Annotated in this window: 44 protein-coding genes and 2 pseudogenes (1 of these 46 running past the window's edge); 34 read left to right on the top strand and 12 right to left on the bottom strand. The window is 36.3% G+C overall.

Going from position 1 to position 57,671, the window contains the following annotated elements; genetic code table 11:
* Together BM086_RS16395 and BM086_RS16400 are read left to right on the top strand one after the other, a co-directional pair.
* Positions 1-182: pseudogene (locus tag BM086_RS16395) on the top strand (IS110 family transposase); the annotation flags it as partial.
* A gap of 161 nt (positions 183-343) precedes the next feature.
* A complete protein-coding gene (locus BM086_RS16400; protein WP_242952244.1) occupies positions 344-1,171 on the top strand; it encodes an MATE family efflux transporter in 828 nt (275 codons plus the stop codon).
* 9 nt (positions 1,172-1,180) lie between these two features.
* Here the strand turns inward: BM086_RS16400 and BM086_RS16405 are convergent, their stop codons facing one another.
* The gene (locus BM086_RS16405; protein ID WP_092329630.1) at positions 1,181-3,001 is read right to left on the bottom strand and encodes a sensor domain-containing diguanylate cyclase; all 1,821 of its coding nucleotides are present in this window, start codon (positions 2,999-3,001) and stop codon (positions 1,181-1,183) included.
* Positions 3,002-3,119: 118 nt separating this feature from the next.
* Positions 3,120-4,517 (bottom strand): sensor domain-containing diguanylate cyclase, encoded by a 1,398-nt coding sequence (locus BM086_RS16410; RefSeq protein ID WP_092329632.1) that lies wholly within the window; start codon positions 4,515-4,517, stop codon positions 3,120-3,122.
* Between the two features lie 185 nt (positions 4,518-4,702).
* Here BM086_RS16410 and BM086_RS16415 point away from each other — a divergent pair, with 185 nt between their 5' ends.
* Positions 4,703-5,950, top strand: a complete 1,248-nt coding sequence (locus tag BM086_RS16415; RefSeq protein ID WP_175560332.1) for an extracellular solute-binding protein — start codon at positions 4,703-4,705, stop codon at positions 5,948-5,950.
* A 284-nt stretch (positions 5,951-6,234) separates the two neighbouring features.
* On the opposite strand, the gene larC is transcribed toward BM086_RS16415, so the two are convergent.
* The 4 genes from larC to BM086_RS16435 form a co-directional block, all read right to left on the bottom strand.
* Complete coding sequence (larC, locus tag BM086_RS16420) at positions 6,235-7,473, bottom strand: nickel pincer cofactor biosynthesis protein LarC (protein WP_092329636.1); 1,239 nt, start codon at positions 7,471-7,473, stop codon at positions 6,235-6,237.
* 179 nt (positions 7,474-7,652) lie between these two features.
* On the bottom strand, positions 7,653-7,997 hold the full coding sequence (gene hypA / locus BM086_RS16425) for a hydrogenase maturation nickel metallochaperone HypA (RefSeq protein WP_242952245.1): 345 nt from the start codon (positions 7,995-7,997) through the stop codon (positions 7,653-7,655).
* A 33-nt stretch (positions 7,998-8,030) separates the two neighbouring features.
* Positions 8,031-9,341, bottom strand: coding sequence for an ATP-binding protein (locus BM086_RS16430; protein ID WP_092329638.1), 1,311 nt, complete (start codon positions 9,339-9,341; stop codon positions 8,031-8,033).
* 110 nt (positions 9,342-9,451) lie between these two features.
* Entirely contained in the window at positions 9,452-10,618 is a 1,167-nt protein-coding gene (locus BM086_RS16435; protein ID WP_092329640.1) for a replication initiation protein, read from the bottom strand.
* A gap of 4,795 nt (positions 10,619-15,413) precedes the next feature.
* Here BM086_RS16435 and BM086_RS16440 point away from each other — a divergent pair.
* Positions 15,414-16,238, top strand: coding sequence for a ParA family protein (locus BM086_RS16440; RefSeq protein ID WP_175560333.1), 825 nt, complete (start codon positions 15,414-15,416; stop codon positions 16,236-16,238).
* Positions 16,239-16,241: 3 nt separating this feature from the next.
* A complete protein-coding gene (locus BM086_RS16445) occupies positions 16,242-17,201 on the top strand; it encodes a hypothetical protein (protein ID WP_092329644.1) in 960 nt (319 codons plus the stop codon).
* A 46-nt stretch (positions 17,202-17,247) separates the two neighbouring features.
* On the opposite strand, the gene BM086_RS16450 is transcribed toward BM086_RS16445, so the two are convergent.
* Together BM086_RS16450 and BM086_RS16455 are read right to left on the bottom strand one after the other, a co-directional pair.
* Complete coding sequence (locus BM086_RS16450; protein ID WP_092329646.1) at positions 17,248-17,532, bottom strand: HU family DNA-binding protein; 285 nt, start codon at positions 17,530-17,532, stop codon at positions 17,248-17,250.
* A 163-nt stretch (positions 17,533-17,695) separates the two neighbouring features.
* Positions 17,696-19,045, bottom strand: coding sequence for an MATE family efflux transporter (locus BM086_RS16455; protein ID WP_092329648.1), 1,350 nt, complete (start codon positions 19,043-19,045; stop codon positions 17,696-17,698).
* A gap of 383 nt (positions 19,046-19,428) precedes the next feature.
* On the opposite strand from BM086_RS16455, the gene BM086_RS16460 reads away from it, so the two are divergent.
* The 13 genes from BM086_RS16460 (at position 19,429) to BM086_RS16515 (ending at position 38,966) form a co-directional block, all read left to right on the top strand.
* On the top strand, positions 19,429-20,376 hold the full coding sequence (locus BM086_RS16460) for a type I phosphomannose isomerase catalytic subunit (protein ID WP_092329650.1): 948 nt from the start codon (positions 19,429-19,431) through the stop codon (positions 20,374-20,376).
* Between the two features lie 22 nt (positions 20,377-20,398).
* Complete coding sequence (locus BM086_RS16465; RefSeq protein WP_092329652.1) at positions 20,399-21,556, top strand: exonuclease SbcCD subunit D; 1,158 nt, start codon at positions 20,399-20,401, stop codon at positions 21,554-21,556.
* Positions 21,543-24,725, top strand: coding sequence for an AAA family ATPase (locus BM086_RS16470; protein ID WP_092329654.1), 3,183 nt, complete (start codon positions 21,543-21,545; stop codon positions 24,723-24,725). Before BM086_RS16465 ends, BM086_RS16470 begins: the two co-directional genes overlap by 14 nt.
* A 134-nt stretch (positions 24,726-24,859) precedes the next feature.
* A complete protein-coding gene (locus BM086_RS21075) occupies positions 24,860-25,012 on the top strand; it encodes a hypothetical protein (protein ID WP_175560334.1) in 153 nt (50 codons plus the stop codon).
* 79 nt (positions 25,013-25,091) lie between these two features.
* Positions 25,092-26,078 (top strand): DUF3048 domain-containing protein, encoded by a 987-nt coding sequence (locus BM086_RS16475; RefSeq protein ID WP_092329656.1) that lies wholly within the window; start codon positions 25,092-25,094, stop codon positions 26,076-26,078.
* 253 nt (positions 26,079-26,331) lie between these two features.
* The gene (locus BM086_RS16480; protein WP_242952246.1) at positions 26,332-26,637 is read left to right on the top strand and encodes an STAS domain-containing protein; all 306 of its coding nucleotides are present in this window, start codon (positions 26,332-26,334) and stop codon (positions 26,635-26,637) included.
* Positions 26,638-26,676: 39 nt separating this feature from the next.
* Positions 26,677-29,292, top strand: coding sequence for a GH3 family domain-containing protein (locus tag BM086_RS16485; protein ID WP_092329658.1), 2,616 nt, complete (start codon positions 26,677-26,679; stop codon positions 29,290-29,292).
* A gap of 83 nt (positions 29,293-29,375) precedes the next feature.
* On the top strand, positions 29,376-30,449 hold the full coding sequence (locus BM086_RS16490; protein ID WP_092329660.1) for an acyltransferase: 1,074 nt from the start codon (positions 29,376-29,378) through the stop codon (positions 30,447-30,449).
* 19 nt (positions 30,450-30,468) lie between these two features.
* Positions 30,469-32,553, top strand: a complete 2,085-nt coding sequence (locus BM086_RS16495; RefSeq protein ID WP_092329663.1) for an ABC transporter ATP-binding protein — start codon at positions 30,469-30,471, stop codon at positions 32,551-32,553.
* The gene (locus BM086_RS16500; RefSeq protein ID WP_092329666.1) at positions 32,553-34,343 is read left to right on the top strand and encodes an ABC transporter ATP-binding protein; all 1,791 of its coding nucleotides are present in this window, start codon (positions 32,553-32,555) and stop codon (positions 34,341-34,343) included. The genes BM086_RS16495 and BM086_RS16500 overlap by 1 nt, the downstream gene beginning before the upstream one ends.
* Before the next feature lie 13 nt (positions 34,344-34,356).
* Positions 34,357-35,472: a glycosyltransferase family 2 protein gene (locus BM086_RS16505; RefSeq protein WP_175560335.1), complete on the top strand. Its 1,116-nt coding sequence runs from the start codon at positions 34,357-34,359 to the stop codon at positions 35,470-35,472.
* Positions 35,473-35,475: 3 nt separating this feature from the next.
* Positions 35,476-36,648 carry a hypothetical protein gene (locus BM086_RS16510; RefSeq protein ID WP_092329672.1) on the top strand — a complete coding sequence of 391 codons (1,173 nt, stop codon included), beginning with the start codon at positions 35,476-35,478 and terminating at the stop codon, positions 36,646-36,648.
* Positions 36,648-38,966 carry a glycosyltransferase family 2 protein gene (locus BM086_RS16515; protein WP_092329675.1) on the top strand — a complete coding sequence of 773 codons (2,319 nt, stop codon included), beginning with the start codon at positions 36,648-36,650 and terminating at the stop codon, positions 38,964-38,966. Before BM086_RS16510 ends, BM086_RS16515 begins: the two co-directional genes overlap by 1 nt.
* 153 nt (positions 38,967-39,119) lie before the next feature.
* Here the strand turns inward: BM086_RS16515 and BM086_RS16520 are convergent, their stop codons facing one another.
* A complete protein-coding gene (locus tag BM086_RS16520; protein ID WP_092329678.1) occupies positions 39,120-40,481 on the bottom strand; it encodes an MATE family efflux transporter in 1,362 nt (453 codons plus the stop codon).
* Between the two features lie 219 nt (positions 40,482-40,700).
* Here BM086_RS16520 and BM086_RS21080 point away from each other — a divergent pair, with 219 nt between their 5' ends.
* The 6 genes from BM086_RS21080 to BM086_RS16545 all read left to right on the top strand — a co-directional run bounded on the left by BM086_RS21080 (position 40,701) and on the right by BM086_RS16545 (position 46,591).
* Entirely contained in the window at positions 40,701-40,847 is a 147-nt protein-coding gene (locus tag BM086_RS21080) for a hypothetical protein (RefSeq protein WP_175560336.1), read from the top strand.
* A gap of 250 nt (positions 40,848-41,097) precedes the next feature.
* Positions 41,098-42,306 carry a MotA/TolQ/ExbB proton channel family protein gene (locus tag BM086_RS16525; protein WP_092329681.1) on the top strand — a complete coding sequence of 403 codons (1,209 nt, stop codon included), beginning with the start codon at positions 41,098-41,100 and terminating at the stop codon, positions 42,304-42,306.
* 8 nt (positions 42,307-42,314) lie between these two features.
* Entirely contained in the window at positions 42,315-43,223 is a 909-nt protein-coding gene (locus BM086_RS16530) for an OmpA family protein (protein ID WP_092329685.1), read from the top strand.
* A 304-nt stretch (positions 43,224-43,527) separates the two neighbouring features.
* The gene (locus BM086_RS16535; protein ID WP_175560337.1) at positions 43,528-45,195 is read left to right on the top strand and encodes a vWA domain-containing protein; all 1,668 of its coding nucleotides are present in this window, start codon (positions 43,528-43,530) and stop codon (positions 45,193-45,195) included.
* An 84-nt stretch (positions 45,196-45,279) separates the two neighbouring features.
* Complete coding sequence (locus BM086_RS16540) at positions 45,280-45,924, top strand: RNA polymerase sigma factor (protein WP_242952247.1); 645 nt, start codon at positions 45,280-45,282, stop codon at positions 45,922-45,924.
* Positions 45,917-46,591 (top strand): hypothetical protein, encoded by a 675-nt coding sequence (locus BM086_RS16545; protein ID WP_141107769.1) that lies wholly within the window; start codon positions 45,917-45,919, stop codon positions 46,589-46,591. The genes BM086_RS16540 and BM086_RS16545 overlap by 8 nt, the downstream gene beginning before the upstream one ends.
* A 257-nt stretch (positions 46,592-46,848) precedes the next feature.
* Here the strand turns inward: BM086_RS16545 and BM086_RS16555 are convergent, their stop codons facing one another.
* The 3 genes and pseudogenes from BM086_RS16555 to BM086_RS16565 all read right to left on the bottom strand — a co-directional run bounded on the left by BM086_RS16555 (position 46,849) and on the right by BM086_RS16565 (position 48,052).
* A complete protein-coding gene (locus BM086_RS16555; protein ID WP_330391625.1) occupies positions 46,849-47,121 on the bottom strand; it encodes a helix-turn-helix domain-containing protein in 273 nt (90 codons plus the stop codon).
* Positions 47,118-47,264: pseudogene (locus BM086_RS21965) on the bottom strand (type II toxin-antitoxin system RelE/ParE family toxin); the annotation flags it as partial. The gene BM086_RS16555 and the pseudogene BM086_RS21965, both read right to left, overlap by 4 nt.
* Positions 47,265-47,725: 461 nt before the next feature.
* Complete coding sequence (locus BM086_RS16565; RefSeq protein ID WP_092329778.1) at positions 47,726-48,052, bottom strand: helix-turn-helix domain-containing protein; 327 nt, start codon at positions 48,050-48,052, stop codon at positions 47,726-47,728.
* A gap of 776 nt (positions 48,053-48,828) precedes the next feature.
* Here BM086_RS16565 and BM086_RS16570 point away from each other — a divergent pair.
* The 10 genes from BM086_RS16570 to BM086_RS16615 form a co-directional block, all read left to right on the top strand.
* Complete coding sequence (locus BM086_RS16570) at positions 48,829-49,650, top strand: metallophosphoesterase (protein ID WP_092329696.1); 822 nt, start codon at positions 48,829-48,831, stop codon at positions 49,648-49,650.
* A 19-nt stretch (positions 49,651-49,669) separates the two neighbouring features.
* Entirely contained in the window at positions 49,670-50,569 is a 900-nt protein-coding gene (locus BM086_RS16575) for a polysaccharide deacetylase family protein (RefSeq protein ID WP_141107770.1), read from the top strand.
* Positions 50,524-51,588, top strand: a complete 1,065-nt coding sequence (locus BM086_RS16580) for a GNAT family N-acetyltransferase (protein ID WP_092329702.1) — start codon at positions 50,524-50,526, stop codon at positions 51,586-51,588. The genes BM086_RS16575 and BM086_RS16580 overlap by 46 nt, the downstream gene beginning before the upstream one ends.
* Before the next feature lie 368 nt (positions 51,589-51,956).
* Positions 51,957-53,024, top strand: coding sequence for a glycosyltransferase family 4 protein (locus tag BM086_RS16585; protein WP_092329705.1), 1,068 nt, complete (start codon positions 51,957-51,959; stop codon positions 53,022-53,024).
* 4 nt (positions 53,025-53,028) lie between these two features.
* Positions 53,029-53,997: a GDP-mannose 4,6-dehydratase gene (locus BM086_RS16590; protein WP_092329708.1), complete on the top strand. Its 969-nt coding sequence runs from the start codon at positions 53,029-53,031 to the stop codon at positions 53,995-53,997.
* Positions 53,998-54,023: 26 nt separating this feature from the next.
* Positions 54,024-55,037, top strand: coding sequence for a GHMP family kinase ATP-binding protein (locus BM086_RS16595; protein ID WP_092329781.1), 1,014 nt, complete (start codon positions 54,024-54,026; stop codon positions 55,035-55,037).
* The gene (gmhB, locus tag BM086_RS16600) at positions 55,034-56,338 is read left to right on the top strand and encodes a D-glycero-beta-D-manno-heptose 1,7-bisphosphate 7-phosphatase (protein WP_092329711.1); all 1,305 of its coding nucleotides are present in this window, start codon (positions 55,034-55,036) and stop codon (positions 56,336-56,338) included. Before BM086_RS16595 ends, gmhB begins: the two co-directional genes overlap by 4 nt.
* Positions 56,339-56,380: 42 nt before the next feature.
* Positions 56,381-57,040, top strand: coding sequence for a D-sedoheptulose-7-phosphate isomerase (locus BM086_RS16605; RefSeq protein ID WP_207651001.1), 660 nt, complete (start codon positions 56,381-56,383; stop codon positions 57,038-57,040).
* A gap of 5 nt (positions 57,041-57,045) precedes the next feature.
* Positions 57,046-57,525, top strand: a complete 480-nt coding sequence (locus BM086_RS16610) for an acyltransferase (protein ID WP_092329714.1) — start codon at positions 57,046-57,048, stop codon at positions 57,523-57,525.
* Positions 57,522-57,671 carry the 5' end (the start) of a glycosyltransferase WbsX family protein gene (locus tag BM086_RS16615; protein ID WP_092329717.1) on the top strand. Its footprint extends 966 nt past the window's final position, so 150 of the gene's 1,116 nt are visible here — the first part of the coding sequence; the start codon lies at positions 57,522-57,524; the stop codon falls past the right edge of the window. The genes BM086_RS16610 and BM086_RS16615 overlap by 4 nt, the downstream gene beginning before the upstream one ends.

Genomic DNA, 57,671 nt, shown 5'->3' on the forward strand with positions numbered 1-57,671 from the left:
ATGCGCTGTTTAACGCCACTATCTACGTCTGCCATTGGGATCCGACGTTCAATGAATACCTCGCCAAAAAGCGGGCTGAAGGAAAGCATTATTATGTTGCTGTATCTCATGCTGCCAAGAAACTCGTGAGATTGATATATCAGCTCGAGAAATCGCATCAGCCATACAACAAAGCAGCTTAACTAATTCCATACAAGTCTTCTTTCAAGAGCATCTCAGGCGATGCTCTATTTGTCATACAGTTTTCAAGGTGCTGATTACGATGAATAAGTCATCGTTGCTCTATTTTAAACTTTTCTGTTTCAAATCATTTTTTATTGACAATCTTTAATAGTTAGTCTTTTTGAATATTTTTCTCGATCTTTTCTTTGTTATCAATCTTAAGATGGGAGTAGCAGGAGCAGCCTATGCAACTATTATTTCACAGTTTATTTCTGCTATATTAACAATAGCTGTTTTATTTAGAAGTAAAGAATGTTACAAGCTTAATATAAAAGAAATGACTATAGACAGATCAATTTTATCCCAGATAATCACAGTAGGAATGCCGGTTGGAATCCAAGCGGCTGTTATTTCATTTTCAAACCTTTTTGTGCAGAGTTATATTAATCAATTCGGAAAAAGCAGCACCGCAGGATGGGGCGCCTATGGAAGAATTGATGCCTTCGTAATGCTTCCTATGCAGAGCATATCTATGACAGCAACAACATTTGTTGGCCAGAATGCCGGCGCAGGCAATGTAGACCGCATTAAAAAAGGGATTCGTGAATCCCTCTTTCTTGCTGCGATATGTACAATAGCGCTTGTTATCCCTGAATTCCTTGCTGCGCCTTCAATTGTATCTATGTTCAATTCAGATCCTGAAGTTGTCAAATACGGAACTCTTTTTATCAGAATGAATTGTTTTTTTGACATACTATGTTGCAGTAACCAGACACACGCAGGCGCTCTTCGTGGTGTGGGAGACGCTAAGGCTCCTATGTTTATCATGCTTAGCTCATTTGTTGTTTTCAGACAGATATATCTGTTTATAGCATCTCACCTGACTACATCCATCTATCCAATCTCCATCGCTTATCCGGCAGGATGGCTTGTATGTAGCATCATTATGTTGATCTATTTCAGACACAGTAATTGGGAAAAGAAAATTGATCCGAATTATTGTGCATAAAACGACTTCCTAGCACCTGTCAGAGCTTCGCCTTCTGTTATTCTTTCTGTAATAGTTTGCCTTATCCTCGTACATCAGAGTATCCGCGCATTTCATTATCTTATCAAGATTTCCAGATACTGCGCCCCAGTCCCATCCAATTGCCACAGAAATATTTTCAGCTTCTTCAAAATCTTTTTTCAGGCTCTCGCAAAGCTCCATAAAACTATCTTTTGCCACTTTGGAGACAATAATAACAAATTCATCTCCTCCTGCTCTATATATGTTTTCTCTGTTGAATCTACGTTTCATAACGCTGCAGATTCGTTTTAAAAGTTCATCTCCTGCTTCATGTCCCTGAGTGTCATTCACCTGCTTAAGTCCGTTTGCATCTGCATAAAGAACCCCCACGCTGTAATGACGCTTTTTAAGCCTTTTGGCTGTCATTTCCATCGCGCTTCGATTTTTTACGCCGCAAAGGGCATCATAAACGCTTTTTCTTTCTAATTCTTCCATGAGCCTTTTTCTGCCAAATTCTGAAGAAAGAAAGTAGGAAATAGTTTCCATAAGCTCTTTTACATCAACATCTATCCCGTCAAAAGAATTGAGTGCTCCGAAGTAACCGATAAGCTTTTCTTCGTCATAAATCGGTATCTCAATCAATGATTTTATATTGAGATATTTGCACTTATCATAAAGCTTTGGATGTCCATCTTTTATTGATTCCACATCATTAAGAACAAGGCTGAATGCTCCCGGATACTCAGCCTCCCAGTTTAGCAAGTCTTCTTTTGCCATATTCTGGAAACGGTCAATTGCCGATTCTGTTCCATTATTTACCCACTCATACGTCTCTGAAAAGCAGTTTTCTTTTGTGCACTCAATAATGTATATACGTTCTGCTCCTACTGCCTCTCCTACTGATTTGATTATCTCATTTATGGCTATTTCAAGTGGCAATCCACTGTGTAAAAGCTTTGTGCAATTAATGATTATATTATCAGTTCTCCACTCCATTCCAAGCTTTTCGGTGTTCATATGCTCTTTGGTAACATCTTCAAATAGCACAGCACATCTGCCGGGTGAAGCAGCCTGATCCGTTATTAGACAGAACCATTTCTCAAAGTGCCTTAGATAAAAGATTCTTCTGTCTCTTTTACCGTTATATGCCGCGTCATAAAACATCTTAATTACCGGCTTTTCCTCTTCCCTGAGCATTGAAAGAAAGTTGAGCCCAAGTATCTTTGAAAAATCCAGTTTAAGAAGCTTTGACAATCTGTTACTTGCATAAATAAGGTTTATTTCTTTGAGCTCCTCCGCGCTTTCTCCTTCTAACTGAAAAACTGCATATGCAAGAGGAAGGTCATTAAATAGGCGAACATAATCATTTTTTATCAAAATATGTTCGGTTTCATAATCAACATCTCTAATACAGACAAGAAACGTTCCTTCATCTGCAAAAGAAGGTTTAAGAACAATAAACGCTTTCCAAACATACGTCCCGCCATCCACACGTGCGCGGAAATATGCCATACTAAAGTTCTTATCTGAATCATTAAAACGCTCCTGTATATTAATAGGATCCGCATATTCAAGATAATTGTCTATATCATTGGGATGAATATGCTTTTTGGCAAATACCTTAATATAATCCATGAAATGGCTTTCCCCAATTTCAAAGCCACTCCCGCTCGTATATAGCCTTTTTATGCTAAGATCAGTTATATTAAGAAGATTAACATAGTCATAGAGTGAATATAGCGCTTTAAATAACTCATACTTTTCTTTTTCCGGACTATTCTGTTCAATTATTGGCGCATTAATTAGAGCTTCATCCTTTTTATTTACCATAGTACGTTACCTACCTATGAATCTCTATACAAATTACTCTCCTTGAAAATCCGGCTCAAAATGCCCTGTAATAAGCGTTAAAAATCCATTTTTATAAATAATATCAGATGTTATTCCTTTAACCATGCCTTCTTTCGTGGTTTTTATAGTAATCGGACTTGCTCTCATACATTGCCTCGTCCGCCTCACGTACCAATGCTTTTATATTCTTTGAATCTTCCGACCATACATAGCCGATTGAAACTGTATCTTTTTTTATTTTTCCCTTTAGTTTTTTTATCATCGCTTCAAAAGCGTCTTCAGTTATTTCAGGTATAAGAACTATGAATTCATCTCCACCAATTCTATAGCAGTGCTTCTTATTAAACACAGAAGCAAATATTGAAGCAGTGTCCCTTATCAGTTCATCTCCTGCCTCATGTCCTTCATCATCATTCATAACTTTCAGACCATTGATATCCGAATAGCAGACGCCTACCGGCATTGATACATCTGCCAGAAGCATGAGTGTCTGATTAAGAGAGTATCTATTACCCAATCCGGTCAATGAATCATGACTTCCCATATACATCATTTCCTTGGTCAAAATCCTGTTTCTCATCTCGGCAGCAACAAATATTGCCACTGATTCCATTGCCTCTACCACATCAAGCGCAATTACATTGGAATAATTGTCTGCAACCAAATATCCCAAAACATCCTTTTTATCTCTTAAAGGAATAATGATGTATCTTGCAATACTTCCGGCAAGCAGATCATTGTAGAGATTTGGATATTGCTCTGCCATTGTAGCTGTATCATTAACAACAACAAGATTTCTTCCCTCTAACTGATTTCTCCAAATTGAGATTATGTCATATTTTTCAAACGCTTTTTTTGTAGGAAGATTTGAATTTCTGGCATCACTAAGCCAAATATGTACGTCATTTGCACGATTATCCTTATTTGTTTCAACTATATACACTCTGTCTGCGGCAATAGCTTTTCCAAGGATTTTTAGTACTTTTTTTATTCCTTTTCCGTATTCAGCAGACGAAACTGCTGTAGCACATTCAATGATCAGTCTATTGGTGTTTGTAGTCAATGTATTAGTTTCTTCGTGCCTTTTTGTAGCTGTAACATCATGGATTATAAACGCGCAAAAACCCTTCTGATAAACAGGGACAGCCCAAAACTCATACCATTTATCATCTCTGGAATTGTAAGTCCTCATTATTGAAGATTGACGCAGAATTGCTGCCTGATAGCTGAATTTTATCCAGTCTTCATCCCTGTTTTCCACGGTTTTATAGTATGTGCACCCTATAAGTTCCGCAGGTTTTTTCCTCACAAGCTGACCATACTTGTCATTTGCAAAAAGAAACAGCATATCCCTAACTGTTCCAAATGGATCCGTCAAGACTTTAAATATACAACAGGCATCAGGTAAGTCTTTTAGCATGTACAAAATATCCCCGGCTGCAAAATCTATTAAGGATCCATATCCAATTTTCCCATCGCTACTGACTTTTTCCATACATTTTTCTCCAAAACATTGTTAATCCCGACATCTCATAATAAATTATACAGCAAATGGTTAAATTATGCACTTTTTTATATGTATTTTGTACATTTTAAAAGTTTATCATAAGATTATTTTCTTTTCATTTATTCCCTAACGCATTATGGTAAAATAAAATTGCTATTATGCGGAGGTGCATTATGAAGAATAAGCTATTTTCCATAGTTATTGCGTTTATTTTCATTTTTGCTTTAATTGCATGCGGCTCAACAAGTAATTCTTTAAATAATTCTGACAAAGCTGTCAATTCTGATTCTGCAACTATTACGGTTGCTGCAAGAGACGGCTCACATTCTGATGTTATAAACGCTGTAAAATCAGCTTTTGAGCAGTCACATAATTGTCAGATTAAAATCGTATCACTATCTGCAGAAGATATACATGATAATGCAATAGCTGACTCAGGTAATGATATAGGCCAGTATGATGTTATTATGATTGATGATCCTTTAATGCCTGAATATATCGAGAAAGATATATTATGCAATCTAACACAGCTTGGATACATTGACGATGAAGATTTCGTTGAGAAATCGCGTCTTTTAGGAAAAGATCCTTATCCTCTTGGCGCAACTTATGCTTTACCCTTTTCAGGTAACGTTCAGCTTATTTTTTATAATAAAGAGCTGTTAGGTGACTCACCCGATCTGTCAAACTGGGAGTCAATTCTTCAAACCTGTCTTAAGGTCAAAGCTTCAGGAAATGATGGCTACGCCATAAGGGGACAGACCGGTAATCCTATTGTTTCTGACTTTTTACCGATTCTATGGGCTTTTGGCGGTGATATTTTTGATGAAAACAACAATGTTGTATTAGATAGCTCAGAAAGTCGTGATGCTCTGTCTTTTTATTGTGATTTAAAAGAAACTGGCAGTAATTACGACAAAAATGCTTTGATTGACGCTGTAACAAGCGGAAAAGCATCAATTGCACTGGGATGGCCTTCCTGGTTCATATCAGAAAATGGTTCTTCCGCTGAAATAGCTCAGATTCCTGGAAAAAAAGATTCTTCATCAGTTGTGTTATCAACAGGTGAGATTGGGAACTGGCTGCTAGGCATCACTACAAATTCAGCAAATAAAGAATTATCACTTGAACTGATAAAATATCTCACAAGTGAAAGCGTTCAAAGACAAGCGTTGAGTTTTGGAGGAATACCCACAAGAAAAAGTATATTCCGGGATAAGGAGATACTTAAGGAATATCCATTTTTTGACGCAATTTACTTAGGCACAAATAACTCCAGAGTTCGTCCCAGAACTACAAAATGGTCCAAAATAGAAGATGTATTTGGCGCTGAACTGGTAAAATGCCTAAATAATGAGCAATCAATTGACCAAACAATTGTTAATTCTCAAAAAGCAATTGAGCTTTTAAAGAATGAATGAAGAAAAATCATGAATCATATTCTAACAACCCCCGCAATAAATGCGTGTTTCTGAAATTATATTTAAGAATACATAAAAACAAAACATCGCCGTTGAAGTATTATCCAACGGCGATGTTTTTATCAATTAGTGTCATTCCCTTTTTATACACCTTCACTGACTTTGTAAGTCAATATTTTTCCTTAATGTAATATTTGCGCATCAGTCGCATCCATAACGGAGCGTTTTTTATTTCATAGGAATGCGAAGCAATTTCCTCTCCAATAAAAATGGCACATTCTGCGTCACTGGTCTTCTCCACAAATTTCACGCTTCAGCTCAATTATAGATTTGCCGGTTCTTCTTGCTATACCTGCCAGATCATCATATTCCCACTTTTCACGTGTAACATTATATCCAAAAGCTATTTTTTTTCTGATTTCGCCATAAGGAGTATCAAATTTCTTGATCTCTCTTGCAAGCACGTATCTGTTACATACATTTTCCCGTATTCCAATAGTTGTTGTATGCTTAAATATTTGCTGAACGATTTTATCCCTTAAATCCATGTTGCATAAACAAACCAAAACAATTCCTGGTCTGTCTTTTTTCATATCAGCTGATATTGTATATACTTCAAGCGCTCCTGCCTCAAATAATGCTTCTTTTGCAAATCCAATTTCTTCCGCAGTCATATCGTCTATATTACATGTTAACTCTATGATCTGTTCATTTTCTTCCTGAGTCTCTCCCCATAATACTCGTACCACATTAGCCTGTTTAAAATCTTTTTTCCCTAATCCATATCCTGTTTTTATTACAGACATTACGGGCTGATAAGAAAACTCATCTGCAAAATACTTTACAAGCGCTGCTCCTGTTGGTGTACACAATTCAGACTTGATTGTCTGACTTTCATAATATGGTATTCCCAAAAGAAGATTTAACGTCGCCGGAGCAGGCACTGGAAGTATTCCATGCGCACATTTTACAGTTCCACTTCCTACATTTATAGGCGATACGATTACTCTGTCAGGGCTCAGTTTATGCATCATAAAACACGTAGCTGTTATATCTGCAATAGCATCCATCGCTCCGATTTCATGAAAATGAACATGTGAAACAGGTACTCCATGAGCTTTGCTCTCTGCCTCAGCAAGCAATGTATATATCTCTCTAATATCACTTTTTACTTCTCTTGAAAGATTTGCTGATTCGATAATATCTTCGATTTCATGTAAAGAATTATGATGGTGATGATCATCATGATCGTGCTCTTGATGTTTCACATCACCATCCAGCACATGTTCATCTGTATAATTATTGTCATTTACAAGTTCTTCTTCTCCGTTAACAAGAACAGCTAACTGGTTTCCTCTTATTCCACACTTATCTGCTTCTTTTCGCTCAAAAACAACTCCCCTGAGCCCTATATCATTAAGCTCTCCAACAATAGCTTTTTGGTCATCAAACAGCCCCAATAAAGCTGCACCTAACATATCACCGGCTATACCCATTTTGCACTCAATATAAAGCGTTTTCATAAGGTCCTCCTGTTGTGGTATATAATATATATACTTTATTTATAATTTCATTTCTGCTGTTTTTTACTTAGTTGCTCCAATTTATGGCATTACAGATCATTTAACGAACACGTTATTGAGTTGATACTTTAATATATATATATTATATTAAATATATGATATTTTCTTATGTCGTTCTTTTACTCAATTTCCAAGTTTTTTAATGTAACTCCCTTGCCTTCAATGATATGTGCCTTTCTTCCTCCACAGTGAGGGCACAGATACCTGTTTTCCTTCTGAGGATAATATTCATTATTGCACTCTTCACATAAGGCTTTTACAGGAACTTCTTCACAGACAAGCTCTGCGCCTTCCAGCATTGTTCCCTTTGAAGCCTCCGGGAAATATTTGTGCATATAGTATGGCATTACGCCACTTGTCTTTCCAATTTCAATAACAATCGCTTTTATTCTCTTTGCATTATTATCTCTGGCAACTTCTTCAGCCAGATTGACCATTTTAGCTATGTAACTCATTTCATGCATCTATATCATCCTGCTTTGTAAATAATCTCATTATTATTCGTTTGAAGTGCCTGCAAGATGATTAATAAACTGTCTTGCCGTTCTTCCTGAGATTCCGCCGTGATTCAATTCCCATCTATCCGCTTCCAGAGTAAGCTCTTCGTCAGGTATCTGCAGATTCTCTCTTCGGGCTAATTCTTTTACTATTTCATGATATTCCTGTCTTGCCGGCTTATAATAACCTATTGTAACACCAAATCTGTTTGCTAATGAAAGCTTTTCTTCCATGGTATCTGACCTGTGAATATCGCCATCCTGTTCCACATCTCTTCTATCTTTCCAGGTTTCTTTTATCAAATGTCGCCTATTTGATGTAGCATAGATCAATATATTATCCGGTCTTGTTTCAACTCCACCCTCTATTAAAGCCTTTAAGAATTTGTAATCTGACTCGTCGTCCTCAAATGACAGATCATCCATATATATGATGAATTTATAATTTCTGTTTTTTATCTGAGAAATCAATTGTGATAAGAGCCTGAATTGATGCTTATATATCTCTATCATTCTTAATCCATCAGAATAGTACTCGTTAACAATAGCCTTAATACTTGTTGATTTTCCTGTACCACTGTCTCCAAAAAGTAACACATTATTCGCTTTTTTACCGGACACAAATGCTTTGGTATTATCAATCAGTTTTCTTTTCTGGATCTCATATCCTACCAGATCATCCAAGAGCACGGTCTCCATATTGTTGATTGGGCTAAAATCAACCTTCCCATCAGGTAACTCACTTATTCTAAATGCCTTATTAAGACCAAATATTCCTACACCAATTTTTTTATAAAATCTAGTTATAACATTAAAGAATTCATCAGCATTTTCACTAGCTTCGAGTTTACTACTCAATTCTCTTACTTTTTCACTTACATTTACATTATACATCAACTCAGGTTTATCAATCGCTTTATAATCAGTGATGCAAGAGAAACAATCGATATTTAATTCCGACTCTAATATTCCAAAGTCATAATTAAAAAGCTTTCTGAATGCCTCAAAATCATTCATAGCAAAATGATTGACGGTTCCTTGCTTACTTCCCACTTTCTCACAAGTCAGAGTAAATGGATTCTCATCCATTACTAGCAAATACGTCAGATAATTGTGCCAAAGATTTTTATCAAATGCAAAAGCAGTTCCCAATACCAACAACTTTTTTATCTGCTTATAAATTCTCGATATTAGATCATTTTTATCAAAATGCCCACTATGAAAATCTCGATATACTTCTGCTAATTCCATTAAAATTGAGTCTTTAGGCATATCACCATAGATCAATAATTTTGATACTATTCTTTCCATTTCTCCTCCTTAAGCAAAGTATATCGCATGCTATTTTATTTGCTATTATTTTATATTTTATAAAAACCATAAAAGCGATATATGTTATATAGCATATATCGCCTCTATAATTAATTATCCAGTAAGATCTTTTCTAATTCATCAAAATTTCCATTATCATTTTGGTCAAAATTATTAAATGCATTCTTTTTAGGATACATTGGCTTTGCAGCATTATTATAGTACTCATTTTTTATGCATTCCTTGATAAACGCAATCGGTACATCTATTTTTGTAGCATAATTTTGCATGTATTCATATGCTTTGCTGATCTTATCTATATCATATTCAGCAAATTCTGCTATTTCCCTGATTTCTTTCCCCTTAAAATCATCGTGTAAAAGATCAACAAGTTCATCTAATACATCATCCTTATTGATCACTTGCTGTTTTTCCTTGCTCACTGCGGGATCTTCGATTTTCACAAAGAATCTTATTCCTACAGTCCTTCTTCCGCTTTTGATTGGTTCATAATCAATTTCAAGACTAGTCTTCTTATTCAGCTCTTCCTTGGCCTTACTAAGAACATTTCTATTGAAAATCTTATATTCCTTATATTTCGTCTGACCGGTTTTTTCAGCAAGTTCTTCTATTCTGTCATAATCAGGATTATCTTTTTCAAGCTCATTCTTTATTTCCTTACTTCCACCAGAAGTAATAATGCCTAATTCAAGCTTTAGCTCTGTTAATTTGTATTCTATTACCAGTTCACCGGCTTCTTTTGTCAGGTACTTTTGATAATCGTATCTCGATTTAAGCATTTCATATAATCTTAGTGAATACACGCTTTTTAAACTAAGTGTATCCGCCAGGCTCAGCAAGGTATAATTTTTCTTTAAATTTACTATTTTATCAGTAAGTGAGTTGTTATATCTTAATACAAGTGTACCATCTTTAAAATAGGCATCTGTAACAACCTGATGCGCCTCTATTTTGCCATTTTCTTTATCTTTCATTAAAAGATTCCAGTCAAATATAGTTGCGCCTTTTATCTGACGATCACATAACGATTCTATATGCTCATACAATGAACCTGATGTTGAGTTAAACATCTTTCTTAAATCTGATCCATAAATAGTTGCTACAGCATTGTTAGTCTTATCAATCGTTATGTTATTCATTCCTATAGCAAATAATTTCTGACTTAAAGCAGTTCCTTTTCCCATGGCATTTATAAGCTCATTTGATTTAGGATAGCTCTTGCTTACTATCAGTTGTTCTCTATTTTTATTTTCCATAATCCCCCCATCTTACTAATATTTTAGAAGAATATGTTCTGTGTTATAATTACTCCTCATGAAGCCACTACAATCTGTAAACATAAACCAAAGGTATACCAGAGATCATTCCCTTTTTGTATACCTTAAAATTTCTTTTTTTATTCCTTTTTATATCACCTTTAATTGGAATAGTTATAATAACATTCCCTTTTTATTAACTTTAGTTAATATTATATTCCCTTTTTTGTCACTTTCAAGTAAAATTTCCCTATTTCTTCATATTTTTTCATTTTCTCTTTATATTTCAAATTGACTGTATTAGTCGTTCAATATAATTCCCATTTTATGCACCTTTTTCTTTATCGGCTGCTTGAATAACAATTATTGACCAATTAACATTGACCGATTTAGTTATTCTTAATCCCTTTTGCATCACCTTTTACACCCTTTAATTATACTTTTTAATCTAAAAAGTTATATTCTATATCCCAAAAGTCCGTCCCTTATTCTCTCCGCTTAGTCCTTCCCTTTTTAGTCACCTTATGGTTCCCTTTTATGTCACCTTTATTTTTCTTAGCTCGTTATTATTTTCTAAAATCCGCTTATTTACTACATTTTTCCTCTCTTTATGCATATGAGTTCTTATACGCATTTGTATTAGTTGCAGCTTCCCTTTTTAGTCACCTTTATTGATTGTATTCCAATATCTATTTATTTTCATGCCCCTATCCTGCTCTACTTTCCTCATACCTTCATGAAATCTCATAATAGTATGACCCATGTTCCCTTTTTATACACCACTAATTCCCTTTTTAGTCACCTTTATTCATAAAATTACACTTTTGCATATTTTTATGCCCTAATCCTGCCCTTTTTTTCTTATTTCCATTACTTCCATTACAAATTTTCATCATGGATTTCTCTGTTCCCTTTTTATACACTACTAATTCCCTTTTTAGTCACCTGTTTAGTCCCGGATATAAAACTCAAGGACTACATGTAATTACAAAATTTACTTTTTCCTATTGTTTCACGGTGTTTTTTTGCCTATAACGTTATAAATACCTGGATAAATCTGTTCTTCTTATTATTCTTCTTTTTAACTGCATACTATTTGAAATATATATTTCTGGGCAATTTTACCTTTCCAGTAACTTTTTTCTAATAATATTTATATAATAATTATTTTGCATTCCCCTTTTATACTCTATCCATTCCCTTTTTAGTCACCTAAAAAATGAGGCCATTACTTCTATATATTTAGCAGCAATTTTAATGCACAGATTTCTCCTTTAAGCGAAAATAACACTTCATTAATACTCTTAATTGCTTTTAACAGGTACTGTATTGCAATGATAGGTATTAAATATTTCACATAGAGATCACCAGATTAACTTTTATAGACTAAAATTATTGTAAATATTCACTACTATATCTCAGATCAAAAAAGCAATAAATAAAACTTTTACAGACATACGAAAGTTTTATTTATTGCTTTAAGCTTAAGTATTTTAAATGAAAGTACTATATCAATATTCCCTTTTTAGTCACCCTTTATTCCTTTTTACTACACTTTTTATTCCTTTTTAGTTCACTTTTCGGTAAGAAAACTAGAACCCCCTTTTATACACCTGATATTCCTATTTGCTGCACTTTTGAATCCCTTTTATATCACTTTTCATACCTTTTATATACACCTTAAAAGCCAAAATGTCAGTATTTATGCGGTTTTAACCCTTTATTAATTAATAACAAATTGTAGTTATATTTTAATAATATAAAACACAAAACATTCTAAAGTGTTATAAACATATTTATATTTTAATTATAGAAATGAATATTTCATAAATAAAAGAGTTTAAGAATAATATATAACATATGCAATATCTAATTTAATGCAGATATAATATGTAAATTAGATACGCTCAAAATCTTTGCATTCTATTATGAAATGAAGATATATTATTGTTTAGCAGGCTATAAACAATAATTTTTATATGCTAAATAATTAAATACATACTTAATTATATTAAATAATTTCATCAATAGGATTATATTGATGAAATTAAAAGGTCTATATATTAATGATTTATATTGGTTAATATAATAGTTCTTAATTCTTTATAAAAACATTTATTCAATAAAATCAAATTCTTTCTTATCAATTTATTATGCCAGATTTTTTTTTATTTTTGTATTTTGGATCAAATGATAACCAGATCAACATGATACTAAAATTGAATATAAAATTAATTTAAGATATCATTAAATATGAAATGGTATATTTTTTAAAACAAATTGAAATAATTTAAAAATATATATGTAAATTATGTTATTTTATTGACTTTTTCAGTCATACTATTCTAGTTAATATTTAATTTATATTTACTTTATAATTAGGAAAATATCATATGAGATTAAATAAAGAATTAATATTATTGTTTTTATCATGAAAACACTGTGTATTTGAAAAGATGGAATTAGCGAACAGATAAAGACGATAATACGTATATGCAAGATAATATGCAAATATCTGATTTTAACTTGCATAATTTTAATATATATTTTTTTTATATACTAAATACCTGATAACATGTCATTTAATCTTGTATTATTTATCTTGCATCTGTATGTTCTGATTTTTTATAAAAAATTTATAATTCTATAATTCATTTTTAATTCTTTTAAATGCATATTTATATGTTAATCGCTATTTAAAATTCAAATAAATGAGAAATGAACAAAAATGTAATGTTTATTGATTATTATTAATGCATTTTAAATATTTAATACTTCAGTTATATATATAATTGATCAGTTTCTCATCTATTCTGTTTTTTATTCTGGAAAAATAAAATAATAAAGTTGTATATATAATATTATTTATATAATTATCTAATATTATATATCTATTATACACTATATTTTTGATATACGCCATCCATAATATATAAATATAATATGGATAAAATAACATTATTAAAATATATAACTAGTATAACACATATAATCGATATGCAATATACATTAAATAACATATACAGTATATAAAATATAAATACAAATATTTGATATGTTATATGTTTAGAATATATATAATAATGAATATTTTAAAAAGACTATATTTAATTATCTGAACTATGCTTCCAAACATATTTTTTAAGTAAGTACTACTGGTGATTTCAGCTATAAAATCGATGAATAAAAAAACTCACATTTTTTCATTCATTCTGATTTAATAAATTATATATATGCAACATGCAAAATATAAAAAAAAAAAAAAAAAAAAATATATATATATATATATATATATATATATATAATGCAAATAAAATATATAGAAAATACAGATATATAATATATAACACGTATAAAATATATAGAAAATACATATATATAATATATTACGCATATAAAATATATATGTATGATAAATATTTAAAATATATAACAAGTATAAAATAAATAATATGCTATATATGAAATATATAGCAAATATAATATTAATATATAACACATATATATAATATTATGCATATATAAGACAAACATATATAAGATAAAGTATGCATATAAGAGATATAATATATAAAATTATATATAGCATATAAGTTATAAAGGTAAAATATAGATAATAAACATGATATATAAGATATACATAAAATGTGAATATGTATAATATATAATATATCTAATAAAAAAAAGATAAATAACATAATTATAAAAAAATATATGATAGAAATGATAACAAATATACAGAGTATATTATATATATAAATTAAGAAGCATATATAATAAAGTAAACATATATAACATAAATATAATACGATTTAATAATATAAGACATATAAGATATAAATAATATACAAAATGCTAAATAAGATATCTAGACTATGCAAAATATACAATATATATAAAGTATATTATACAAATATATTAAACGAGGTGCCAGGAAATGTGTTAATCGATCGATAATTAAAAAAATATATACAAGATATATAATATGTATATCATTATTTTCTAATTATTGTACTTCATAAATTGATATTTTTCAGCGTTATGCGATGTTTATAATATAAATATATAACATATATAAAGATACAGTTTTAACAGAGCGGAGATTTATGAAATATTTATTTAAATAAATCATTTGAAGAATTTCAAATATATAACAAATATAGTATAAATATAATATAGAAAAAATAATATAAGTATTGATCAATATAAAATATATAATTATATATGATATATAACATTAAGATTGGGCGAATAATTAACCATGATATGTATATAGTATACACACAATGTAATATATATGAATAATACAAGCTACATAATATATATATATATATATATATATATATTATGTAGAATAAAATGTGAGTGCGCGGTATCTGTAACATGAATACCATATAAAATATATATAACATAAAAACGCAAAATATATATTGAATATAAGATACATAACATACAAATATATAATATATATAAACAGATCTAAAGTAATAAAAAGCATATAATATATATAATAAATATGTATAATATAATAATTGTGTATAGAAAAATTAAAAATATTATGTATAGATAAATTATATAATATATAAAGAAAATACAAATATAACACATAAAATATACATAAGTGCTACAATATATGTAGGTTATATAACATATACATCATTTATGCCATATATTTTGAATATTATTTATTGATTATAAATACATTTTTTATTATAATAATAAGGCTGCAACAATTTAATGGAGACAGACTTTAAAAGAATTAAAATAATTACTTAATAAAAATATGGGAGGAAATATGCGTACAATTGCATTTAGTAATCAAAAAGGCGGCGTTGCAAAGACTACATCAAGCTATGCTATGGCTGTTGGTCTTGCAAACAGGGGGTATAAAGTACTTGTAATAGACGCTGATCCACAGGAAAACTTATCAATGTCAGCCGGAATAGATTTAAACGAAGTGGATCCAGATCCTGAAGATATTGAAGAATTAACAGAGGAACAACAAGAATTATTTTACAAGAATGTTCCAGCAAAGTTATTTGAAGTAATGGCGAAGCAAAAAGATGTAAATAAAGCGATTATTCCAATAGCAGAAAATTTAGATCTAATAGTTGGTGGAATTGATCTTGCTTCTGCAGATATGACATTTAATGGAATTGGTAGAGAAAGATTGATCAAAGAGGCTTTTGAGAATATCAAGAAAGACTATGATTTTTGTGTAATTGATTGTAGTCCTGCGCTTGGAGTTGTTCTTATGAATATTTTAACCGTTGCTGATGAGGTTATTATTCCACTTGAACCTGGAGCTTATTCATTGCAGGGATTATCAAGATTATACAAGTTTATAGATCAGATACATGACTATACTAACGATAAGCTTAGAGTTGATGGAATTCTTGTAACAAAGGTTAGAAATACTGCTAATGCGAAAATCTGGATTGATGATATAGAGGATAAAGCTGAACTTTTGGGAACTAAAGTATATAAATCCAGGATCAGATTGAACGTTTCAGTAGAAGAAGCACAGACAATGAAAAAGAGTCTGTTTGAATATGCAGGTGGTTCATCTGCTGCACGTGATTATGATGATTTTATTGATGAATTTTTGGAGGAGGAATGATAAATGCCAAGCAAAGCAAGTAAACTGAAGACTGGCGTAAATAAGACATCCAGAGGACTCTTTCAGGGAATGCAGCCATTGTCGGGCGCGCAAGAAGAGCAAAAAGTAGAAGAAGTGAAAGCAGAAGATAAAACATCCGAAGTTGTAAAAGAAGAGCCTAAAAAGGAAGAAGTAGTTGAGCAGGTTTCTACAACAGAAGAAGTAATCACTGATGTAGATGTTAAGGAAGAGGATATTCAGGAAAATACAGTTAAGGAAGAAATTGTTGAAGAAAAAGAGGAAGAATCTGAGATTAAACCTGTAGAAAATAATAATTCTTATACAAACAACAATGTTATTTCAACTCCTGAACAGAATATTTCAGAAGAAACAGTAGTGAATAATTCTCAGATTATTGCTGAAGAAAAGGTTCAAACACAAATTCAGAATGATGTGATGCAGCAAATGCCAACAATTCATCAGCAGCCGGTAATGAATCCTAATTTGCAATATGTTCAGCCAGTACAGCAAGAAATCCAATACCAACAGCCTATGAATGAACAGATGATGCAGCCTCAGTATCAGCAATATATGCAACAGATTCCGAATCAGCAATACCAGCAAAGACCAGTATATACACAGCAAATAGCTGAGCCCATGAGAATGGAACAGCAGATTTATAGAAATGAATCTTCTAATATGTACAATCAGAATGTAGTAATGCCAAAGCAGACTATGCCTGAATACAAAGAAAAGAAGACTCCTTCAAAGGATGCTTCCAAGAAAGACAGCAGATATGAAAAAGATAAATTTCTTTTGCTTGATATTAGAGGATATAGGGATTATGTAGAGCATATGGCAAAAGCAGCAAATATGTCCGCTACAAAATATATCAGAAATCTAATTGAGCAGGATATGAGAATAAATATGGATATATATCAGGCTCATAAAGAATTAGAAGAAAGATTAAGAGAAAGAAGATAATAAAAAAACCCTTGAAGTTATTGGCTTCAAGGGCATTTTTATATAATTATTTCTTTTTGCCGTTAACAGCATCTTTAAGAGCTTTACCAGCCTTAAATTTAGGAACTGTAGCTGCAGGAATCTTAATAGCATCGCCAGTCTGAGGATTCTTACCTGTTCTGGCAGCTCTTTTTGCAGTCTCGAATGTACCGAAACCAACAAGCTGAACTTTACCTTTTTTCTTAAGCTCCTTAGAAACAGCATCTGTGAAAGCCTTAACAGCTTTTTCAGAATCTTTCTTAGAAAGACCAGTTTCCTTTGCAATAGCATCAACAAGTTCTGTCTTATTCATTGTAATTACCTCCCTCAAATTGAGTATTTTTTACTACCACGTAAAATTTTACTCCCATTTTCTGCACAATACAATAACCTAGGTGCGAAAAAGTGCAAAAAATATAGCTTTTTTTAGTGAACTAAATAAAAAGAAGGCAATATATCAAATATCTAAACAATAATTACATTGTTGAAACAGTGCTAGTGTACAATTTTTTGAAAAAGAATGTTGATAGGCACAAGGATGCTATCTCTGCAATAGGGAAAGCCCACCAAACATTGCTTAAAACGCCAGTCTGAGACAAGAGCCATGCAGCAGGAATAAGAACAACAAGCTGTCTTCCAACTGAAACAATGAGTGAGAAAAAGCTTTTTGAGAAAGCCTGGAAAATCGATCCCATTGCAATACAAACACCGGCAAGAGGGAATGAAAGGCTGATTATTCTAAGTGCCGGAATACCTATAGAAACCATATCTTCTGAGGCATTAAATAATGAAAGCAAAAATGCAGGAATAGTTAAGAAACAAACAGTTCCTACAACCATAATTGAAACAGCAAGCAAAAGTGCAAAGCGCAAAGCTTCTTTAATACGCTGTTTGTTACGTGCGCCGTAATTGTATGCAAGTACAGGAATGATACCATTATTAAGTCCAAATACAGGCATAAAGAAGAAACTTTGAAGCTTGAAATAAACTCCAAATACAGCAGTAGCTGTTGATGAGAATGAACCTAAAATCAGGTTCATTAAATAAGTCATTATAGAGCCTATAGACATCATTAAGATTGAAGGCACACCTACATAGTAAATATCAAAAATAGTCTTCTTAGAGGGCTTTAAAATGCGTTTTAAGGATATATTAATCTCATTGTTGAACTTAATATTACAAAACAGACCAATCATAGCAGCAACAACCTGACCAAGAACAGTTGCATAAGCTGCACCTGCTACTCCAAGGGCAGGGAATGGACCAATGCCGAAAATAAGAAGTGGATCGAAAATAATATTGATAATGGCACCTGTAGCCTGGGAAATCATACTAAAAATGGTTTTACCGGTAGACTGAAGAAGTCGTTCAAAGGTAATCTGATAAAAAATACCAAATGAAAGACAACAAATAATAGTGAGATATTCTGTTCCATAAGCGATGATTTCATCAATATTTGTCTGTGTTTTGATGAATGCTCCGGTGAAAAACAAACCAATAACCAAAAAGACAATGAAGTTTAAAAATGTAAGAAAAAGACCATTGTTAGCTGCACTGTCAGAGTTTTCAAATTTCTTTTCACCCAGAGATCTTGATAAAAGTGCATTTATTCCTACGCCGGTACCTGAACCAAGGGCAATCATCAAGTTCTGCATAGGAAAAGCAAGAGTAACAGCAGTGAGTGCATTTTCGCTTATTTTAGCAACGAAGATACTGTCAACGACATTATAAAGAGCTTGCACCAGCATTGAGATCATCATTGGAAGAGACATTGAAATTATCAGTTGTTTAATAGGCATAACACCCATTTTGTTTTCTTTTGCCATATAAAATCCTTTCTATAATTAAAAATGAAAACATAAAATTTAATGAGTACAAAGAACATGATTAAAATGTACAAAATTAAATATCAAAAAAGATACGGCATAAAAGTATAACAAAAAACATATAGAAATACTAGTACAGCATTGCAAACAAAAGTAGCCCATATTACGTAGGTGATGAAGTTCAACTATTATTTAAAGCAGGTCAATAATCAGATTTACGGAAAATCTACAGTATAATCTGCAATGTACCATGAAATAGTTGATTTAAATAATAAAGAATGGCACACTGGTAAAAATAAGATAATTCATGTATAATCAGTGCACGCTGAAGAAGAAAATAAATGAAGATTATATATGATAGATAGGTTATATAAGGAGAAAAAATGAGCATATTTATACTGAAACCAATATGTAAAGATTATTTATGGGGCGGCCATAAATTGGTTGAAAAATATAATGTTGATTTTGAGGGAGATATATGTGCAGAGGCTTGGAGCCTTTCCTGCCATAAAGATGGGCAATCTATTATTTCTAATGGCACCTTTAAAGGAATGACATTGGCAGAAGTGATTGAGAAGAATGGAAATGACATGCTTGGAGAAAACTGCAAGAAATACGAGGAATTTCCTATCCTGATCAAGCTGATCGATGCAAAAAAATCACTGTCTATTCAGGTGCATCCTGATGACGAATATGCGCTTGAACATGAAAATCAGTATGGAAAAACAGAAATGTGGTATGTACTTGAAGCGGAAAAAGATGCTTTCTTGTACCAGGGCTTTGATAAAGAAATCTCAAAAGAAGAATTTGAGCAGAGAATCAGAGAAAATACGCTTACAGAAGTTTTGCATAAAGAATATGTTAACCCGGGCGATGTTATTTTTATAACACCGGGGACGCTTCATTCAATAGGAGCCGGAATTCTTGTCGCAGAAATACAGCAAAGTTCCAATGTGACCTACAGAATATATGATTACGGAAGAGTCGGAGCTGATGGAAAGCCAAGACAGCTCCATATACAGCAGTCACTGGATGTAACAAAGATTGAGAAGCCGGTTAAGTACAGATCAAATGACGAACATCTGGTTAACTGCGAGTATTTCTGTGTTGATAACATCGAAATAAATGACGGAGAAATATATACGTATAATGCAGATACAAGCTCATTTGTCAGTCTTTTGATAGTAGACGGTGAAGGACTAGTTTGCTCAGAAAATGAAGAATATTCGGTAAAAAAAGGTGATTCAGTATTCATTTCTGCAGGCACAGGATGTTTTGAAGTAAAAGGAAATATGAAGCTTCTGCAAACAACATTGCCATCTCAAAAGTAATTGTTAATCGGAGGGGAAAACTGTGAAATTCATACATTTAGGTGATCTGCACCTTGGGAAATCCCTGGGTGATTTTGATCTTATACAGGACCAGAAATATATCTTGAATGAGATATTGGAACTTATTGATAAAGAGAACGTTGATGCACTATTGATGGCTGGTGATATATATGATAAAGCAGTACCGAGTGAGGCAGCAACAAATCTTTTAGACTGGTTTTTGAGCAGACTTTCCGAAAAAAAGATAAGCACATATATAATCAGTGGAAATCATGATTCGGATGATCGTCTGAATTTTGGAAGCTCGCTTTTTTCCTCTAATAGTATTTATATATCAGCAATATTTGATGGCAAATTACATAAACAGACTTTAAAAAAAGAAACTGAAATTGCAAATATATATCTTTTGCCCTTCGTAAAGGCTTCTCAGGTAAAACACTATTATCCGGAAGCTAAGATTGAGACGTATGATGATGCGGTCCGAACAATAATAGATAATTCGGAAATAGACGAACAAGAGTGTAATATACTGGTGGCCCATCAGTTTGTGGCAGGAAAGGGCGATGATCCTGCTCTTGGCGGTTCAGAATCAGCAGGAACACAGAGTGTTGGTCTTGTTGAGAAAATAAGTTATGACTGTTTCGACAAATTCGATTATGTCGCACTTGGGCATATCCATTCGCCTCAGAGAGTGGGAAGAGATGAGGTCAGATACTCCGGATCTCTGCTCAAATATTCGTTAAGTGAAGCAAATAATGAGAAATCCGTTCCTATAATAACTGTAAATGGCAAAGAAAAAGTTAAGATTGAACTCGTGCCATTAAAGCCAATGCGCGAAATGAGGCATATCAGGGGCAATATTAAAGATCTTTTGGCAAAAGAAAATGTTAAGTCACCGGAAGATTTTATCTATGCGACTCTCACAGATGAAGATATTGTGAATGATGCGATGGGTATATTCCAGCAAATATATCCAAATACTGTAAAAATTGATTATGATAATTCTCATACAAGACAGATTGAGCAGGTAGATATATCTAGAATTGCTGAGAATAAGTCATTTTCCGAGCTTATTGGAGATTTTTACAGGATGGTCTACGGTTGCGAAATCAGTGAAGAAGAAATGGAAATAATGCGAATGGCGGCTCGAGAGGCAGGTGTAGCAAATGAAACCAATTAAACTTATTATAAGTGCTTTTGGACCATATGCAGGGAAAATGCCTGAAATCGACTTTGAAAAATTTGAGGATAAGGGGTTATTTCTGATTTCTGGCGATACAGGAGCCGGAAAGACCACAATTTTTGACGCTGTTTGTTTTGCGCTTTACGGTACAACAAGCGGTGTTTTTCGTGATACCAAAAACCTCAGAAGTGAGTATGCAAAGGATTCAGACGATAGCTTCGTTGATTTTTATTTTTCTCATCAGGGAAAAGAATATCACGTATGGCGACAGCCCGCCTATGAGAGAAGAAAACAGCGCGGAGAAGGCGTCATAACCGAAAAAGAGAAGGCAATTCTTTATACTGAAGGCGAAACTCCAATTGAAGGCATTACGCAGGTTAATAACGCGGTAAAAGAGCTTTTGCATATTGATGATAAACAGTTTAAGCAGATTGCAATGATCGCACAGGGAGAATTCTGGAATCTGTTAAACGCAAAGACTGAGCAGAGAACTGAAATACTCAGAACAATTTTCATGACAAATGGATATAAAAGCATCGAGTACAAACTCAAAGATCGCATGGATAACAGCTATAAGATAAAGACTAAGACAGAAGACAGTATTATCCAATATTTTTGCGATGTATCAGCAGAAGCTGATAGCAGTTTATCTGAAGAACTCACCAATCTGCAGGAAAAAGCACGCAGGTCTTCAAGCGCATGGAATCTTGAAGAAATCCTTGAAATCATAAATAGGGTTGTAGAGGATGATGTGAATAATTTAGATCAACTTCAGAATGAAATAAATGAAGTTGAAAGAAAACTTGAAGAATATAAAAAAGAACTTGCAACTGCGGAAACTAATAATAAATTCATAAGGCGTTTAGCACAACTTCAAGATGAAAAAGAGAAACTTGATTCGGAGAAGGGAAATTTCAAAAAGCTGGAAAGACTGATTGAGAGGCAGCGAAAAGCTACGAGAGAAGTTAATCCAATATATGCAGCTTTGCAAAGTAAAAAAAGAGAAATATTAAAGAACGAAGAACAGCTAAAAAAAGAAAAAGAGCTGTTTGAAAAATCAACGAAGGATTCAAAAGAAGCGCAGGCAAAAGTAATAGAAGCGCAAAAACATGCTCCTGAATCCGAAGAACTAAAAAAACAGATTGATAAGATTACGGATGAAGCGCCTAAATACCAGCAAAGGGAAAAGCTCAGAACAGAGCTAATAAATCTTGAAAAGTCAGAAATAGGGATTTCTGAAGAAGAGAATAATATAAATGTCTGTGAAACTGAGCTTCAAAAACGCATAGATGAGCTTAAAAATCAGATTTCCACGCTTAAAGACAGGCCGGCTGAGCTTATTAAAAATGAGTCTGAATTCGAAAAATTGAGTGATTTAAGAACAGCGCTGGAAACAGTTTTGATGCAAATGGTTCCGGAAAGAGAAGAAAAGATAGCTCTTTTACAAAAGAAACAAAAGGCTTTTCAAAAAGCTTTTGAAAAATATGAAGAGATGTCTGCAAAGCGAATGCAAGCTGAGAAGATTTTAGATGGATGCAGAGCAGGCATACTGGCAAAGAACCTTGAAGAAGGACAAAAGTGCCCTGTATGCGGGTCGACACATCACCCTGAGCTTGCTATGCTGCCAGATGAATCAATATCAGAGGATGAATTTAAGATTCTTCAAAAAGAAGAGGAACGTTTCAGAGAGGAAAAAGCAGATAAAAATACCCTGGCGGAAAAGGCCAAAAGCTCCCTTGAGCAATTTGAGGAACAAATGAGGGTAGCTACACTTGACTGCCTTGAAAATGATCTTCTTTCATTTGATTGTCAGGCTGTGTCACTTGATGAACTAGTGGCTATGGCGCAGGATGCAAGATTACAGGTAAAAGGTAAGCTTGATGAGAATAGTAAAACTCAGATAGCCATCCAAAAAGACTGTATGAAGTTGGAGGAAGATGAAAAGAGCCTTGAAATAGCACAGGGTAAAGAAACGGATGCATTGAAATCCAGGAAAGAAAGTCTTTTGAAGGAAAAAGAGGCTGTTAGCAGTAAAAAAGTAGAATGTATAGCCTTATTAAAATCACTTGATAATTTAAGCTTTGAAAACTGGAAGCTTGCAAAAGAAGAAAAAGACAGACTTTCAGGTGAAGTGAAACGAATTGACGGAAAGATTCAGGAAGCGACGGAAGAAAAAGCTAATACTGACCAGTTAGTAGCTAAACATCAATCTGCAGTTAAAACACTTGAATTTACATTAAATCAGCAGCAAAGTGATGAAGAATCAATAGCCCACAATCTCGATAATATAGTAAAAGAGACTGAATTCCGGGATATTGATGAGGCATTGGAATTTGTAGTGCCTGAAAAAGATATATCTTCAAATGAAAAGACAATTATCGATTTTAATCAATCATTAAATACAAACGAAGTACAGCTTTTGCAGGCTCAAAAGGATGCTGAAGGCAAGAAAATGGTTGATGAAGAAGAGATAAAATCGCTTTGTGATTCTCAAAGTGCAGTTGTTGAAACGGTCAGAAAAAGGGCGAATAATCTCGAAAACAGGATAAGAAATAATACAGAGAAAATGGAGAATATCCGCTCAAGACAGGATGAACTTGAAAAGGCAAGAAAAGAGAACGGAATATGTACACGCCTATATAACCTTGTAAAGGGAACAACAGGTAACGGCAAGATAACTCTTGAGCAGTATATCCAGGCTGCGGGCTTTGACGGTATAATCGCTGCTGCGAACAGACGTCTTTTACCAATGAGCGATGGGCAGTATGAGTTGTTCAGGCAGGCGGATTCTTTAGGGAAAAAGAGTAATAACTTCCTTGATCTTGAAGTGCTCGATAATTATACGGGCCACAGGAGGCCGGTTGGAAATCTTTCAGGTGGAGAGAGTTTTAAAGCGTCTCTTAGCCTTGCACTTGGACTTTCAGACACGGTTTCTTCAAATCTTGGTGGAATCCAGATGGATGCGCTGTTTATTGATGAGGGATTTGGTACACTGGATAGGAAATCTATCGATGGCGCTATGGATATACTCATAAACCTTTCAGGGGCTAATAAACTGGTCGGAATAATCAGCCACAGGGAAGAACTTATGGAGAATATTCCACAACAGATTCGTGTTGAAAAGAAGAAAGATGGAAGCCATATCAGTATTGATCTGGGAGTGTAATTACAGAAACACGCATTTTCTGTGGCTTTCGTGAGAATATGATTCAGGAGCCGGCCAAGCTTTTCGACGTAAGTCGACTTCTATTGGTTTGGTTGCAGATAGCTTGTATAAGAGAATAGCAAGAGGAATTGTTTATGGAAAAACATTCACAGAAAGAATCCGGGAAAAAAGAGATAAAGATTAAGAAAAGTCCGAAAGAAGAGGCCTTAAAGAGGGCTCCGGACGAAGTAATTGCTAAAGCTATTCATGATGCTCTTATAAAAGAACACGATAAAACAAAAAAATAAATTCCTGATAGGGAAAAACAGAAAATATAGTATAATATTTTTGTTGTGTTAAAAAAATGAATTACCAGGAGGAACGGGGATGAAATTAAAAAGTGTTATTGCGATGGCAGCGGGGGTTATCAGCGCTTTTATGCTCTCAACAACTGTATTTGCCGCAACTAATGAACTGACAGGTCTGGATATAGATGATTCTATTGCAAATCAAAGACCGGTAGCAATCATGGTTGATAATGAAAAGAAAGCGCTTAAACATTACGGTACAGGCGAGGCAGATATTGTATATGAGATGATGAACAGCACTGCTAATGGCAGAGTGACAAGACTTATGTGTTTATACAAAGATTGGGCTAATCTACAGCAGACAGGAAGCATCAGAAGTACAAGAACTACAAATGTAATTCTGTCTGACGAATACAATGCTGTACTTATTCATGATGGAGGTCCATTCTATATCAAGACTTATCTGGCACAGCCTTATGCAACACATATTAGTGGCGGATTTACCAGAGTAAAGAACGGAAAGCCAACAGAATTTACAGAGTATGTGTTTGGAAGCGAACTTGTTAAAAGATTCAATAAAGCAAACATTTCTACAAGTTACGTTCAGGCACCTGAGAGAGGAACACATTTTGTGTTCAATGCTGCAGACACAGACCTTATTTCAGATGTAGTTGCAAATAATGTTGATCTTGCAAGCGTATTTACACATAATAGCAGCAAACTGGTCTTTAATGCAGCTACAAGAACTTATGATTACTACGAATACGGCTCACTTCATCAGGATGCTGAAGATGACCAGGTACTCTCATTTAAGAATGTAATCTTGCAGAATGTATCATTCACCCAGCTTGATAAGAATGGTTATCTTACTTATAACGTAATTGGAACAGATAAGGGATACTACATTACAAATGGCAAGGCTATTCCTATTACATGGTCAAAAGCAAGCGAAACGGGAATGACACACTATTACAATGCAGCAGGACAGGAAATAACTGTAAATAAGGGGAAAACCTATATTGGTCTTGTGCCTTCTGATTCATGGGATAAGATGGTGATAAATTAATCGAACAAATACAAATTATACGGTTCTAACAACCTCTGGTGGCTTATAGCTGCCAGAGGTTGTTTTGCGTAATAGTAAATGCATTTATGCTTAGAGTTAGAGTGATGCTATGAAGACGATACATAAGTATACATATTAACAAATATTTTATATTTATTTTATCGATAATTAATCGGGTATGAATGTAAAATATTATTACTAATGTATCGATTGATAATAGGAATTATATTGCATTTTTTACGGAGGATGAACAATGCTTAATACTCAGATGAGTTCCGAAGACGGAATCTTGACAGTAACACTTGAAGGAAGACTTGATGCTCTCACTGCTTCAGATTTTTCTGATGAATTGCAAGATGCTATTGAGGATAAAACAGGACTTATTCTTGATTTTGAAGAGCTTGAGTACATTTCTTCTGCAGGACTTCGTACGGTTCTTGTGGCACAGCAGACACTTGAGGATAAAGGATATGACAACGTTAAGGTAATAAATGCCAATGAGTCAATCAAGGAAATATTCGAAGATACAGGTTTCTCGGATATTATCGATATCGAGTAAGTGCTTTAAGGACTACTTTTTAGAAAAAGGAGAATAGCTATGGCATATGAAGTATCTGTAATTACTCCCTTTCATAACGTTGATATAGATGTATTTAAAAGAGGAATAGAGTCTGTAAAGGCTCAAACAATCGGTTTTGAGAAGATTGAATGGATCATAGTTGTACATAATTCTGATAAAAAGTACCATGACGCTATTCATGAAATGCTTGATGAATACAGCAATGTCAGGATAGAGCCTCTTGATAATAATATTCATACGCCATCCAGCCCCAGAAACAGAGGCCTTGAACTGGCAACCGCGCCATATATTTCATTCCTTGATGGCGACGATCAGTTTACACCGCAGTGCCTTAAAAAAGTACTGTACCACATAAAGAGAACAGCGTCTCAGATAGCGTGGTTCAGGCGTGAATATGAGCTTGAGACACCGGATTCCATACCTATCACTGAAATTGTTTTATGGGATCAGACAAGAGAAGAAATCATCGTAGATAAGGATCATTGGGACGATGAGAAGATGTTCAGCGGAATATGTGGCATGGTTACATCCCGTATCTATTCCAGAGAATTCCTGAAGTCAAATGGAATTAAATTTGATGAGACAGTTCCTTTTGCGGAAGATTATCTTTTTAATCTGGAATGCTATGGACATGCTGAAAAAATATGCTATCTTCCTCAGTTGATCGGATATCACTATTTTATCAATGGAGGATCCCTTGTGCAGTCTAAAGGAAAGAGCGGTGATACTCTTGTCGCGTATGCCAGAGGCTATAAGAAGGTATTTGAAACAGGCTTTTCCTATGGCTTTTATATGAATGCCATAGTTTTGGGACTTTGCTGCGTTTTAGCAAGATTTCTTATATCTTCGGATGAGATAACTCTTGAACAGCGAATTGAGATAAAAGAGCTGCTAGAACCTTTCCTTAGTGTCATGACGCCACTTAAGGTATCTAAGATTTATTCAGAAAAAGCAGTAAAAGAAAGATTTGATTTCCCGAGAGATGTAATTTTAAATCCGGAAAAATACACCAAAAATATCGGCTGGGACAGCCTTGTAAATATCGATATAAGAACAGATGATATTCTTTCGCCTTATCAAATGGTGCTAAGAAGTATTTTGATGAGCAATCAGGACACTGATATGGGAAAAAGATTTGGTTTCTCCGATATCATCACTTTGTCGGGATATCAGGCCAGAGTCCCTGTTTCTAACTATGACTTCTATGAACCGCTTATCAAGCTTCAGACAAATATTGGCGAATCAGGCATCTTTACCTCAAGTAAGATAACTGATTATCTTATCATGACTAATTCCCTTGAAATGAGAAAGCTTTATCCCTGCACAAGAGAGCATATTGAACCTCTGTGTAAGGCCGCCATCAAGAGACTTGAGGGACACATCACCATTCCTCTTTTTGTGAGCATTCCAAGAAAAGAAAAATTTAATGACAATGCCTACAGCAACTCTTGCATGGGTGAAGTTCTTAAGGGCTTGTTTGAATATAACAGGATGAATGCAAATTCCCTTAGTTCTATTTTTACATCTCCGTTTGAGATTCTTTTCCCAAATAATGTAAAAAAGATTTACTACTCAAGGGTATTGTTTGCGCTAAGAGAACGTGATGTTGACCAGATATATGCAGCAAATGCCTGGGATGTAATGGAAATGTTCTCGTTTATTGAAAAGAACTGGAAAAACCTTTGCAATGACATTGAGAAGGGAACAATCACCCAGAGAGATGATATAGAAAGTGAACTCCGAGAAAAACTGGAAAGCTATTGCAAACCGGATGCTGAAAGAGCAAATGAACTCAGGGCAATTTTTGAGCAAGGGTTTGATAAGCCTGTTGCTACTAAGATATGGAATAAGCTTACAACAATTATTGCCGATGGAGAAGGCGTTTATTCCATATATCGTAAAAACATGAAGAGATATACCGGGGATATTGAATTAAAACATAGTCTTTACACCTTCGCCGGTTCACTCATAGGTTCTGATGAAGAGGGGGCATTCAAACTTAGTACAGACAATACTTTTGTTGAATTTTCGCCTGTTGAGAAAGAAAAATCAGGTGATGCTGATGTCCTTCTTGCAAGGGATGTGGAGCCTGGAAAAGATTATGAGATCCTGATAACAACTGCGTCAGGCCTTTACAGGATGAGAACCGGTGAAATCGTCAGAATAAATAAGGTCGAGCAGGAGATTCCATATTTTACCAAAGGTTATCGAAAGGATCAGACAGTCACCATTGGCGGAATAAATATCACAGAAAAAGATTTTGCAGATGCAGTCCTTAAGCTTATCGAAAAGACTGGATTAGACGTCATGGATTATGTATACGGAATAGAGAGAAATGCCTCTACAAGAATAAGAGGACCGGTAGTTTATCTTGAGACAAAGGATGACGTAGATACTGAAAAGATGGGTGAGCTTTTTGATGAGATACTCTGCGACATAAACAAAGATTATGCGTCAGCAAGAGATTCAGGAAAGATTGAGAAAGTAAAGGTTAAAGGCCTTGAGATTGAAACGCAGCTTTTATACAGAGATATTGTAATGAGGCGTACTGGTTACGTACCTGAGATTATCAAGCCGGTAAGATATCTGGACGTTCCGGTAAAAGAGAAATTCTTTAAAGTCAATGTTAAATAAATTGTATTGAAGCCCTGATTGAGTATAGTCAGAAAGACATTTCAGAAACAATCCATCAAATCATCAAAAGTAAGGAGGGAACAATGAAAACAAGAGAAAACGGATTGGATCTGCTAAAGATTATTGCTGCTTTCATGGTTGCATCTGCTCACGTTATGAATAACGGATTAAATGCACTTACGGCGCAATATACGGCAGGCACGCTGGTAAAAGATTTTACCTACTATTTCTACGTTATCTTCAGAATTTTCTGCACATGGTCGGTGCCTCTTTTCATAATGGCATCCGGTGCATTTGTGCTGGCTTCCCCAAAGACAAAGGACTGGAAAAACTTTTATAAAAAAGCGTTTCCAAAGCTTGTCATACCTACAATTGTTTTTTCAATCATTTATACACTGGTTACTCCGACTATTTACTACATTGTAGGAGCGTTTGGAGAAGCCGGAATCATGGGCGCTGTAAAGATGGGAGCCCTGAATCTGGCAAAGGGCATACCGTCTCAGCATATGTGGTATATGTATACCCTTATTGTTATCTATCTCATGGCGCCATTCATCGTTTCTATGCGTGAGATGCTTGGAGAAAAAGCCTTTACGATTGCAACAATCATTCTTGTTATCTGGGGGTGTATTGATAATCTGACAAATCCTCCGGTTCTTTATTGGGATCTTGGATATGCGATCAATACCATGGGAATGTTTATGCTTGGATACGTGGTAAGAGAGCGTGTTAAAGGAAAATCAGATGTGGGAAAAGGTACGCTTATCCTTTTACTTGGAATTGCCACCGGACTTATACAGTTCGCTATTTACGAGGCAACACCTTACGGAAATATTATCAACACTATCTTTGCAGGATGGGTGCCATATAACATTCTAAATATCATAATGGGAGCTTTGTTCTTTGCAGGGATAGCTCTTTTACCAATTAAAAAAGACTTCGGAAAGGGCTCAGCGCTGACCTATTGGGTTTATCTTGCTCACCCATTATTTATCATAGCTTATAATATCGTGGTTGCTAATCTGTTTCATATTGGATTCACAGAGGTGGGAGTATCAGTTCCGTATTTCCTGTTAGCTGATGCTATTGTTTTTATTTCTTCATTCATTCTGGCATTTATCATAGATCTTTGCCAAAACAGGAAAAAGAAAGCATAAGGATATAAAAGGTGAAGGTATGAAGCGGATATTGCAAAATATTATTCCCTACAAGATTGATGTGGCTCTTGTTATTGTCATGCTGGTAATACAGGCTGTGGGCGAACTTATGCTTCCACAGTACACATCGGACATAGTGGATGTAGGAATACAGAATCAGGGTGTTGAACATATTTTGCCATCGGTCATTACTGCAGAAGATTATGGGATTCTGTCGGGATACATGAACGATGATGAAAAAGAAATCTTTAGCCGTTATTTTAAACAAAACGGAAGCAATTACGCAAGAGAATTAAATTCCGTAAAAGAACTTGAGCAGATGGATAGCGAACTTCTTTTACCTGTGATGATGTCTGCAAATGCAATTACTGACAGGGAAACTGCCAAAAACAGCCTCGAACTCATGGGTGAGACCCTTGTGCGCTCAGGGATTGTCAAATATTGCATACAGCTCATGAAGAACGCAGGAGAGGATGTCAATAAGGTCCAGAAGGATTACCTCAAGAAAAAAGGCCTTATGATGATGCTTATAACTATACTGACAGCAATCGACAGTGTACTGGCAGGTCTTTTTGCTGCGCGTGTAGGAGCAGGTGTAGGAAGAGACTTAAGGCAAAAGACCTTTGAGAGCGTAATGAAATTCTCTGCTTCTGAGATAGACCAGTTTTCAAGCTCATCCCTGATCACAAGATGCACAAATGATATCCAGCTTGTTTCACAGACTACAGCGACACTTCTTAGAATGATCATTTATGCGCCGATACTTGGCTTTGGCGGTGTGATAATGGTCATATTAAGCCGCGCAAACATGGGCATTTATATAGCAGTTGCGCTGGCTGTTATTCTCATGACATTGGGAATAATAATGGGAATAGCCCTTCCTAAGATGAGGATAATGCAAAAGAAAGTTGATAACTTAAACCGCGTTTCAAGAGAATTACTGACGGGAATACAGGTTATACGTACTTTTGGAAGAGAAAAGAATGAGGAAAAGCGCTTTGATGCAGTAAACAGTGACCTTCGCGATGTGGTTCTTTTTACAAACAGAACGCTCACTTTTATGATGCCGATAACTTATTTTGTTATGTACGTGATGGAAATCGTCATCATCTGGGTTGCTGCCAAGAGAATTGACCTGGGACAGATGCAGATTGGTGCGCTTATGGCATTTATTACTTATGCTGTGCTCATCGTTACAGCATTTGTGCTGACTACAATGTGGTGTATAACACTTCCAAGAGCCTTTGCTTCCGCTGACAGAATTGCAGAAGTCATAGAGACTAAATGTTCTATCGTAGATAGCGATAAAGTGGCAGATTTACAGGCATCCGAGAGAAAGGGGAAAGTCGAGTTTGATCATGTATCATTCAGGTTTCCGGGAGCAAATGAAGATGTGCTTCATGATATAAACTTTGTCATGAATCCGGGAGAAGTTACAGCAATCATCGGTTCCACAGGTAGTGGTAAATCTGCGCTGGTTTCACTGATTCCAAGACTGTACGATGTTACAGCCGGAAATATAAGGATTGACGGAACTGATATCAGGCAGATGCCCCAGAAGGCCCTTCGTTCAATGATAGGTTTTGTGCCGCAGAAAGGACTTCTTTTTACAGGAACAATTGAAGATAACATACGTTTTGGAAATCCGGATGCAACTTTAGAGGATATCAAAAAAACAGCAAGAATAGCGCAGGCGCAGGAATTTATAGAAAAGAAGCCTGAGGGCTATAATGCAATGATCTCCCAGGGCGGAAAAAATGTTTCAGGAGGCCAGAAACAGAGACTTTCCATAGCAAGAGCTATAGCGGGAAACCATTCAATCTATATTTTTGATGACAGTTTTTCAGCTCTTGATATGAAGACAGATTATATCCTCAGACAGGCTCTTAAGGAAATTACCCAGGATTCATCTATGCTTATCGTAGCCCAGAGAATCAGCACCATTATGAATGCTACGCAGATATTGGTTCTTGATGAAGGTAAGATAGTGGGTAAGGGCACGCATGATGAACTGATGAAGAGCTGTGAAGTTTACAGACAAATCGCAAGATCCCAGATGTCAGATGAGGAACTTGGAAAGATGAGTAAAGGAGGTGCTGTCTGATGGCTGAAAAAAAGACACCTAAGAAAAGCGTATTAGGCTCATTATCAAAGCTTCTTAGATATACCTCCAAGCTAAAAGCAGGATTTATAGTTGTAGCCTTCTTATCAGTACTCTCAACGCTGTTTAGCGTGCTGGGACCAAAGATAATGGGCGTGGCAGTAAATGAGATTGTGTCAGGTATTGGGAAAAAAGTCGCCGGAACGGGCGGAATTGATTTTGATGCAATACTTAAGGTTCTCATAATACTGTTTGTTTTATACATCTTAAGTTGTCTGTTCATCTTTATTCAGAGCTATATGGTCACAGGGATGACGCAGACTCTTTGTTTCGACATAAGAAGAGATATTTCTGAAAAGATAAACAGAATGCCTGTATCTTATTTTGAAAGCAGGCAGGTGGGAGATGTACTCTCGCTTATTACAAATGACGTGGACATATTAAGCACAGGACTTAACCAGTGCGTTATAAGGATTATTACGCCTGTCACTACAATAATCGGTATTGTGATAATGATGCTTACAATTTCACCGCTTCTTACAGGTATCGCATTTCTGATACTGCCTGTATCAGTTGTCTTTATTGGTATGCTTATGGGCGTTTCTCAAAAGCATTATAAGAACCAGCAGGATTACCTGGGGCTGTTAAATGGTCAGATTGAAGAATCTTTTTCCGGACAGCAGGTCATAAGATTATTTGGCAAGGAAAAAGACATTATTTCTGATTTTAAGGAAAAGAATGATATCCTCTACTCCGCGGGCTGGAAGAGCCAGTTTATGGCTGCAACCATGGTTCCTATCATGAATTTTGTGGGAAATCTTGGATATGTTGGAGTAGCTATCATAAGCTGTGCCCTGGTGGTTTCAGGAACTCTTACAATCGGCGATGTACAGGCGTTTATTCAGTATGTAAAGAACTTTACACAGCCAATTCAGCAGATTGCAGAGGTTGTGAACCAGTTACAGGCTATGGCCGCCGCTTCTGACAGAATCTTTGAATTCCTTGAAGAAGAGGATGAAGATATTGAACATGAAAGTCCGGTTGCTGCTTCGGATATCAAGGGAAGTGTTTCCTTTGAAGGTATTTCTTTTGGCTATGACCCGGCAAAGATAATCATCAACAACTTCTCATCTGAGGTTAAGCCCGGACAGAAGATTGCCATTGTAGGCCCTACAGGAGCAGGAAAAACAACTGTTATTAAATTGTTGATGCGCTTCTATGATGTCAATAAGGGCAAGATTCTTCTTGATGGATTTGACCTCAAGGAATATGACAGGAGGAAGTTCAGGCAGGCTATAGGAATGGTCCTTCAGGAGACCTGGCTCTTTAACGGAACTATCATGGAGAACATCAGGTACGGAAGAATAGATGCGACAGATGAGGAAGTAATAGAGGCTGCCAAAGCTGCCAGAGCCCATGGCTTTATAAAAGCTTTGCCGGGCGGTTACAATATGGAGATAAGTGAAGAGGCAGATAATCTCTCTCAGGGACAAAAACAGCTTATAACCATCGCCAGAGCGATTTTATCTGATAGAAAGATAATGATACTTGATGAAGCTACATCCTCGGTTGATACAAGAACAGAACTTCTTATTCAGGAAGCAATGGATCATCTCATGGAAGGAAGAACAAGTTTTATCATTGCTCACAGGTTGTCGACTATCAGAAATGCAGATCTTATCCTTGTTATGAAGGATGGCGATATCATAGAACAGGGTAACCATGAGCAGCTGCTAAAAGCTGACGGATTCTATGCAGATCTTTATAAGTCGCAGTTTGCCCAGGCAGGGTGAAAAAGGAGGAAATATGTACAAAATTTCAGTAATCATGCCCATGTATAATGCAAAAGAATTTGTTGAGTACAGTATTGACAGCATAATTCGTCAGATGCCCGGTGAACTTGAAGTTGTCGTAGTTGATGACAGGTCTACTGATGGAAGTTTTGAGTATGTAAGTGAAAAATACAAGGGAAATGACCAGGTTCAGATAATTCAGCAGGAAAAAAATGGCGGACCGGGAGCCGCAAGAAACAAGGGCATGAAATGCGCAAGGGGAGAATATATTTCTTTTGCAGATAGTGATGATGCCGTAAGAGAAGGTGCATATAAAGCCATGTACGATGCAGCTCTTAAATATGATGCAGAAGTAGTGCATATGACAGGAGCTGTTTACCCTGTGGTTGATGATATTCCTAAGGATCTTACGAAGCTAAATGATGATGAGATTTATTTTGGCGATACTGACAGGGGAGATTTACCAAAAGAGCCTGTTATGCTTGAAAATGACTTAAATGACAGACTTGAGAAGTATTTACTTCATAAGTATCACTGGAATGTCTGGAATAAGCTGTTTAAAAAGGATTTCCTTGAGAAATATGACATAACATTTGTTGATATGAAGATAGCAGAGGATCAGGTTTTCTGCTTCAGCGCACTGTTCCATGCTACAAGATATGTTATAAATCCGGGTAATTACTATATATACAGGATTGCCAATGAATCCCTTTCAAGAGGAGTTAAAAAGCCTGAGCATATGCAGAAATACTTCAAATCCATGTTTGACTGCATTCCTGCAATGAAAAAGGTTACTGAGGATATCGATTTCTTTGAACAAAATCCGGATAAGCGCATGCTGGCAACAGATTACATCTTAGATGTTATTGAGAAAGCATTCGTTGCAGTATGCTATCAGGAACTGGGAAAAGATGCTATCAAGAATAGTGGGGTTATCCGCCAGATTTTTGAGGAATATTTTGGCGAAAACTCATATATGGCAGAATATCTCTTTTACCAGGGGCAGGATAGAAGAGAAGAGGCGCCTGACCTTATTGGAATGGTGAATTCCGTTGAGTTCTGGAGAGAAAGAAAAAGACAGAGCCTTGAGAGTGATAAGAACACTGAAAAGAAGAATGATTGGGATTAAACTATGAAGATTGTTGGTGAGAATATTCTTGGAAATCGCCTCATGCCATTTGAAAAAACAAGGCGTAATCACATATCTCTTATCTACAGATTAAAAGAGCAGATCGATGAAAATACGCTGCGTTATGCTCTTGATAAGGCACTTGAAGTTTTTCCCTATATGAGCTACAGCATACTTGAAAAAGAAGGAAAGTACTTCTTCGTGGAAAATGGGGCAAAACCACCGATTTCCTATGGCAAAAAAATAGTAAGACCTGTAGTTGACAGAGAAGACGGACCTCTTTTAACTATCAATTTCACTACGGATCAGCTCTTTGTGACGTTTGCGCATGTGCTCTGTGATGCAAAGGGAGCAACGATGTTTGCTGAGACACTTCTTTGGTTTTATTTCGATAAGATCAAGGGAGGAATTAAAGAGGTTCCATTCATCTTTACCAAAAACAGTCCGGAATTTTTTGAGGATGCAGTTTTTGATAAGGATGCGGCGACTATCGATTTTGACATAAATCAGCTCTATGAAAAGAGCTATGAACTCCCATTCATTGGGAAGGTTGAGGAAGATGTTGGCGTTATATCCCAGGTGAGATTTGATAAGGATAGTTTCATTGGTTTTGCCAGGAAAAACAATACAAGTCCTACAACCGCATTATTCCTCCTGTTTTCCGAGGCGCTTGCAGATCTTTATCCGGATTCTGATAAAGATGGGGTTATGTCCGCAGATGTTATGGTAGATACCCGGAAGGCTCTTGGGGTTGAAAACACTATTAAGAATTCCTTGTCGATTGCAAGAGTTCTGATTTCAAGAGAGGAATTAAAGGAAAAGAACTTTGAAGAAAATGCGGCAAAGGTAAGACAGCAGCTTAAGTGTCAGACCACAAAGGAGTGTATAAATTACAAGCATTTCAATGGCTATAACTATGTTCCACCCACTTTTTTGATGAGCTATGTTTATAACAGAAGTGGAATTGAGTTTATTGGAGAGTATATTTCCGATTTTGTACTTACCGAGAGCGGTACCAGGAAGATAGATTATGCGGTGATCAACGATTGTTTTACAATAAATATTCTATTTGATGATGAAAGTGAGAAGGTTCTTTTGGCACTTTTAAAAGTCCTTGAGAGACATTCGATTCCATATTACTACACTACGGTGAGAAAGCTAATGGAGGAAGTATAATGTTCTACGTATCAGTTATCATACCCCTTTATAATGCAGCCCAGTATATTACAGGATGTGTCGATAGTATTTTAAATCAGACACTTGAGAATGTAGAGGTCATTGTGGTTAATGACTGCTCAACTGACAACAGTATGGAGGTTTGCCGGGCAAAATACGGCGATAATCCAAGAGTTCAGCTTATTGACCAGGAAAAGAACGGCGGTCCTGCAGCTGCGAGAAATAGAGGAATTGAGCTGGCAAGAGGCGAATATATAGCTTTTGCTGACAGTGATGATGCTATGCTGCCTGATGCCCTTAAGAGCATGTATACCACAGCAAAGCTGATGAATGCAGATGTGTTGCATGCCATGGGAGTGGTATATCCAATAATTGAGGATATGCCTGATGATCTGATGGAACTGACTGAAGATCAGATGCTCAAGGTGAGGGCTGATGTAGTAAGTCCTATAGACAAAGTGACACTTCTTGATAATGACTTTGGAAAGCGGCTTGATAACTGGATTGGCTACCATTATATGTGGAATATCTGGAATAAGCTTTTTAAGAAGAGCTTTCTTAAGGAAAAAAATCTTTCCTTTAACCACATGCGTCTTGCAGAAGATCAGATATTCTGCTTTGGAGCGATGTTCAAAGCTGACAGATACGTTGTCCTTCCTGGAAGCTGGTATATCTACAGGCTTTCAAACGAATCTCTTTCAAGAGGGAAAAGAAATATGTCTATGCTTGAACGCGGCTTAAGGTCACAGTTTCAGGCTGTTAAGGCTATGGAAAATGAACTTAAGGACATCCCTTATTTTGTGGAACATAAAGAGGACGGCGAAAGAGCTATCGACTTTATTTTGGATGGTCTGGAATCCTCTTTTGTATCTGTATGCTATAAAGCAGTAGGTAGAGATGCTGTTTTGCATGATGAGTCCATAAATAAGATTTTTGAAGAGTATTACGGCGACAAGGCTGATTTTGCCAAATATCTTTTCTGCCAGGATCATGACAGATTTATGGACTGCGATGATGACAGGGATAAGTATACATCCATTTCTTTCTGGGCTCAGCAAAAAGAAGTGGTAAATAAGAAGTACAAACCTGAGCATGAATATGTAAAATCTGACGATTTTAAGCGTGTTGAGCCTTATGATGCGGGAATATATCTTGAGAGATATGAGAGAGTAAGAAGAAATCATCCTTGCTTTACATTTGAGCTTAAAGAAAATGTAAACGAAGATGTTTTAAAGAAATCTGTGGAAGAAGTTCTTGAATACTTCCCATGGATGCGCTATGCAGCTGTGGTTGACCTGGATTGGACATATTATTACAAGAATGAAAAAGTTTTCTTGGCAGAAGATGATCTTCCAATCGTGATAAAGAAAGGTTCTGCGCCTGTAAGACCAGGTTATGAAAGCGCAAATTTCCACGGATTTGCTATTGCCTATGATGAAAATTATATCATGTTTACATTTAGTCATACCATTGCAGACGGGAAGGGCATGCTGAGTTTTTCAGAGGCTGTCATGTACCGGTATCTGTCAGCTCTTTACGGCGACAGAGAGGCGCCAAATGTTGCCAAGGGTAAAGAAGGAAACGGACCGGTATTTAATTATAAGAATATCGCCTTTGATTATTCTCTTATTGATACTTCATACAGTTTTGATGATTTTACAAAGCCTGCGCTTAAGATTCAGAAGTCCGACGATGAATTTATTGAGACAGGCGAATATGCTGAGGTTAAGACTGATGCAGAGGCCTTCGTGAAATTTGCAAAGGAGAAAGGTACAACTCCTGCCATTGCAGCGTATTTATTGCTTGCTGAGATGTTCCAGAGATTGTTCCATGATAATGAAAAGCATGTTTCTGCCAATATGATGGTGGATACAAGAAAGCTTTTTGATGCTGAATTCAGTATGAAAAACTGTGTATATGAGGCAAGAATTGGAATTCCGGGCAAGAAACTTGGGAAAGACAATTTTACTGAAAACGCACAGGAAGCCAGGGCAATGATGAAAGCACAGACGAAAGATGCTTACAGTGTTGTGAATGGAATGTTCCAGAGTTTTAAGATAAAGAATATTCAGACTTTTGTATTTAGTTATGCAGCAAGGTCGGGGCTTAACGCGTATAGTGATGTGTTAAAGCAGTTTACGATTAGGGAAGGTGGGATTGCGAAGGTTGACATGATTGAGTTCAATGGGGAGTTTATATTGAGCTTTATCTTTAATAAGATGTCGGAATTCTATGCGAAGAAGTTCATAGAGATAATGGAGGATTACGGGCTTTCGGCATCGTTGTATACGGCAATGACGCTGCCGGAGGAGGTTTGACAAGGATAGGTTGTAGACTTTCATGACGCCCCGCCGCGAGGGTGGCAATTTGGAAATGTTTGTGTTCGTCTGCGCGGCGGGGCTGTCTATGAAATGCAGCAAGTAATATAAGAACAAGTTTCTTCAGGGTTTTATTTTAGATTGGGTACTTCGTTATGCAACGTCTTTGCGTTGGATTTTTTTGATCCATTTGCCACTGCGGAGGCGGATGACGCAGACTATGCATTTGATGAACTGGTCAATCTTGAGCATGATGTAAACCCAGAAGCCGGGCCATTTGAGTACGAGGCCTGTGAGGGCACCGAGTGGAATGCTGCATACCCATAGAAAGATAATGTCTGCTACCATGAGGAATTTGGTATCTCCGCCGCCGCGAAGGGTTCCTTTTGTAAGGATGCTGTTGGCTGCCTGAAACCAGATGACAAGGGCTACTGCATGCATCAGATCTTTGGCAAGGACTGCTGTTTCAGGTTCAATCTTGTAAGCGTCAACAATTATGTTTGAGAGTAAAAGGATTAGAGCGCATCCGAAGCCGCCGATAATAAATCCAAGGGCGGCGAAGGTATATCCCTGTTGTTTGGCTTTTTCGACTTCACCTTTGCCGAGGGTTATGCCTGTTATGGTGCAACTTGCCTGGCATATACCTTGGATTACAACGGTAGACAGTTGCATTACTACGGTTGTGATTGAATTGGCTGCCACGAAGCTTGCTCCGATATGTCCCATGATTACAGCAACTGCGCTGTTTCCAAGACCAAGCAGTGTATCGGAAACCAGGACAGGGATGGAAATTCTGATGTATTCCGGAATCAGGTCTTTTACGGGTATTGACAGGTCTTTTAATCTAAGTTCAATATTCTTATCAACAAAGAAAAGAAATCCCATAATAACGGTAAATTCTACGATTCTTGCTATCAAGGTTCCAAGGGCTGCGCCATTAACGCCCATTTCGGGGGCTCCAAGTTTACCGAAGATAAATACCCAGTTAAAAAAGATATTAATGAAGAAAGAGCAGATGCTTGATAATAATGGGATATTTGCTTTGCCGACGCTTCTTAGCATTATGCTGGAAGTCATAGCAAAACCATTTAGATAATAGCAGGGGATGGATATAAGAAGATATCCTGTTCCCTTTATAATAACGTCACTTTCAGTTGTGAACAGGCCCATGATCTTAGCCGGGAAAAGAGCTGTAGCAAGCGCAAATGCAGAAGCTACGAGAAAGAGTAGCCTAAACATGATGTTTACAGCTTTTTTCATGCTGATCTTGTCTTTCATTCCGAAAAATCTGCTCACAAGGACGCTTGCTCCCATGCCAAGGCCCATACACATGATCTGGAAAATGCTTATGAAATTGTTGGCAAGTGTTGCGCCGCTCATGGGAGCTTCGCCAAGCTGCCCCAGCATTATGTTATCTGCCATGTTTACACCGACAGTGATAAGTTGCTGAAGAGCGATCGGAAGCGCAAATGCAATTAGTGTCTTATAGAACTTTTTATCTCTGACAAAAATCATTTAAACAGTAAAACCTCGTATTTCTTTATTTTCAGAGAGTATTGTAATAGAAATGTGGCAAAGCTGCCAATCAATTATTGGGGCAAGTGCTGCGGAAATTGCGATGTTCCGTAATAAAAATGTTTTATTCTAAGCGGTATATTGTTATAATAGGGTATCGAGGGAGATATGAAATCAGATTGTTGATTTTATAGATAAAAAGGAAATGGGGGTATTGATATGGAAAATCAAGGCAATGCTGAATTTGAAGAGTTAGTAAGAAGGATTGAGGCTCTATTAAAGGAAACAAATGAGATCAGTGTTTCGAACTTTGACAGTGAAAAAGTAATTGACGCATATGAAAAAATCAGTGGAAAAAATGAATAAATATTAAGAAAGTAGTAAAGTAAAGAATTGAAATGTTTTTACAACTGAATATAGAGTCCGGATTATCATAATCTGGGATAAAAAAAGAAATGCCTCGAACTATCAGGCATTTCTTTTTTGCTTCATAGGAAATTCCGAACTATCAAAAATTAGTTTTTATATTCTCTATTTATGGTTTTTGTAGGATAATAGAATTGAGTTGTTACAACTCAAAACAAAAACGAAAGAAACGAAGGGAAGGAAAAGTATAATGGGGCGTACAAGGAAATATGAGATTCTGATTCTTTTGACATACATCGCTATGAGCGGCGTGTGTGTTTATCTGCAGTTCTTTTCCAAAAATCAGGCAGGGAGCCTTGCAAATCTGATAGTCAATATTACAATGCTTGTGCTAGTGGGTGCGATTCTGACATCCTGCGCATTTAGCGCGCTTTTGCCAACTATGTCGATTACCTCGGACTTAAGCAGGGTTACAGCAAAGATCGAGGAAGATGCTCTTCATGCGCATGAATATCTGTGGGCAATTTATAATAAAGACAAAGAAGAACTGTTCCACGATAAGAGGCTCTTAAAGCAGTACAAGGATTACAAACATGAGCTTGATAGAATAGTCCATAATGAAAAAACATATTATAAATGTGATATTGAAGATTATATAGGGTATGACATGATAGATGACGCTATTCACAGAGAGCGTATGAATCAGGTTGCGGGAGTTATGACGGGACTTGGAATTTTAGGAACTTTCGTGGGACTGTCCCTGGGACTTGAGAATTTTAATACAGGTACAACTGCAGAGATCACAGGAAGCATTGAACCACTCATGAACGGAATTAAAGTGGCATTTCATACTTCCATTTATGGCATGGTCTTTTCACTTGTATTTAATTATGTATATAAGAGAAGGCTTGATGATGCGGAGAATGCTGTTAGTTCTTTTCTTGGCGCATATAAAAAATATGTTCTGCCGGATACTACAGTAGATGGTGTCAACAGAATGCTTGAACTTCAAATTGCACAGACTAAGGCTCTTATGGGACTTTCCGATACCTTTGCAAATAAGTTTTCAACTGAGATAAAAGAAATTTTGGAACCGGAATTTGAACATTTCGACAGTATTTTGGACAAGTACACAAGGATGACCACCAGAAGCCAGATGGAACAGATGGAGAGAGTTGTGGATTCTTTTGTTACTGAGCTCAATAATTCCATGGGCAATGCATTCTCGAACCTGTCCAAAGTTGTTAATCAGAGCCTTACATTACAGGAAACCAATGAAGATAAGATAAAAGATATCTATGCGAAAAATGCAGCTGCCTGCGAAAGCATCAGTAAAGTTGCAATGCAGATGAAGAGCGTTGCGGACACAATGGAAAAATATGTCAAAGACCTTAATGCTCTGGAAAACAGGATATCAAATGAGTCAAGTATCATCAAAAAAGCTTTAGGGGAGAAATAAAATAGATTATGAAAAGAAGAAGACAGAGAGATACTGAAACTACATACTGGCTGTCTTACTCTGATATGATGGCAGGTCTTTTGCTCACATTTGTCCTGATAATTGCATTTACCATGCTCCACGCCAAGATGGACTATGACGCCAAACAGATGGAATTATCTGGCAAAGAGCAGGAGCTATACGTTCAGGCACAGGAACTTGATAAAGAGCGGGAGATAGTTTCAGAGCAGGAAAAACAGCTAAATGCTCAGGAAGAAGCTTTGGCTGAGCAGGGAGAGAAGATAGCAATCCAGGAAAAGACATTAAAGGAACAGCACGAACTTTTAAATAAATTGGAAGCTGTCATGAGCGAACAGCAGCAAAAACTTGATGACATCATCGGAATAAGAGCAGAGCTTGTTCAGGAGCTAAACAAAGAATTCGGAGATTCGCTCCTTAAGGTCTCTGTAGATGAAAAAACAGGCGGTATAGCCTTTGATGCCAGTATTCTTTTTGATTACAACAAGGCGGTTTTGAAGGAATCCGGTAAAGAATTTCTTTCAGATTTTTTGCCAAGATATGTAGAAGTGTTGTTAAGACCTAAATATAGGGATAATATTTCTGAGATTATCATTGAGGGGCATACAGATACTGAGGGTACATACATTTTTAACCTTCAGTTATCACAAAAAAGAGCAATGGCGGTAGCTGAATATTGCCTTAGCGATAAGAGTGATGTGCTCACAGATGATCAGCTTGAAGAAATGAGGAAACTGGTATCTGCAACGGGAAGATCCTATAGCAATCCCATTTATGATGAGAATGGTGAAGTGGACATGGAAGGCTCCAGACGAGTTGAACTGCTATTCAGACTAAAAGATGAAGAAATGGTCAGAGAGATGATGGAGATCCTGAGTGAGGAAACAAAGGATGAATGATCAATAAGCTATTTTCATGAAGAATCATCATAGAAAGTAGAGAATTTAAGCGGTAATTGGTGTTTTTTCAAGAAGAAAATAGTTTATTGTATTAAGAAAAATAAATAATGCTATGAGTAAAGTGTTGCATGGAAAAAATTTTTTGAAAAAATTTAAATCCTTGCAACATTTTCTTTTCCCCGGTTGTTTACATAGTAGAGAGGCAAATGTGCTTGCGTATTTAACTGAATGTTAAGACACTCACGTTTATCGTAAACGACATTAACATTTGCCTGATATCAGTAGACAAATTGGAGGCAAGAATATGAAAAAGAATTACAGATTAATGGCACTTTTAACAGGAACAACAATTCTTGCAGGAGCAGTCACAGGTTGCGGCTCGATAGGACGAAATGATGCTACAAGCGCTTCTCCAGGTAGTTCTGGAAATGGCATGAAATCAGCTGGTTATGCTGATGAGGCAGAGGCACCGGCAGAAATGTGGGCAACCGAAGAGAGCTGCATGACTGCTACAGAGAGTGCTGTGGAATGTTATGGCACAGATACTTATTATGACTGCTTTCCATATGAAAAGAACTACAATACTGAATCCTATGATAAGCCTGATGAGAATGGTTTTTATTTATCTGTAGGGCAGCCGCTTTCAACATTTGCAGCAGATGTAGATACTGCATCCTACGCAAATGTAAGGAGAATGATTGAAACAGGGTATTCTGCGCAGGATATCGTTCCGGAAGCAGTTCGCCCGGAGGAATTCATTAACTATTTTTCCTATGAGCTTAATAGTCCCAAAAAAGGCGAGAAATTCGGTGTAACCACAGAAATATCTGCATGTCCGTGGAATAGCGACCATCAGCTCATGTTTGTTGGAGTTAAGGCAAAGAATCCATACGAAGGCACAATTCCAAAGAGTAATCTGGTATTTCTGATCGATGTATCGGGGTCAATGGATGAAAAGAATAAACTTTATCTTTTGCAGGATTGCTTCAAGAATCTTGTGGATAACCTTCCAGGCGAAGGCGTTGTATCAATAGTAACCTACGCCAGCAAGGAAGAAGTAGTTCTTGACGGCGAAGACATGAAAAACAAAAACGCCATCAAAAAAGCTATTAATTCTCTTTCAGCAGGAGGGTGCACAGCCGGAGAACGTGGCATGGAAATGGCATATGAGATAGCAAAAGAGAACTTCATCGAAGGTGGAAATAACCGCATTATCATGGCTACAGACGGCGACCTCAATGTAGGCATTTCAGATCCCGATGAGCTTGAAAGATTTATTGAAAAGAAAAAAGAATCAGGAATTTACCTGTCTGTACTTGGATTTGGCGATGGGAATTATAAGGATGACAGGCTGGAAAGGCTTGCAGATTGCGGCAATGGTAACTATTCATATATAGATTCAAAGCTTGAGGGACATAAGGTTTTAGTTGAAGAGATGACTTCAACACTGGTTACTGTAGCCAAAGATGTTAAGTTTCAGGTTGAGTTTAACCCTGCAAAGGTAAATGCTTACAGGTTGATTGGCTACGAGAACAGACAGATGGATGCTGTAGACTTTAACGATGATAAAAAAGATGGTGGAGAACTTGGCGCAGGACACAGTGTAGTAGCACTTTATGAGATTATCCCTGCTGGCGCAAAATCTGCAATTGATCTAAAGTATCAGCAGGTAGCAAATACTGACGCATCAGATGAGTTTGCAACTATTAAGATTCGTTACAAAGAGCCTGACGCGGACAATTCAGAACTTATTAGCTACGTGGTAGATAACGAAAGCTTTAGCGAACTTCCAAGTGATAATCTTGCTTTTGCTGAGCTTGCTGCTGAATTTGCAATGCTTCTTTCAGACAGTGATTATGCAGGCTCAATTACTTACAAAGACATTCGCAATGGATACAAGAATATTAAGAATAGGGATGAATATAAAGAGGAATTCCTAAACCTTGTTAGAATGGTAGAAAAAAGAAGTTGAAGCTGATATACTCATGAATGATGTGGGCGGTCGATGTGCATTGGCCGTCCACAAGTGCACTATTAGTATTCATGAGGGATGTGTATGAGCGATTGGGTGTTGGAACTGCCGGGGAGCGAGGATGAGATTGGCAGTTTGTTAAAAAGAGTATTTGAACGCGTAGTTATTAAGCGTTTTGGGGCAATAAAAAGAGAAATTGATGAAGATTTTGAGAATAAAGAGGAAAGCTTAAGTTCGACTAAAGTATGCGCTGATAATATGCAGCGGGCTGCTGAAATACTTGATAAATATGGCAACAGCATTATCAGGTTGTCCTATTCTTATCTTCACAATATGAGTGATGCGGAGGATATTCTTCAGGATACCCTCATTCAGTATATTAAGACGAAGCCTGTGTTAAACGATGATAATCATGAAAAAGCATGGCTTTTGAGTGTTGCGGCAAACTTAAGTAAGAATAAGATCAAATACAATAAGCTTCGTGAGACGGATGAATTAATGGAAGAACTTGTTGCTGATGAAGAGGAAGATTTAAGCTTTGTGTGGGAAGCAGTGCGAACTCTTCCTGAAAAATATAGGGAAGTGATACATCTTTTTTACCAGGAAGGTCTTTCTACAAAGGAAATTGCTGATGTTCTTAAGCGAAAAGAAGCAACAGTGCGTTCAGACTTACTTCGCGGCAGAGAGAAACTTAGAGAAATATTGAAGGGGGCCTATGACTTTGAATAAGTATAATAAAATTATGGACAGAGTCCGGGTTGACGACGATATGAAGAAACGTATTCTCGAGAATCTGGAAAAAGAACTTTCAGCAGAGAAAGAGCTTCATAAATCTAAGGCTCACAATAGGCGCAAAATCATTGAATTTAGGAAATATGCAGCAATTGCAGCAGTATTTGCACTCCTTTTTGTGGGAACATATGCGGTGTTCAATGTTGGCGTATTTGATGATAAGACTGCTACGATGGAATCTGCAACTGAGGCTCCGGCAATGGAAGAATCAGCGACAGAAGCTACGATGGAGAGCGCAGAGGCAACGGAAGAAGCGACGATTGAAACCGCAATGGAAAGTACAGACGCAACAGCAAAGGCTGAGTCTGAGGAGTATACAGCTGACAGTATGAATGGTACTGAAATGGAGTCAATTACTGAATCTGATGTAGGAAATGAAGTGGCAGGTCAGGATGCAGGAGAAGCTGTAGTGGAGGATGTCGAGCCAGAAACGATTACCGGCGGAATTAGTGACTCTAAGGCTGAATCTGCTGAGCAGGAGGAGCCTATAGAAAGCGCAACACAGCAGAATGTTATATATCATATATGCGTTATAGTTGTTATTATAATTATATTATGTCTGCTAGTTGCATTTGTTGTATGGAGACATAAGAAAAAACGCTAAAATAAAGGGAAGAAAAATATCAATAGGGACAAAGATATAATTTTGGAGCATATTGAGGTTAATGCCGGTATTAGAAACAGTCTGGAAATAATGGATATAACAGTCAGGGCAGTTATGAAAGATTGCAGGACTGTTTTCCATAAATACTATTGTGTAGACGGGATGAACATCTTTGTAAGTGAACAGTTTCTTTTTCTGATCTCGTATGCGTTTATATTGGCGAAAAACAGAATAAAGTGTGACAGTATGGCACGGGGTTAATTCACAGAAACATTAAGAGAAAGGCCTAATTGGTTACAAATCTTAATGATTGTACTCAGTTTTGGAGTTGTCTTACTTGATTCGATTCTGGCAACAGAAGATTGAGGAATATCACAAAGAGAAGCAAGATCTCGCTGTGATAAACCAAGAGCATTGCGTTGTTTGATTATTGCAGAAATGATTTCGGCTTCAGCTTCGGCCTCATCAATGAGAACCTTTCCAATAGGGTCAGTTTCTTTTACCTGTGTTTTGTATTCATTCCAATTCATGATTCCTGCTCCTTTCGTGATATGTAGTCATTCATCTCGGAAACTGCCTGGTCGAGTTCTCTTCGGGGTGTTTTCTGAGTTTGCTTGCGGAAGTGATGTAAGAGGATATACGTTCCATTGTCATAATAGAAGAAAAGAACTCGTACACATCGGAGTGACCGCTTGAAGTCTCGTAAAAATCAACGTTATACATAGGACCTCCGGGTTTGTGTTGCTAATAATATGATAGCATAAATGCTATCAACAGTCAAAAAAAGTGATTTCATTAAAAAGTATTACTCCTTTCAAAATAGTTCGTTCCAGTAATCTGCTAGCATAGATAGTGGAATAATCTGGCGAAGTGCCAAATGAATTGTTAAGTCAAAGAATTTGACTCGCAGAGATGAATATAGCAGATTGAAAGGAATCTGTAAAGTAATAGATTTAAATTGCCTTTTAATCATTGCCTTTTAATGCCTTTTGATCGATTGAAAAAAGGAGTTACTATTCAGACAGAAATGCGAACTGTGTTGCGCATTTTGTGAGAAAATGATTCAGTAATGAGCGCATTTTTCCAATGAATGGAAAAAGAGAAAGACAAATCATACAGTGGAAAAGATAATAGCTATTTGTTTAACTCGGAAACAAGAGTATAGAGAGCATCTACCTGCTTGGAATCAAGAAATTCGAGAATCTGGGATAGTTCTCCAACCTTTGAATTCTTACCTTTTTTCTTAAATGTATCAAAAAAATCGGCAGGTGTAATCCTTAAGAAATCACATATTTTAAAGAACATAGTCATGGAAGGCAGAGTCTTGAGATTTTCAATGTTGTTGATATAACCGGGATTCTGCCCAAGGGATAAAGACATATCTCTTGCAGATACACCTGCATTATTTCTAAGAACAGCAAGTCTTGCTGCAAATTCTTTTTTAAATTCACTCTCGTGCATATAACTCCCATCCGCCATATCGGCACAGATATCCTAAAATTCTTTTTATAAAATATTGTAACTAATAGGAACTGCATGATATTGAAATGCAATGCTATTTATCGATAGATGTAAAAATGATAATGCAATTATCAACTGTGCATATACGCTAAATATGCGGGATGGAGAATGTGTAACATAATAAAAATGATATATGTATTGTTATATCGTTTTATTAATGCTAACATTTATATATGATATGATTATAAAAACGACGAAATATTGAACATAACATTTTTGAAATGATTATTGTTGGGGGATATACATAGCTGCGGTTATTGGGTTTCATGATTGAATAACTGCGGCACTAGCTCTTGAAATACTAAAGATGTTGGTGTTTTTGGAGCTACCTACGAGCCCTTTTATATGGGGCTTTTTTAATTTCCTTTGAAATATATTTATTCTGCTTAATTCTTAACTCATATAAGGGGGATGTTAGTTGATATGACCGAAGAAGAAAAAGCCTGTATCAAAAAAACGGCCTAGATTTAAGGAGGTTGATGATGACATGGGTTTTGATAGAAGAATAAAACTTACGTCGCGCATTTATATAGATTCAAATTAGGATTTGGATAGAGTTCTTGACGGTATCTAGAGTCTACATGGGTTCATGGTGGAAATAGAGGGAAACGGTTTTTATATGACGTTAAAAATACTATGGCGATAAGTAACATACATATGATTTTTAACATGTGATGAAAAAGCCTACAGAGCAGATAAATACAGATGGCGTTTAGATGAATGATAGGATTGTTGTTACTCACTATAAAAGTATTGGTAGTAAAAGAATAGGAATTCGCTTGGCTTTGATTTCAGATCTTCATAATTGTGTTTGGGACGAATTGATTCCTCTGTTAAAGGAAGAAAAACCTGATGCTATTTTATGTGCTGGCGATATCTTGGAACGACATGATGAAAACATATCGGAATGGACTGAAGAGAAGATTGAAAAAGTAATAAGCTCTGTTGGAAAGGCTACTTTATCGGAGAAAATTATGTATGTACTTGACAAACTGGTAGGTCGAGGAGGAAAGGCTACGGATGAAATTGAAGATATTGCTAAAGAGTTCTTACAAGAAGCATCAAAAGTAGCACCACTTTTTTATTCAGTTGGGAATCATGAATGGTATTTTCTTGAAGAAGATTACGAGTTTTTTCACACTTGTGGAATAACCCTTTTGGATAATGAAGATTGCGAAGCAATTATTGCTGGGCACTCACTTAGAATAGGTGGTTTATCTACAAGATATAATTTCGATTGGTTGAAGGACTTTGGAGAAAAGACAGGATATAAAATACTACTATGCCACCATCCTGAGTACTACAGAAAAGTGATATGCAACAAGAATTATGACACATTTGATCTTATAGTAAGCGGTCATTATCATGGTGGCCAGTGCAGAATATTTGGACGAGCAGTGTATGTACCTAGGACAGGATTATTTGTTAAAGGTGCAGTTGGTCAATTTGGTAGACATATCATTAGCGCAGGAGTAGCAAATACGACTAGATTTCCTAGATTAGGGAATCCAAGAGAACTTGTGATGATTGAAATATGATGGACTGGGGAATAAAAAGTTGAAAAAATACGCAGTTATCTCTATGGATGTTGAGGATTGGTATCATACCTACTTCCCGGAAAAGCAAGTTGATAGAAGCCAAAGTTTGTTGGATGGTCTTGATGTGGCATTGGATATCTTGAAGGAAAAAGATATAAAAGGGTCTTTTTTTGTTGTTGGAGAAATAGCAGAGAAATTAAGTGAAAAACTTCGGACTATGGATAACAACGGCCATGAAATAGGATGTCACAATTGGGAACACTTAAGGCCTGTTACTATGCCTGTTGATAAGTTTAAGGAACAGCTAGTTAAATCGAAAAAAACCATAGAAGAGGTATTAGGGCACAATATAGAAGGATATAGGGCACCTTCACTTGGTATAGATACTGAGAGGCATAAGGTGGTTCAGGAACTCTTTGGATATGATTCAAGTTATGTAAAACCGCAGAAAAGTCATAAATATGGGACAATAAAGTTAGATGGATTTACAGAACTTGCACCATGTATATATAAAAAAGGGAATTTTACAGAATTTGAAGTGAGTACGCAAAGAATCGGAAATATAAATTTGCTACTTGGGGGTGGATATATCAGGATGCTTCCATGGCCTTTTATCAAGTGGATGACAAGGCAGTATTTAGCTAGTGGACGACCTTATGTTATTTATATGCATCCTATTGACTTGTCATCAAAAGCGATTCCACGAGTTGAAGGAGAAAGTCTTGACAGATATTTGAGAACCCATATTGGAAGAAAGAGCATGGTTAAGAGATTTAAAGCAGTAATAAGTATGCTCGAAGAGCAAGGATATGAGTTTGTAACGTTTGAGGAGTTAAGAAATAAAGAGTTAACTGATTTGGAGGAGCAATCGGTATGTGGGAGCCAAAGACATATAGTCCTGAAAGATTTAACGACATAATAGAAATGTCAATTGAGAATTATGGAAAGGATAATGATATTTGTAACCCAGATTTTCTAGAGCATCAATACTTTGATAATCCTGCCGGGAATGCGTTAATTGAATTAGCTATAGATCCTGAAAATGGATTGTTGGCAGGACAATATGTTGTTCAGCCGGCCAAAATAAGAGTATTTGGTGAAGATAAAAAGTGTGTTATTTCTCTAAATACTCTAACACGAGAAGCCTATAGAGGACAGAAGATATTTGTAAAACTTGCAGAAAGGACCTATGAAAGAGCAGCTAGAGAGGGGTTTTCTTTGGTCTATGGTGCCCCAAATCAGAATTCATATCCTGGATTTATGAGAAAATTATCCTTTGAAGATATTCATCACTTTCCACTTTATGCCAGGCCACTAAATCTGGGGCATATGGTTAAAGAGCGAAAGATGGGAAGCGCATTGGCTGCTATTGTGACTCCTTTTCAGTTGATGTTTCCGAATAATGCCAAGGACATAACAGGTATTAGTGAATTGAATGAGAGCAATGTTAAGTTGATGGACGATTTTTGGGACAGAATTAAGGACAAGTACCATGTCATGGGTATTAGAAATGCGGAGTATATTAAGTATCGTTATATGAATGTTCCAAGAAGGATTTATTACCCATATATAGCTATAGATGATGGAAATGTAGTTGCCTTTGCGGTTGGACGAATTCGAGAAGTTGCAGGTTTTAATACTGGTATGATTGCAGATTTTTTATTTGTACCAGGACATGAAATAGAAGCTAAGAGACTAATTAAAGCCCTTGTTAATAGGATGAAGAATGAGGGTGCAAGCCTTGCTGCATGCGTGATTTTAGCAAATGCCGAAGAAACTAAGGTGCTTAAGAAATGTGGCTTTTATCATGTACCAGATAAAATGTTACCACAACCGACGCCATTGATACTTAGAGTGCTGAATAAAGATGAAGAGGGCGAAAAACTGGCGGATATTAACAATTGGTTCTTTACAACTGGTGATTATGATGTGGTGTGAGATACACTGTTTCTGATAGTTTGAATATTATTGAAAGTAGCTAAATTTAATAATGTCACTGAAAAAGATAATCTCGAGTATTACAAGCTAATTATGTGAAAATGCTATCGTAAGAACTTTGTTATGGCTAATTTTTTCTTTGCTTGAGGGGGCTTTGGAAATATAGATAGGCAGTTTTGAAGCGCATCTGAGTATAAAAAGTGCATTGTCATTCGGATTAGGAATGTTTTTAGGGATTGGGCAATTTATTTATAAGTACATTTGGTCTTTTTTGAGAACGCGCTCTATTATAAGGAAACTAGGTGATTATTATGGTGGAGATGGATTATTAAAACTACTAATGTGAATAGAGAGGAATTGTTCCTTTTATGAAAAAAGTATTACTTATAACACTATCGTGGCATACAGACCATCAAGAAACTGTCTTCAGCATGTATGAACAGTTGAGACAAAAAGGCATTCAGGTATGGACACTAACGATAGATAATAGCGATTATCCTGCGCCAAAGACAGAAAATAATTTCTTTGTGCGTGCACCGTTGAATCCTGGAATTGAAATGCAAACAGTTAATGCTTATGAACTTCATAAAATGATGCGTATAATCAGGAACATTGACTTTGACGTAGCTTATTTTGAGTCATTTCATTTATGGAATTATCCTATAATGCTTTACTGCAAGATACACAAAAGGCAGTTGGCACATATTATTCATGATGCTGTTATACATAATGGTGATTCTAATGTAAAGCTTAAAACGATGCTGAACAAGTCAATTATTGATTTTTCAGACATTGTTTTAACCAAGAGCCAACTTGGTGCAGAAACTATACGAAGGATGTATCCAAAGAGGTCGGGAAAGATACGAAAAGTCAATGTTTGGAGATCTTTTTCAGGATATTCTCAACCAATAGGAAAAACAGTCTTGTTTTTTGGTAGGTTAAATCTCTATAAGGGAATTGATGAATTGTACCAAACTATAAAAGCTACGCCAAATGTTCAATTTATTGTAAAGGGAAAACCAGATTCTACGGCTGTATCAATTGTAGATAAAATCAGAGAATTACCTAACGTGATTCTTGATGATAGAACGGTACCGTATACTGCCATAGATGATCTTTTTAAACAATCAAAGTGTGTTCTTCTACCATATAAATCAGCGACTCAATCGGGAGTAGTTATTGACGCATTTAAACATTCATGTCCAGTAGTTGCCTTCAGTGTTGGGGCCTTGGGAGAACAAATATTAGATGGAGAAACAGGATTTTTAGTTTCTCCAGGAAGTATAGATGGTTTAAAAGAAAGTATTCATAAAATTTTCGCGATGACAGAAGTCGAATATACTCAAATGTGCAAGAATGCTTATGATTATGGTTTTGATAATTTTTCTGCACAAAGTCAAGTAGATGATTTTATAAAGGCTATAGGGATAGGGTGAAAAAATGAAATCTTTGGTTACAGGTGCTGGCGGAATGGTCGGCTCGCATATGGTAGAACAACTATACTATCGAGGCGATGAAGTGATTGGAGTATGGCATAAAAATAAGAAAAATGTTGAACAGGTAGAGATTCCCGTAAAGTTTGTTCAGTGTGATATTAGGTACGGTCAGGGCATTGATCATCTCATTATGGATAACCTTCCGAATGAGATTTATCACTTGGCGGCACAATCCTATCCAACTGTTTCGTGGATTAATCCTTCGGAAACCATGGATGTAAACGTTTGTGGGCAAATTGCAGTATTTGAGGCAATAAAAAAGGCTCGGAAGTATGTTGAACCAAATTATGATCCAATAGTCGTAGTTGCATGTTCGTCTGCTGAGTATGGAGAGACCCTCAATAAACTTGAAGGTAATGAGGTTTATGTAAAGGAAACGGCTCAGCTTCTCCCACTTCATCCGTATGGCGTGAGCAAAGTGGCACAAGATCTTTTGGCATTCCAGTATTATATGAATGAACATATTCGTTGCATAAGAGCAAGAATTTTCAATTCAACCGGAACAAGGAAAGTCAATGATGTGACTTCAGATTTTACCAAAAGAGCAGTTCTCGCCGAACGTAGTGGCAATCATACTTTGCGTGTTGGTAATATTGATACACGTAGGGCAATTATGGATCAGCGTGATTTAGTACGTGCTTTGATGCTTCTTGCAGAGAAGGGAAAAACAGGCGAAGTATACAATATTTCCAGTGAACATGTCTATCAGATGAGGGATATTATCACAATGATTGAAGAGATAGTTGGCTTCAAATTTTCAATTGAAGTCGATCCGTCACTTCTTAGGCCAACAGATGAACGTATTATCGCTGGAGACGTTACAAGATTGAAAGTGGCTACTGGTTGGAGGCAGGAAATTTCTATGGAGCAAACGATAACAGATATGTTGGATTATTGGAGAAAAGTACTTTAAGTAAAAAGAGGAGAGGAATAGGTAAGATGATAATAACTAGGACTCCGTTCAGAATGTCTTTCTTTGGTGGGGGAACAGATATCGAAAGTTTTTTTAGAGAGCACGGAGGAGCAGTCCTTTCTACTTCTTTTGATAAATACTGCTATGTGACAGTTCGGCATCTTCCGCGATTTTTTGATTACACTTCGGAATTATCATATCAGACTACGGAGCGAGTATCTAATATTGATGACATTAGACATCCTGCTATACGAAATGCCATGAAGATGTTGAATATGCACGAAATCAGGTTGACGTATGAGGCAGATCTTCCTGCTAGATCTGGATTGGGAACAAGTTCTTCCTTTGCTGTGGGAATGCTAAATGCTTTTTATGCACTTGAAGGAACGTATGCTGATAAAAAGAAATTGGCAGACGATGCAATATATCTTGAAAGAAACCTCTGTAATGAGGCTGGAGGGTGGCAGGATCAGGTAGCAGCATCATTCGGTGGTTTTAATAGAATTAACTTTAATCCAGATGGAACTTATGAGGTTTTTCCACTTATTATTCATCCTGATAGAAAAAAACAACTAAATGATAATTTGGTTATGTTTTTTACAGGTTTTACAAGACTTTCATCAGATATGCAAAAGGCTAACGCGTTAGGATATATAGAAAAGATTGCTCAGTTGAAGGAAATGAAAAGTTTGGTTGACGAGGCAGAAAGAGTACTTACAGACAAGTATTGTAGTCTTGATGAATTCGGAAGATTGCTGGACCATACTTGGCGTTTGAAAAGACAAACAGGGGGAGCGATTACTACAGATGGTATTGATCTATTGTACAAAAAGGGAGTTGAAGCAGGAGCGCTTGGCGGTAAGCTGTTAGGTGCAGGTGGCGGGGGATTTCTTGTTTTTTATGTTCAACCTGAAAAGAAAGTGGCTGTGAGAGAGGCTTTGAAAGATTTGTTATATGTGCCATTTAAGTTTGATAACAGTGGTACAAGGGTAATTCATTACACCCCAGAGAGTTATATACCTAAGGAAGAGGAAGAATGAAGACAGTAATCATGGCAGGGGGGAAAGGTACAAGGATTAATTCTGTTGCCTCTGATATTCCGAAACCAATGATTGAAATAGATGGAAAGCCAGTCCTTGAACATGAGATTGAATGTCTTAGGGAACAGGGATTTACGGACCTTATTATTACAGTATCGCATCTTGGTTCGGTTATAATGGATTATTTTAAAGATGGTGGTAGATTTGGCGTTAAGATTCAGTACTTCAACGAGAAACAGCCCCTTGGTAATGCAGGAGCGCTTTTCAAGCTGAGAGATATGCTGAAGGATGATTTTCTGTTATTAAATGCTGATGCAGTGTTTGACGTTGATTTTAATAGGTTTGTGGATTACCACAAGTTGAAAGGTGGACTGGTTACCCTCTTTACACATCCGAATAGCCATCCATATGATAGTGGCTTGGTGATAGCCGATGATAATGATGCTGTGCAGCAATGGTTAACAAAGGAGGATATGCGCCCTATCTGGTATCGGAACTGTGTAAATGCTGGACTGCATGTTATCAATCCTGCTGTGTTGGATATGAGTGGAATTGATTCCGAGATGGTGGGAACAGTAGTTGAGGATAAAGTTTTAATGGTTGATTTGGATAGACAGATTCTCAAACCGCTGTGCGGAACAGGTAAGATGTTTTGCTATAACAGCCCTGAGTACGTCAAGGATATGGGCACACCAGACCGTTATGAAGCTGTATGCAGAGATTTTGAAGCTGGAAGAGTTAAGGAAAAGAATTTGAAACAAAAGCAAAAGGCAATATTCCTCGATCGCGACGGAACGATAAATCGGTATATTGGGTTCCTGAGAAACATAGATGATTTTGAATTATTGCCTGGTGTAACCGAAGCAGTTAGAAAAATAAACGAAAGTGGTTTTCTGGCTATAGTAGTGACTAATCAACCAGTGATAGCAAGAGGAGAGGTTTCAAGAAAACAATTACAAGAAATTCATAATAAGATGGAAACCCTTCTTGGAAAAGGAGGTGCATACCTTGATGGCATATATTATTGCCCACATCATCCACATAGAGGTTATGAGGGAGAAATTCCCGAGCTAAAGATTGAATGTAACTGTCGCAAACCAAGGCCAGGAATGCTGCTAAAAGCAACCGAAGACTTCAATATTGATTTGATGAACAGTTGGATGATCGGAGATGGAGAAAACGATATAAAAGCTGGAAATGATGCTGGATGTAAAACAGCTTTGATTGGTACAGAAGATTTTGGCCAAATGATATCAGCAACTTCGTTAGCAGATGCAGTTGGAAGGATAATCGAAGTGTAAAATGATTGGCTATGAATGGCTTAACTGAGAAGGAAACTTTAAATGAGGATACTAGAATCGAGACTAGAAAAACACATTGAGCTTCTTAACTCTCGCTATCCTGTTCTTGAAGAAGTAAAACAAGACATCATCGATGCTTATTTGGTCATGGAAGAGTGTTATGAACATGACGGGAAATTACTGATAGCTGGGAACGGTGGTTCAGCTGCGGATGCTGAACATATCGCAGGGGAATTAATGAAACGGTTCAAGACACCGAGACCGGTAACGGCAGAGTTTGCGAATAAACTAAGAAATATTGATTCGGTACGTGGTGAAAATTTGGCTAGAAATCTTGAACAGAGCCTGATGGCAATACCATTAGTTGCTCATGAAGCTTTAACTACAGCGTATATAAATGATGTTGATGGACTAGGAGTATTTGCACAGCAGTTATTTGGTTTTGGTCGTGAAGGAGATGTTTTTTTAGGCATAAGTACAAGTGGGAATAGTAAGAATATTATGTCAGCGACGGTGGTGGCAAGAGCTCTTGGAATAAAGGTTATAGGGTTAACAGGTGCAAGTGGTGGAGAAATTGCTAATGTGGCTGACGTGTGTGTTAAGGTTCCGGAAAGCGAAACGTACGTCATCCAAGAATATCATTTACCAATATATCATTGTTGGTGTCTGATGTTGGAGGAAAAGTTTTTTGGAAAGGATTAAAACATATGGGACGATTGAGTAGATATTTATTCCTTTTGCGTGTATTTATTCATGCGGGGGGGTATAAACGAGCAGAGTTTTTGAGGGCGAAGCATTATTTTAGGGCTCAAGGAGAGCATTGCTATCTTCAGCCCTGGAATTTTGGGACTGAGCCACATTTGATTTCTTTTGGAAGTAATGTTCATGTGGCAAGCAATGTAACATTCATTAACCATGACATTACATGCATGATGTTTAACTACATGGACAAGGGACATAGATACAGGCTCCGTCAGGGCAAAATTAATATAGGCGATAACGTTTTTATCGGTTCGAACTCAACTATTCTATACGACGTGAACATCGGAAACAATGCCATCATCGGCGCTGGAAGTCTGGTCAACAAGGATATTCCCAGTGGAACAGTGGCTGCAGGAGTCCCGGCAAAGGTTATAGGAAACTTCGAAGATTACAGAAAGAAATTGATAAAGGATGACAAGGAATGACTAAGAGAGATCCGCTCGTAGTAGCACTATACCTGCCTCAGTATTATGAGACAGAATATAACAATAAATGGTGGGAAAAAGGCTATACCGAGTGGACGGCGCTCCGTCGGGCAAAGCCATTATACAAAGGTCATAACCAACCTCGT

This window comes from Butyrivibrio sp. YAB3001 (assembly GCF_900112195.1).
Lineage (GTDB): Bacteria > Bacillota > Clostridia > Lachnospirales > Lachnospiraceae > Butyrivibrio.

What these genes read in the sequence shown, in the direction of transcription:
- BM086_RS16405 (WP_092329630.1), bottom strand. Translation starts at nt 3,001, where the DNA reads ATGGTAAATAAAAAGGATGAAGCTCTAATTAATGCGCCAATAATTGAA.
- BM086_RS16410 (WP_092329632.1), bottom strand. Translation starts at nt 4,517, where the DNA reads ATGGAAAAAGTCAGTAGCGATGGGAAAATTGGATATGGATCCTTAATA.
- BM086_RS16415 (WP_175560332.1), top strand. Translation starts at nt 4,703, where the DNA reads ATGAAGAATAAGCTATTTTCCATAGTTATTGCGTTTATTTTCATTTTT.
- larC (WP_092329636.1), bottom strand. Translation starts at nt 7,473, where the DNA reads ATGAAAACGCTTTATATTGAGTGCAAAATGGGTATAGCCGGTGATATG.
- hypA (WP_242952245.1), bottom strand. Translation starts at nt 7,997, where the DNA reads ATGCATGAAATGAGTTACATAGCTAAAATGGTCAATCTGGCTGAAGAA.
- BM086_RS16430 (WP_092329638.1), bottom strand. Translation starts at nt 9,341, where the DNA reads ATGGAAAGAATAGTATCAAAATTATTGATCTATGGTGATATGCCTAAA.
- BM086_RS16435 (WP_092329640.1), bottom strand. Translation starts at nt 10,618, where the DNA reads ATGGAAAATAAAAATAGAGAACAACTGATAGTAAGCAAGAGCTATCCT.
- BM086_RS16440 (WP_175560333.1), top strand. Translation starts at nt 15,414, where the DNA reads ATGCGTACAATTGCATTTAGTAATCAAAAAGGCGGCGTTGCAAAGACT.
- BM086_RS16445 (WP_092329644.1), top strand. Translation starts at nt 16,242, where the DNA reads ATGCCAAGCAAAGCAAGTAAACTGAAGACTGGCGTAAATAAGACATCC.
- BM086_RS16450 (WP_092329646.1), bottom strand. Translation starts at nt 17,532, where the DNA reads ATGAATAAGACAGAACTTGTTGATGCTATTGCAAAGGAAACTGGTCTT.
- BM086_RS16455 (WP_092329648.1), bottom strand. Translation starts at nt 19,045, where the DNA reads ATGGCAAAAGAAAACAAAATGGGTGTTATGCCTATTAAACAACTGATA.
- BM086_RS16460 (WP_092329650.1), top strand. Translation starts at nt 19,429, where the DNA reads ATGAGCATATTTATACTGAAACCAATATGTAAAGATTATTTATGGGGC.
- BM086_RS16470 (WP_092329654.1), top strand. Translation starts at nt 21,543, where the DNA reads ATGAAACCAATTAAACTTATTATAAGTGCTTTTGGACCATATGCAGGG.
- BM086_RS21075 (WP_175560334.1), top strand. Translation starts at nt 24,860, where the DNA reads ATGGAAAAACATTCACAGAAAGAATCCGGGAAAAAAGAGATAAAGATT.
- BM086_RS16475 (WP_092329656.1), top strand. Translation starts at nt 25,092, where the DNA reads ATGAAATTAAAAAGTGTTATTGCGATGGCAGCGGGGGTTATCAGCGCT.
- BM086_RS16480 (WP_242952246.1), top strand. Translation starts at nt 26,332, where the DNA reads ATGCTTAATACTCAGATGAGTTCCGAAGACGGAATCTTGACAGTAACA.
- BM086_RS16485 (WP_092329658.1), top strand. Translation starts at nt 26,677, where the DNA reads ATGGCATATGAAGTATCTGTAATTACTCCCTTTCATAACGTTGATATA.
- BM086_RS16490 (WP_092329660.1), top strand. Translation starts at nt 29,376, where the DNA reads ATGAAAACAAGAGAAAACGGATTGGATCTGCTAAAGATTATTGCTGCT.
- BM086_RS16495 (WP_092329663.1), top strand. Translation starts at nt 30,469, where the DNA reads ATGAAGCGGATATTGCAAAATATTATTCCCTACAAGATTGATGTGGCT.
- BM086_RS16500 (WP_092329666.1), top strand. Translation starts at nt 32,553, where the DNA reads ATGGCTGAAAAAAAGACACCTAAGAAAAGCGTATTAGGCTCATTATCA.
- BM086_RS16505 (WP_175560335.1), top strand. Translation starts at nt 34,357, where the DNA reads ATGTACAAAATTTCAGTAATCATGCCCATGTATAATGCAAAAGAATTT.
- BM086_RS16510 (WP_092329672.1), top strand. Translation starts at nt 35,476, where the DNA reads ATGAAGATTGTTGGTGAGAATATTCTTGGAAATCGCCTCATGCCATTT.
- BM086_RS16515 (WP_092329675.1), top strand. Translation starts at nt 36,648, where the DNA reads ATGTTCTACGTATCAGTTATCATACCCCTTTATAATGCAGCCCAGTAT.
- BM086_RS16520 (WP_092329678.1), bottom strand. Translation starts at nt 40,481, where the DNA reads ATGATTTTTGTCAGAGATAAAAAGTTCTATAAGACACTAATTGCATTT.
- BM086_RS21080 (WP_175560336.1), top strand. Translation starts at nt 40,701, where the DNA reads ATGGAAAATCAAGGCAATGCTGAATTTGAAGAGTTAGTAAGAAGGATT.
- BM086_RS16525 (WP_092329681.1), top strand. Translation starts at nt 41,098, where the DNA reads ATGGGGCGTACAAGGAAATATGAGATTCTGATTCTTTTGACATACATC.
- BM086_RS16530 (WP_092329685.1), top strand. Translation starts at nt 42,315, where the DNA reads ATGAAAAGAAGAAGACAGAGAGATACTGAAACTACATACTGGCTGTCT.
- BM086_RS16535 (WP_175560337.1), top strand. Translation starts at nt 43,528, where the DNA reads ATGAAAAAGAATTACAGATTAATGGCACTTTTAACAGGAACAACAATT.
- BM086_RS16540 (WP_242952247.1), top strand. Translation starts at nt 45,280, where the DNA reads ATGAGCGATTGGGTGTTGGAACTGCCGGGGAGCGAGGATGAGATTGGC.
- BM086_RS16555 (WP_330391625.1), bottom strand. Translation starts at nt 47,121, where the DNA reads ATGAATTGGAATGAATACAAAACACAGGTAAAAGAAACTGACCCTATT.
- BM086_RS16565 (WP_092329778.1), bottom strand. Translation starts at nt 48,052, where the DNA reads ATGCACGAGAGTGAATTTAAAAAAGAATTTGCAGCAAGACTTGCTGTT.
- BM086_RS16570 (WP_092329696.1), top strand. Translation starts at nt 48,829, where the DNA reads ATGAATGATAGGATTGTTGTTACTCACTATAAAAGTATTGGTAGTAAA.
- BM086_RS16580 (WP_092329702.1), top strand. Translation starts at nt 50,524, where the DNA reads ATGTGGGAGCCAAAGACATATAGTCCTGAAAGATTTAACGACATAATA.
- BM086_RS16585 (WP_092329705.1), top strand. Translation starts at nt 51,957, where the DNA reads ATGAAAAAAGTATTACTTATAACACTATCGTGGCATACAGACCATCAA.
- BM086_RS16590 (WP_092329708.1), top strand. Translation starts at nt 53,029, where the DNA reads ATGAAATCTTTGGTTACAGGTGCTGGCGGAATGGTCGGCTCGCATATG.
- BM086_RS16595 (WP_092329781.1), top strand. Translation starts at nt 54,024, where the DNA reads ATGATAATAACTAGGACTCCGTTCAGAATGTCTTTCTTTGGTGGGGGA.
- gmhB (WP_092329711.1), top strand. Translation starts at nt 55,034, where the DNA reads ATGAAGACAGTAATCATGGCAGGGGGGAAAGGTACAAGGATTAATTCT.
- BM086_RS16605 (WP_207651001.1), top strand. Translation starts at nt 56,381, where the DNA reads ATGAGGATACTAGAATCGAGACTAGAAAAACACATTGAGCTTCTTAAC.
- BM086_RS16610 (WP_092329714.1), top strand. Translation starts at nt 57,046, where the DNA reads ATGGGACGATTGAGTAGATATTTATTCCTTTTGCGTGTATTTATTCAT.